This window comes from Nonomuraea sp. NPDC003709, from assembly GCF_040610775.1.
Classification (GTDB): domain Bacteria; phylum Actinomycetota; class Actinomycetes; order Streptosporangiales; family Streptosporangiaceae; genus Nonomuraea; species Nonomuraea angiospora_A.
On the sequence record NZ_JBEXMW010000009.1, the window covers coordinates 451074 to 494581 of the forward strand.

At 70.8% G+C, this 43508-nt stretch carries 35 protein-coding genes (1 of these 35 only partly in view); 22 read left to right on the forward strand and 13 right to left on the reverse strand.

Annotation, left to right across the window (positions count from 1 at the left end; genetic code table 11):
- The 4 genes in view from ABZX61_RS28740 to ABZX61_RS28755 are tightly spaced (at most 53 nt apart) and all read right to left on the reverse strand, a layout consistent with a single transcriptional unit that may run on beyond the window.
- Window positions 1-1029, reverse strand: the 5' portion of a protein-coding gene (locus ABZX61_RS28740) for an aspartate aminotransferase family protein (RefSeq protein WP_355199243.1). 234 nt of this gene lie to the left of the window's left edge; 1029 of the gene's 1263 nt are visible here — the first part of the coding sequence; it begins with the start codon at window positions 1027-1029; the stop codon falls past the left edge of the window.
- A gap of 53 nt (window positions 1030-1082) precedes the next feature.
- The gene (locus ABZX61_RS28745; RefSeq protein WP_350740211.1) at window positions 1083-1496 is read right to left on the reverse strand and encodes a hypothetical protein; all 414 of its coding nucleotides are present in this window, start codon (window positions 1494-1496) and stop codon (window positions 1083-1085) included.
- On the reverse strand, window positions 1480-2070 hold the full coding sequence (locus tag ABZX61_RS28750; RefSeq protein WP_355199245.1) for a GNAT family N-acetyltransferase: 591 nt from the start codon (window positions 2068-2070) through the stop codon (window positions 1480-1482). The genes ABZX61_RS28745 and ABZX61_RS28750 overlap by 17 nt, the downstream gene beginning before the upstream one ends.
- Entirely contained in the window at window positions 2067-3314 is a 1248-nt protein-coding gene (locus tag ABZX61_RS28755; protein WP_355199247.1) for a cation diffusion facilitator family transporter, read from the reverse strand. Before ABZX61_RS28755 ends, ABZX61_RS28750 begins: the two co-directional genes overlap by 4 nt.
- Before the next feature lie 456 nt (window positions 3315-3770).
- On the opposite strand from ABZX61_RS28755, the gene ABZX61_RS28760 reads away from it, so the two are divergent.
- The 11 genes from ABZX61_RS28760 to ABZX61_RS28810 all read left to right on the forward strand — a co-directional run bounded on the left by ABZX61_RS28760 (window position 3771) and on the right by ABZX61_RS28810 (window position 16076).
- Entirely contained in the window at window positions 3771-4445 is a 675-nt protein-coding gene (locus tag ABZX61_RS28760; RefSeq protein ID WP_355199249.1) for a haloacid dehalogenase type II, read from the forward strand.
- Between the two features lie 16 nt (window positions 4446-4461).
- Window positions 4462-5742: an FAD-binding oxidoreductase gene (locus ABZX61_RS28765; RefSeq protein WP_355199251.1), complete on the forward strand. Its 1281-nt coding sequence runs from the start codon at window positions 4462-4464 to the stop codon at window positions 5740-5742.
- A 37-nt stretch (window positions 5743-5779) separates the two neighbouring features.
- A complete protein-coding gene (locus ABZX61_RS28770; RefSeq protein ID WP_350740196.1) occupies window positions 5780-6724 on the forward strand; it encodes an ABC transporter permease in 945 nt (314 codons plus the stop codon).
- Window positions 6711-7631 (forward strand): ABC transporter permease, encoded by a 921-nt coding sequence (locus ABZX61_RS28775; RefSeq protein WP_350740193.1) that lies wholly within the window; start codon window positions 6711-6713, stop codon window positions 7629-7631. The genes ABZX61_RS28770 and ABZX61_RS28775 overlap by 14 nt, the downstream gene beginning before the upstream one ends.
- 113 nt (window positions 7632-7744) lie before the next feature.
- Window positions 7745-8548: a GntR family transcriptional regulator gene (locus ABZX61_RS28780; protein WP_355199254.1), complete on the forward strand. Its 804-nt coding sequence runs from the start codon at window positions 7745-7747 to the stop codon at window positions 8546-8548.
- A complete protein-coding gene (locus ABZX61_RS28785) occupies window positions 8545-9549 on the forward strand; it encodes an ABC transporter ATP-binding protein (RefSeq protein ID WP_355199255.1) in 1005 nt (334 codons plus the stop codon). Before ABZX61_RS28780 ends, ABZX61_RS28785 begins: the two co-directional genes overlap by 4 nt.
- Window positions 9546-10562, forward strand: a complete 1017-nt coding sequence (locus tag ABZX61_RS28790; protein ID WP_355199257.1) for an oligopeptide/dipeptide ABC transporter ATP-binding protein — start codon at window positions 9546-9548, stop codon at window positions 10560-10562. The genes ABZX61_RS28785 and ABZX61_RS28790 overlap by 4 nt, the downstream gene beginning before the upstream one ends.
- Entirely contained in the window at window positions 10559-12052 is a 1494-nt protein-coding gene (locus tag ABZX61_RS28795; protein ID WP_355199259.1) for an aldehyde dehydrogenase family protein, read from the forward strand. The genes ABZX61_RS28790 and ABZX61_RS28795 overlap by 4 nt, the downstream gene beginning before the upstream one ends.
- Window positions 12053-12175: 123 nt before the next feature.
- On the forward strand, window positions 12176-13708 hold the full coding sequence (locus ABZX61_RS28800; RefSeq protein ID WP_355199261.1) for an ABC transporter substrate-binding protein: 1533 nt from the start codon (window positions 12176-12178) through the stop codon (window positions 13706-13708).
- Complete coding sequence (locus ABZX61_RS28805; RefSeq protein WP_355199263.1) at window positions 13705-14802, forward strand: tartrate dehydrogenase; 1098 nt, start codon at window positions 13705-13707, stop codon at window positions 14800-14802. Before ABZX61_RS28800 ends, ABZX61_RS28805 begins: the two co-directional genes overlap by 4 nt.
- Window positions 14799-16076 (forward strand): amidohydrolase, encoded by a 1278-nt coding sequence (locus ABZX61_RS28810; protein WP_355199265.1) that lies wholly within the window; start codon window positions 14799-14801, stop codon window positions 16074-16076. Before ABZX61_RS28805 ends, ABZX61_RS28810 begins: the two co-directional genes overlap by 4 nt.
- A gap of 52 nt (window positions 16077-16128) precedes the next feature.
- Here ABZX61_RS28810 and ABZX61_RS28815 read toward each other — a convergent pair whose 3' ends face one another.
- Complete coding sequence (locus tag ABZX61_RS28815; RefSeq protein ID WP_355199267.1) at window positions 16129-19629, reverse strand: carboxypeptidase regulatory-like domain-containing protein; 3501 nt, start codon at window positions 19627-19629, stop codon at window positions 16129-16131.
- An 8-nt stretch (window positions 19630-19637) separates the two neighbouring features.
- Entirely contained in the window at window positions 19638-22241 is a 2604-nt protein-coding gene (locus ABZX61_RS28820; RefSeq protein WP_355199269.1) for a M4 family metallopeptidase, read from the reverse strand.
- 290 nt (window positions 22242-22531) lie between these two features.
- On the opposite strand from ABZX61_RS28820, the gene ABZX61_RS28825 reads away from it, so the two are divergent.
- Window positions 22532-25387: a choice-of-anchor L domain-containing protein gene (locus ABZX61_RS28825; RefSeq protein ID WP_355199271.1), complete on the forward strand. Its 2856-nt coding sequence runs from the start codon at window positions 22532-22534 to the stop codon at window positions 25385-25387.
- A 166-nt stretch (window positions 25388-25553) separates the two neighbouring features.
- Here ABZX61_RS28825 and ABZX61_RS28830 read toward each other — a convergent pair whose 3' ends face one another.
- Together ABZX61_RS28830 and ABZX61_RS28835 are read right to left on the reverse strand one after the other, a co-directional pair.
- Window positions 25554-26540 (reverse strand): polyprenyl synthetase family protein, encoded by a 987-nt coding sequence (locus tag ABZX61_RS28830; RefSeq protein ID WP_355199273.1) that lies wholly within the window; start codon window positions 26538-26540, stop codon window positions 25554-25556.
- Between the two features lie 21 nt (window positions 26541-26561).
- On the reverse strand, window positions 26562-26819 hold the full coding sequence (locus tag ABZX61_RS28835) for a hypothetical protein (RefSeq protein ID WP_355199275.1): 258 nt from the start codon (window positions 26817-26819) through the stop codon (window positions 26562-26564).
- A 213-nt stretch (window positions 26820-27032) separates the two neighbouring features.
- On the opposite strand from ABZX61_RS28835, the gene ABZX61_RS28840 reads away from it, so the two are divergent.
- The 3 genes from ABZX61_RS28840 to ABZX61_RS28850 all read left to right on the forward strand — a co-directional run bounded on the left by ABZX61_RS28840 (window position 27033) and on the right by ABZX61_RS28850 (window position 29889).
- Complete coding sequence (locus ABZX61_RS28840) at window positions 27033-27794, forward strand: phosphotransferase (protein ID WP_355199277.1); 762 nt, start codon at window positions 27033-27035, stop codon at window positions 27792-27794.
- Window positions 27795-27987: 193 nt separating this feature from the next.
- Entirely contained in the window at window positions 27988-29106 is a 1119-nt protein-coding gene (locus tag ABZX61_RS28845) for a ThiF family adenylyltransferase (protein WP_355199279.1), read from the forward strand.
- A 54-nt stretch (window positions 29107-29160) separates the two neighbouring features.
- Window positions 29161-29889: an NAD-dependent epimerase/dehydratase family protein gene (locus tag ABZX61_RS28850; RefSeq protein WP_355199281.1), complete on the forward strand. Its 729-nt coding sequence runs from the start codon at window positions 29161-29163 to the stop codon at window positions 29887-29889.
- Window positions 29890-29895: 6 nt separating this feature from the next.
- Here the strand turns inward: ABZX61_RS28850 and ABZX61_RS28855 are convergent, their stop codons facing one another.
- Entirely contained in the window at window positions 29896-31647 is a 1752-nt protein-coding gene (locus ABZX61_RS28855) for an ABC transporter ATP-binding protein (RefSeq protein WP_355199283.1), read from the reverse strand.
- Window positions 31644-33422 carry an ABC transporter ATP-binding protein gene (locus ABZX61_RS28860; protein ID WP_355199285.1) on the reverse strand — a complete coding sequence of 593 codons (1779 nt, stop codon included), beginning with the start codon at window positions 33420-33422 and terminating at the stop codon, window positions 31644-31646. The genes ABZX61_RS28855 and ABZX61_RS28860 overlap by 4 nt, the downstream gene beginning before the upstream one ends.
- Before the next feature lie 300 nt (window positions 33423-33722).
- Between ABZX61_RS28860 and ABZX61_RS28865 the strand changes: the two genes are divergently transcribed.
- Genes ABZX61_RS28865 through ABZX61_RS28895 form a run of 7 tightly spaced genes read left to right on the forward strand, consistent with a single transcriptional unit; the run spans window position 33723 to window position 41427 of the window.
- On the forward strand, window positions 33723-35456 hold the full coding sequence (locus tag ABZX61_RS28865; protein WP_355199287.1) for a condensation domain-containing protein: 1734 nt from the start codon (window positions 33723-33725) through the stop codon (window positions 35454-35456).
- A complete protein-coding gene (locus tag ABZX61_RS28870) occupies window positions 35453-36916 on the forward strand; it encodes an AMP-binding protein (protein ID WP_355199289.1) in 1464 nt (487 codons plus the stop codon). The genes ABZX61_RS28865 and ABZX61_RS28870 overlap by 4 nt, the downstream gene beginning before the upstream one ends.
- A complete protein-coding gene (locus tag ABZX61_RS28875) occupies window positions 36906-37925 on the forward strand; it encodes a MupA/Atu3671 family FMN-dependent luciferase-like monooxygenase (protein ID WP_355199291.1) in 1020 nt (339 codons plus the stop codon). The genes ABZX61_RS28870 and ABZX61_RS28875 overlap by 11 nt, the downstream gene beginning before the upstream one ends.
- Window positions 37925-38893 carry a phosphotransferase gene (locus ABZX61_RS28880; protein WP_355199293.1) on the forward strand — a complete coding sequence of 323 codons (969 nt, stop codon included), beginning with the start codon at window positions 37925-37927 and terminating at the stop codon, window positions 38891-38893. The genes ABZX61_RS28875 and ABZX61_RS28880 overlap by 1 nt, the downstream gene beginning before the upstream one ends.
- A gap of 22 nt (window positions 38894-38915) precedes the next feature.
- Window positions 38916-40106: a radical SAM protein gene (locus ABZX61_RS28885; protein ID WP_355199295.1), complete on the forward strand. Its 1191-nt coding sequence runs from the start codon at window positions 38916-38918 to the stop codon at window positions 40104-40106.
- 5 nt (window positions 40107-40111) lie between these two features.
- Window positions 40112-40369, forward strand: a complete 258-nt coding sequence (locus tag ABZX61_RS28890) for an acyl carrier protein (protein ID WP_355199297.1) — start codon at window positions 40112-40114, stop codon at window positions 40367-40369.
- The gene (locus tag ABZX61_RS28895; RefSeq protein ID WP_350740124.1) at window positions 40366-41427 is read left to right on the forward strand and encodes a hypothetical protein; all 1062 of its coding nucleotides are present in this window, start codon (window positions 40366-40368) and stop codon (window positions 41425-41427) included. The genes ABZX61_RS28890 and ABZX61_RS28895 overlap by 4 nt, the downstream gene beginning before the upstream one ends.
- A gap of 37 nt (window positions 41428-41464) precedes the next feature.
- Here ABZX61_RS28895 and ABZX61_RS28900 read toward each other — a convergent pair whose 3' ends face one another.
- From ABZX61_RS28900 to ABZX61_RS28910, 3 genes are all read right to left on the reverse strand, one after another.
- Entirely contained in the window at window positions 41465-41944 is a 480-nt protein-coding gene (locus ABZX61_RS28900; protein WP_355199299.1) for a hypothetical protein, read from the reverse strand.
- Window positions 41941-43416: a HAMP domain-containing sensor histidine kinase gene (locus ABZX61_RS28905; protein WP_355199301.1), complete on the reverse strand. Its 1476-nt coding sequence runs from the start codon at window positions 43414-43416 to the stop codon at window positions 41941-41943. The genes ABZX61_RS28900 and ABZX61_RS28905 overlap by 4 nt, the downstream gene beginning before the upstream one ends.
- A gap of 8 nt (window positions 43417-43424) precedes the next feature.
- Window positions 43425-43508 (reverse strand): helix-turn-helix domain-containing protein (locus ABZX61_RS28910; RefSeq protein ID WP_355199321.1); only part of this gene is annotated, 84 nt, incomplete at its 5' end.

A 43508-nucleotide genomic window follows, 5' to 3' on the forward strand; every position in this document is an offset into this window, starting at 1 on the left:
GGCTTCGTGGTCGCGCAGCGGGGTGAGGGCCCGGGCCAGGACGGGCTCGAGGTCCAGGACGCGCTCCAGCAGACCTTCCTCCTCGAGGATGCTCAGGTTCACCTCGGCGGCGACGCAGGCCGCGGCGTGGCCCGAGTACGTCAGACCGTGGCGGAACGTCGGGGCGTCGGGGGTTTCGGTGAAGAAGGGCTCCCAGACGCGCCGGGACACCAGCACGCCGCCCAGCGGCAGGTAGCCGGAGGTGATGCCCTTGGCCATGGTGAGGAGATCCGGCTCGATGCCGAAGCGCTGGCAGGCGAACCACTGCCCGACCCGCCCGAAACCGGTGATGACCTCGTCGGCGATGAGCAGGATGTCCAGGCGACGGCACAGTTCGGCCAGCCCGGTGAGGTAGCCGGGCGGGGGCAGCAGCACACCCCCGGTGCCGATGATCGGTTCGGCGATGACGGCGGCGACGTTGTCGGGTCCGAGCCGGAGCAACTCCGCCTCGGTTGCGGCCAGGTCGTTCCACGGGACGCGGGCGGTCTCGGGGATCAGCGAGTCGCTGCCGTACCCGTCGCGGTTGCTCTGGATGCCCGTGATGCTCGTACCGAACCCGTGCAGACCGTGGTAGGCGTGCTGCCGGGAGACGATGACGCGCTTGCCGAGCCGCCCGGCCAGCTGCCAGTGCCGGCGCGCGAGCTTGCAGGCGGTGTCGACGGAGTCGGAGCCGCCGCTGGTGAGGAAGACCTTCGCGTCGGGGATGGGGCTCAGCTCCGCGAGGCGCTCGGCGAGCCGGATGGCGGGGCGGTTGGCCATGCCCTGGAACAGGTGGTACGTCTCCAGAACGTTCATCTGCTGACGGACGGCGTCGGCGATGCGGGTCCGGCCGTGTCCGACATTGGCGTGCCACAGGCCGGCCGGCAGGTCGAGCAGGTCCTGGCCGTCCTCGGTACGCACCGAGGCGCCCCGCCCCGACGCGATGACCGTGAGGGTTTCCTCGATGGTGGACATCGCGGTCTGCGGATGCCACAGGCTGGTGCTCGTCAAGAAAGGCTCCTCATCACATCGGGGTGGGGACTACGGGTGGGGAACGGTGCAGGTCAGGCGGCGACCACGACGTCCTCGACGACCTCGGCGTGGATGTGCAGCATCCGGGCCACCAGGCCGTTGCCGCGGGTGAACCTCAGGTCCTCCGGCGCCACGGGAGCGTCCGCGCCGGTGAAGAACGCGGCACCCTGGTCGATCGACTTGTCGGACTTGTCATCGGGGTAGAGCGGGTTGATCGTGTTCTCGATCTTCGGCCACAGGGCCCGGGCGGCCTCGGTGCTCTCGAACTCCAGCGTCATCACCAGCGTGTTCGGGATGAGCTCCCCGGCGCACTCGCGCAGGACCGAGCCCCCGAGGTAGCCGGGGTGGCCCTCGAGGCTGCGCAGCCAGTCGACGAGGCTGGTGCGGGCATCCTCGATCTTGGTGGGCTCGGCAACGAAGATGAAGACGTCACGACGCTTGGACATGGTGTTCTCCTGTCTCGCCAGTGCGGTGGGGGTGGCTGTGAGGACTGCGCGGCAGGTCGTAGAAGACCGCGCCGCTGGCTCCCTGCGTGTCGTCATGGACGAGCTGGGCGCCGAAGGACTCCCAGAAGGCGATGGCGCCCGGGGAGTGGCGATAGGTGTGCAGAGCGATGGCCTCGTAGTGCCCCTCCTGGTCCGCGCGGTCGAGCACCGCGCGGACCAGGGCCCTGGCGATGCCGCCGCGGCGGGCCTCCTTGCGGACGTAGACGCGTACGAGCTGGCCGTGCCGGCCGTCCTCGTAGCGGTCGACGACGTGTTGCGGGGTGCGGCCGGGCTTCAACCGTCCGCTGCGGATGCCGCCCGTCGCCAGGACCTCACCCGTGCCGTCGTCGGTCACCACCAGGAGGAAGGGGCCGTTTCCCGGGGCGTAGTGGGTCATGGGGTCGTCGACGTCGGCGTGGATCCGCGGGTCGTAGGCGTCGCCGAAGTCCTCGGCGATGCTGCGCCGCATCACCGACTGGGCGCCGGGCAGGGTGCGCTCGCTCAGCGGGTGGATCGACCATTCCACGGGGGTCACCCCGCTCCCTGCGTGGCGAGCTTGGCCCGGTACGCCTCCCTGGCCTCCTTCGAGGCGTGGTGGCCGGACAACTCGTGGAGGTCGTCGGGGATCACGCCGTCGAAGGTGGGGTGGACGTGGACGGTGACCCGGTCGAGGTTGCCCACCGCGTGCATCAGGGAGTGCTGCACGTTCTCGGCCACGGCGTGGGCCTCGATCATGCTCAGCCCGGAGTCGAGGCCGATCTCGGCGTCCCCCTCCATGCGGTGCCCCGACCAGCGGACGCGGACCTCGCCCACGGACACGACGCCGTCGACGCCCGCGATGGTGGTGCGCATCCGGTCGATCGTTTCCGGCTCCACACCGTCCATGAGGCGGCGGACGATGATGATCAGGGAGTTGACCAGGATGCCGCTGATCGCCACGGCGATGAGGAGGCCGACGATGGCGTCGGCGCGGTCGAACCCGAGCCACACGCCGACCACGCCGGCGATGACGGCGATCGAGGTGTATCCGTCGGCGCGGGCATGCTGGCCCTCGGCGATCAGCGCGGCTGAGCCGATGCGACGGCCGGTCCGGATGCGGTACACGGCCACCATCTCGTTGCCGAGGAAACCGACGAGCCCCGCGGCGAAGACCCACCACAGGTTGGTCAGCGGGTGCGGGTTGATCAGCGCGTCGATCGACTCCCAGATGATCAACCCGATCGAGGCGACGATGACCAGGGAGATGAACAGCCCGACCAGGTCCTCGGCGCGCCGGTAACCGTAGGAGTACTTCTTGGTCGCCGCGCGCCGGCCCAGCCGGAAGGCGATGATCAGGGGGATCGTGGTCGCGGCGTGCCCGAGGTTGTGGATGGTGTCGGCCAGCAGGGCGATCGAGCCGGACACCGCGACGATGGCCATCTGGCCGATCGCGGTGGCCATCATGCCGGCCAGCCCGATCCAGGCCGTGCGGATCCCGTCCTGGGCCGACTCCTCGGCGCTCTGGATCGCGTCGTTGGCGTCATGGGCATGCGGGATCAGCGTGTGCTTGACCCGCGCCCACAGACCGGTGCCGTGGTCGTCGTCGTGGCCATGTCCGTGCCCGTGGCCGTGCCCGTGGCCGGTGGCGGCCGAAGCCTCGGGCTCGTGGTGATCGTGATCGGAGTGGCCGTGCCCGTGGCCGTTCACGGGGGCGGCGGGAGCGTCATCGTGCGGGTGATCGTGGCCATGTCCGTGGCCGTGGCCGTGGCCGTGATCGTCTGGGGTCGTGGAAGCTCGCATCGAGAGTCCATTCATGCCGGCGGAGGGTGAGTCGCGGGACTGGGTGAGTGAGTCGCGGGGGCCGGGGAGGGGGGTCGCGGGGCCGAGAGGGTGAGTCGCGGGACCGGGAGAGGGGCGGTCGGCTGCCGAGTGGCGTCTGCCGCGCCACCACATCTTGTCCACAACAGCCAGCGACGGTCAACTGTTGTCAACAATCTTCCGGAGACGAAGGCCGTACGGGCAGTGAAAATCAGCACCAACACCAGGCAATCAGCTCCTGAAGATCGACAGAAGCTGGGGAAACATACTCTTTACAAGCAGGCAGCCTGGAATTGTTGACAGCAGAGAATCGGATGCTTAGCGTTCCAGACACCACACGGCCCGTCGCCTCAGGCGGCTGACACCGAGCGTGACATCTCGCCGCTCGCACCGACGCTCCCACTCCCACCGGACCGACCCCCACCGGAGGAACTGCTCGTGGACCTGACCAGCGTGCGCCCCAAATACATCACCTTCGACTGCTATGGGACCCTGACCAGCTTCGATCTCAACCTCACCGTCAAGCCGCTGGTCGCCGACCGGATCTCCGAGGAGGACATGCCGCTCTTCCTCAAGGACTACCGCGCGTACCGGATGGACGAGGTGCTCGGCGAGTTCAAGCTCTACCCCGACGTGCTCAAGGACTCCTTCAGGCGCACCTGCGAACGCTGGGGCATCGGCTACCGTGCCTCCGACGGCGAGGCCATCGTGGCCTGCGTGCCGACCTGGGGTCCCCATGCGGACGTACCCCCGGCCCTGGCCAAGCTCGCCGACGCCTACCCTCTGGTGATCCTCTCCAACGCCGTCGACGAGACGCTGCGGCACAATGTCGACCAGCTCGGCGCCCCCTTCCACAAGGTGTTCACCGCCGAGCAGGCCAGGGCGTACAAGCCGCGCTACCAGGCCTTCGAGTACATGCTCGACCAGCTGGGCTGCGAACGCGACGAGATCGTGCACGTCTCCTCGCACATCTGGTACGACCTGATCCCCGCCCACGAGCTGCGGATCCCGCACAAGGTCTACGTCAACCGCGGCTACGACCCCTCCACCCCCTTCTACCGGTACGCCGAGACCACAGACCTGTCCGGCGTCCCCGCTGTGCTGGGTCTCTGATCGGAAGGAGGACGTCGTGAAGCTGACCAGCTACTGGCTCGACACCGCCGAACCGGCCGGCGACTTCCGCCGTGCCGAACTCCCCGAACAGGTCGACGTCGCGGTCATCGGCGCCGGGTTGACCGGCCTGTCCGCCGCGCTGCATCTCGCCCGCCGCGGCGCCAGCGTCGCCGTGCTGGAGTCGCACACCGTGGGCTGGGGAGCCTCCGGCCGCAACGGCGGCATGGCCACGACCGGCCTGGCCATCTCCTTCCCCGCCGCGGTCAAGCGGTACGGCGCGGAGCGTGCGACGGCGATGTTCACCGCCTACGACGACGCGATCGACACCGTCGAGAAGATCGTCACCGACGAGGAGATCGCCTGCGACTTCGTGCGGTCCGGCAAGCTCACCCTGGCCGCCAAACCGGCGCACTACGCCGCGCTGGAGCGGTCGGCGGAGCTGATCGAGAGGCTCATCGGCCGCTCGGTCCAGCTGGTCCCCCGCGGCCGCATGCGGGACGAGCTCGGCAGCGACCGCTATCACGGTGCGCAGGTCGACCCGAACGGGGCGGGCGCCCACGTCGGGAAGCTGGTCATGGGGCTGGCCCGCGCCGCGGTCGGCCACGGGGCCCTGGTGGCGGAGAACGCCGCGGTGACCGGCGTCCGCCGCGTCGGCCCGGGCAACGGGCATCGGGTGCAGACCACGCGCGGCGTCCTGACCGCCTCCGACGTGCTCATCGCCACCAGCGGGTACACGGGGTCGCTGACCCCGTGGCTGCGCCGCCGCATCGTGCCGGTGGGCAGTTTCATCGTCGTCACCGAACCCCTGCCGGACGACCTCGTCGCCCAGCTCATGCCGCACCGGCGGATGGCGTCGGACACCAAGAACCTGCTGTACTACTTCCGTCCCACGCCGGACAACAGGTTGCTGTTCGGCGGGCGGGCCCGGTTCGCCCTGTCGGACGCCCAGTCGGACCTCAAGAGCGGCGAGATCCTGCGCAAGGCCGTCACCGAGGTGTTCCCGCGGTTGCGTGACGTCCGGCTGGACTACTGCTGGGGCGGGCTGGTCGACATGACGATGGATCAGATGGTCCACGCCGGCGTACGGGACGGGATGCACTACTCCGTCGGCTACAGCGGCCACGGGGTCCAGATGGCCACCCACATGGGCAAGGTCATGGCCGACGTCATCGGCGGCGACCCCACGGTCAACCCCTGGAAGGGGCTGGCGTTCCCGCCGGTTCCCGGCCACTTCGGGCCGCCCTGGTTCCTGCCGGCCGCCGGGGCGTTCTTCCGCGCGCTCGACGCCGTGCGCTGATCGATCCGCGAACGTGTGACGACCCGGAGGTACCCGAGTGTTGTACGTGCTGAGACGGTTCGCCGTCCTCGTGACGACCCTGCTGGTCGCCTCTTTCCTGGTGTTCCTCATCCCCTACGTCACGCCCGGCGACCCGGCCGCGCGCATCCTGCGGGCCAGGGTGGGCGACCTGGTCCAGGACCCGCAGACGCTGGCCCGCCTCCGGGTCGAGTACGGGCTGGACCGGCCGCTGCTCCAGCAGTACCTGTCCTGGCTGGGCTCGGCGCTGCAGGGTGATCTCGGCCGGTCGTTCACCAACGGCACGGAGGTCCTCCCCCAGCTGATGCGGGCGTTGTCGGTCACCGCCTCGATCGCCGTCATCGCCCTCCTGCTCGCCCTGTTCGTGGCGGTCCCGCTGGGAGCCGTCTGCGCGGTACGGCGCGGGACCCCGCTCGACGGGGCGATCACCGGCGTCACGCAGGCGTTCGTGGCCGTCCCGGAGTACTGGCTCGGCCCGGTCCTGGTCCTGGTGTTCGCCCTGCAGCTCGGCGTCCTGCCCTCCTCCGGCTGGCACGGGGTGGAGTCGATGGTGCTTCCCTGCCTGACCGTGGCGCTGCGGCCGATGAGCTACTTCACCCAGGTCGCCCGCTCGTCGATGATCGAGGTGCTCGAGGCGCCCTACATCACCGCCGCCCGCGGGCGCGGGCTGAGCTTCGCCCAGACCATGCTGCGACACGGGCTGCGCAATTCCGTTCTGCCGGTCCTGACCCTGTTCGCAGTCTGGCTGGCCGGCCTGCTCGGCGGGTCGGTCGTCGTCGAGGTCATCTTCGCCGTACCCGGCGTCGGGCGGCAGATGTACGACGCGGTCATCAACAACGACGTCCCGCTCATCCAGGGTGGGGTCGTGGCGGTCGTCGGCCTGGCCGTGCTCATCACCACCCTCACCGATGTCCTGTACACCGCCATCAACCCGAACGCGAGGACGAGCCGTGTCCGTGCTTGACGTCTTCGGCGACGACGCCCGTCGCGACGAACCCGGCGCCGCGCCTCCGCCGTCACCGGCCGAGACCGCCGCCGCCCCGGCGCGCCGCAGGCGCGGAACGTGGCCGCCGGCCTTGCTGGCCGGGTCCATCCTGTTCGGGGTCATCGCCACGCTCCTGCTGCTGGCGCCGTGGCTGGCGCCCTATCCGCCGGCTCAGCAGGACCTCGTCGCGCGCCTGGAAGGCAGCTCCGCGGCCCACCTGCTGGGCACCGACCACCTGGGCCGCGACGTGCTCAGCAGGCTGCTGGACGGGGGCCGGTTCTCCCTGGCCGTCGCCTCGGTCACGCTGTTGATCTGCGCCGTCACCGGCACTCTCGTGGGGTTCGTCGTCGCGCGGCGAGGCGGCTGGCTCGACACCGTCGTCATGCGCGTCACCGACATCCTGCTGGCCTTCCCCGAGATGGTGGTCGCGCTCTTCCTCGTCGCGATCCTCGGCACCGGTGACCTGACGCTGGTGCTCGCCCTGACCATCGGCGGGTGGACGCCGTTCTGCCGGCTGGCCCGTGGCGTCGCGCTGGAGATCAACGGCCGTGACTTCATCGAAGCGGCTCAGGCTCTGGGGTGCTCGGGGTGGTTCATCATCCGCCGCCACCTGCTTCCCAACGCCCTGCCCCCGTTGCTGGCCCACGCGGCAGTGCGCTTCGGCCACAAGCTCATCACCGTCGGCGCCCTGTCCTTCCTGGGACTCGGCGTCCAGCCACCGTTCTCCGACTGGGGGTCGATGTTGTCCGAGGCCATCCCCTACCTGGACCGCTTGCCGATGCTGGTCCTGGCCCCAGGTGCCGCGATCTTCATCGCCGCTCTCAGCGTCACACTCGCCGGTCGCGGCCTGGAGACGCGCCGGGCCCGGGCGGGGCGGTCCACATGAGCTGCGGAGTCCCGCCGCACCCGCGCGGCGGTCACACTGGAAACGATCACGCGCTCCTGCGGCTGGAGAGCGCGAGCGGTGGGAACGGAACACGAACCCGGAGAAGCACACTCATGAGCCAACAGACCCCGGCCCCGGCGGGCAGGACCTCGAAGCGGACGCTGACGGAGGTGGTCACCGGGCTGTTGCGGGACCGCATCCTCGGTGGGGAGTTCCCGCCAGGGACCCAGATGAACGAAGTCGAGCTCGCGGCGTACTTCGAGGTCTCGCGCGGCCCCTTGCGCGAGGCGATGCAGCGTCTGGTGCAAGAAGGCCTGCTGGTCAGCTACCCCCGTCAAGGGGTCTTCGTCCCCACCCTGACCGCAGAGGACCTGGAGGACATCTTCGTCGCCCGCCAGGCGATCGAGCGGGAGGCACTGCGCCGGGTCACCGCCCGAGGGGTTTCCGCGGGCCTGGTCGCCGACCTCGAGGTGATCGTCGCGCGGATGAGGGACGCCGTCGGCCACGCGGACGAGAGCGCGCTGGCCGCCCTGGACCTCGCCTTCCATCGCCGGCTGGTCAGCGCCGCCGGCAGCACCCGGCTGGATCGGCTGTACGGCCTCATCGCCAACGAGATGCAGCTGTGTTTCCGGATGATCGTCGACAGCTACAGCGACCGTTCCAAGCTGTGGGCCGAGCACGAGCAGCTGCTGCACGTCATCGCCAGCGGTGACAGGTCCGCCGCCAAGGCGCTTCTGGACCGTCACTTCGCCGAGGCCGGCGAGCTCCAGCCGGGGGCCTCGGACCAGCCGCTCAAGCAGCGCCTTCGCCCTCACTCGCATCGCCACCAGGATGCGTCGGCCTCTCATGAACACGCCGACGGCTACCGCCACGGCGACGACCAAGAAGCCCCACCGCATCCCCGGGAGCAGACATGAGCGCGCGTCTGGAGGTCCGCGACCTGACCGTTCACGCCGGGCGGCCCGGACAAGCCCCACCCATCCTCGACCGCATCAGCCTGACCCTCGATCCCGGCGAGGTGCTGGCCGTGGTCGGCGAATCGGGGTCGGGCAAGAGCATGACCGCCCACTCGGTGCTGCGCATGCTGCCGGCCGGGTTGCACATGCACGCCGAGGGCCTGCGGCTGGGCGACCTGGACCTGCTCGCCGCCTCCTCACGGGCGTTGGACGGCGTACGCGGCCGGCGGATCGCCATGCTCTACCAGCAGCCCAAGCGCATGCTCGACCCGACCGCGACGGTCGGCAGCCAGGTCGCCGAGCCGCTGCGCAGGCATCTCGGCATGAGCAGGCAGGCCGCCCGCCGCCGGGTCGTGGAGCTGCTCGCCGCGGTCGGGATCCCCGATCCCGATCGCCGCGCCGGTGAGCATCCACACCAGATGTCCGGCGGCATGGCCCAGCGCGTCATGATCGCCATGGCGCTGGCCGCCCACCCGGACGTCCTCATCGCCGACGAGCCCACCACCGCCCTCGACGTCACCGTCGAAGCGCAGATTCTGCGGCTGATCGCCGCCATGCAGGTCGAGACCGGAATGTCGGTCCTGTTCATCTCCCACGACGTCACCACCGTCGCCTCCATCGCCGACCGCATCGCCGTCATGTACGCGGGCCGCATCGTCGAGGACGGACCGGCCGCCGAGGTCATCACCGCCGCCGAGCACCCCTACACCCAGGCGTTGTTGCGCTGCTCCACCCTGCAGACCGACGACACCGGCCATCTGCACACCATCCCCGGCAACGCCACCGCGGCACGCGCGGTCAGTCACGGCTGCCGCTTCCGCCCGCGCTGCGACGTCGCGGCCAGTGACGGGGAACTGGGCTCCCACTGCGACACCGAGGAACCCGATCTCGCCGGCTGCGGCACCCGTCGCAACTCACGCTGCTGGGTCACCATCGACCCCCGACGACAGGTCCCGGCATGAACGACCCCACGCAGAGCTCCGACATCGCCGTCATCGACCACGTCACCAAGCACTATCCGTTGGCGCGGAACGGCTTCGGGCGCCGGCCGCACGTGCACTCCGTCGACGACGTCTCCCTGACCATCCGCGAGGGGGAGGTACTGGGGCTGGTCGGTGAGTCGGGCTCGGGCAAGAGCACGCTGGCCCGGCTCCTGCTCGGCCTCGTACCGGTCGACTCCGGACGGATCGAGGTCGATCGGCTGAGGGTCGGCAAGCTGCGCGGCGCCCGGCTCCGTCAGCTGCGCCGGTCGGCGCAGCTGGTCTTCCAGGACCCGCACTCCGCCCTGGACCCGCGCATGACGCTGCGGGAATCGCTGCTCGCCCCCCTGCAGCAACACCGCATCGGCACGCCGCAGGAACGCCTGCGGCGGGTGACCACCGCGCTGGCGGAGGTCGGCCTGGACCACAGCTTCCTGGAGCGCCGGCCGGGCGACTGCTCCGGAGGGCAGCTGCAGCGGGTGGTCATCGCCAGAGCCCTCCTGCTGGAACCCAAGCTGCTCGTCTGCGACGAGCCCGTGTCGGCCCTGGACGCCTCGGTGCAGGCGACCATCCTGAACCTGCTGGTCGATCTGCGCCGGTCGCGCGGGCTGAGCATGCTGTTCATCTCCCACGACCTGAGGGTGGTGAAGTTCCTCGCCGACCGGGTGGCGGTTCTCTACCTCGGGCAGATCGTGGAGATGGCCACGCACGACGACATCTTCACGGGCGCCCTGCACCCCTACACCCTGGCGCTGTTGCACTCCGGTCAGGGACACCGCATCGACGCCGGTGAGCCTGACCAGCTGAAGGGCGAGCCGCCCAGCCCCGTCTCCCCGCCTCCCGGCTGCCGCTTCAACACCCGCTGTCCGCTGGCCACCGACCATTGCCGCACCGAGCAACCCGACCTCGTCGACAACGGAAACGGCCACCACGTCCGCTGTCACCGCTCCGCGGAGAGCCGGAGCCGGCTGGTCGTTGAGGAGATCCCCGCATGAGCCTGATGACCGGACAAACCGCCCCGTCCGTCGCCACCCGCTGGACTCCGCCCGGTAAGGCGTTCGCCGGCGGACGCTGGCGGGAGACCGAACGGCACACCGCCGTGATCGACCCCGAGACCGGCGCCTTCCTCGGCGAGGTCGCCGACAGCACCGCCGCGGAAGTACGCGCGGCCGTCGACGCGCTCGTGGACACCTTCCGGGCCGGCACCGCCGCCGACCGTGCCGACTGGCCGCTGTGGCAGCGCCGGGAGGCCCTGCACCGTGCCGCCGACCTGCTGAGGCAGCAGGCCGAACGGTTCACCGCCATCGTGGGCTCCGAGGGATGCAAGACGATCAGGGATGCCCGCCGGGAGGTGGCCCGGGCGGCGGAGACCCTGCAGCTGTCCGCCGGTGCGGGACACGCCCTGCAGGGCGCCAGCGTGCCGTTCGAGGACACCTCCCGTGGCGCGGACCGGCTCGGGTGGAGCAGCAGGGAACCGCTCGGGGTCGTCGCCGCCATCACCCCGTTCAACGACCCGCTGAACCTCGTGGCGCACAAGGTCGGCCCGGCGCTGCTGTCCGGCAACGTCATCGCGGTCAAACCGCACGAGGCGACGCCGCTGTCCGCGCTCGCCCTCGCCGAGCTGCTCCTCGAGGCGGGCGTTCCCGGCGACCGGATCGCCGTGCTGCCGGGCGGCCCGACCGCCGGGCGGGAGCTGGTGTCGCACCCCGGCGTCGACGTCGTCTCCTTCACCGGTGGGATCCGCACCGCCGACGAGGTGGCCCGCCTGGCCGGCGCCCGAACCCTGCTGATGGAGCTGGGCGGGTCCAACCCCGTCATCGTCGACCACGGCGTGGACCTGATGGCGGCCGCGCAGGCCATAGCCGAAGGGGCGTTCGGGTGCGCGGGACAGAACTGCCTGTCGGTGCAGCGCGTCTACGTGGTCGCCCAGCACTACGACGAACTGCTCGGCCACCTGACCCATATGACCGCTCACCTGAGCGTCGGCAGCAAGCATGACGAGACGACCGACGTCGGGCCGCTGATCGACGCGGCGGCCGCGCGCCGCGTGGAGCGCCGGGTCGAGGAGGCCGTCGCCCGCGGCGCCGTCGTACGCGCGGGAGCGGTCCGCCAGGACGCCACGTACCAGCCGACCATCCTCACCGACCTCGCCCCCGACGACCCCATCGTCACCGACGAGATCTTCGGCCCCGTGGTCAGCGTGCTGCCCGTGGCCGATCTCGACGACGCCGTGAACCAGGCCAACCGCGCGGCCACCGGCCTTCAGGCCGGGGTCTTCACCCGCGACACCACCGCCGCCCTGCGCACGGCCCGCCGGCTGCGGGCCGGCGCCGTAATGATCAACGACACCTCCGACTTCCGCATCGACGCCATGCCGTTCGGCGGTTTCCACCGCAGCGGCATCGGCCGGGAAGGCGTCACCAGCGCCGTCGTGGCGATGACCGCACCCAAGGTCATCGCGGCCCGGCTGACCTCCATCAGCTGAGCTCCCTCACCGGCAACTCCTCATCCGCCGCCCATCCGACCGGGACACACGAGCGTCAACCGGTCATGTCGTGGTGCCCACTCCCTTGCTCTCCCCCCAACGACGTTCAGAAGGAACACCAGCATGGCACGCACCTGGAAAACCCTCGCCGGCATGTCGACAGCCCTCGTCGTGCTCGCCGGCTGCTCGTTCGACTCCGGCAGTCCCGAGGCCACCGCGAGCGGCGGCGGCTCCAAGCTGATCATCGCCGACCTGTGGGCGCCCGACTCCGGGTACGCCCTGGAGACCGACGACGCCTTCACCCTCACCCGCGCCGGCTGCCTGGAGACCCTGGTGGCCGTGGACAAGGACAACCACGCCCAGCCCGCCCTGGCGACGGAATGGAAGCAGACGGAGCCCAAGTCCTGGACGTTCACCATCCGTGACACCAAGTTCCAGAACGGCACCGCGCTCACCGCGAAGGTCGTCGCCGACGATCTCAACCGGCTGCTGAAGGCCACGGCGCCGCCGCGCAGCTTCGCCCCCAGCGTCATCTCCGCGGTGACCGCCGTCGACGACCGGACCGTACGGATCGACACGCCGGAGGAGGACCTGTTCCTGCCGCTGCGGGTCAGCGTCCCGAACACCGGGATCCTCGCCCCCGAGGCGTTCTCCGGCACCACCACGAACCCGGTCGGCACCTGCACCGGACCGTTCAAGATCACCAGCATCGGCACCGGCCAGTCGCTGTCGCTGGCCGCCAACGACGGCTACTGGGGCGGGGACGTCGCCCTCGGCAGCGCGGAGATCCGCTACGCCGAGAGCGGCGCCACCCGCGCCACGCAGCTGCGTGCCGGTGAGGTGTCGGTGGCCGCCAACCTCCCCGTCACCACCCTCACCACCCTGAAGGGCGACAACAACATCACCCTGCAGCAGGTCGCGCTGCCCCGCACCACCGGCCTGTACCTCAACACCCGCAAGGCCCCCTTCGACAAGGTCGAGGCGCGCCGCGCGATCCAGAAGGCCATCGGGCTCGACGCCATCGTCAAGGCGGTCTACGAGGGCACCGCCACCGCGGCCGCCGGACCGTTCACCCCCGACGAGCCCTGGACACCGGCCGGGCTGCAGCCCGTGCAGGGAAACGCCGCCGACGCCAAGGCCGCCATGGCCGCCGCCGGCATCGACCCCGGCTCGCTCGGCTTCGAGCTCATCGCCTATTCCGACCGGCCCGAGTTCGCCGACCTCGCCCAGGTGATCCAGGCGCAGCTGGCCGAGGCCGGCATCACCGTGAAGATCCGCACCGGGGACTACGCCTCGGTCGAGGACGACCTCATGGGCGGCAACTTCCAGGCGACGTTGCTGTCCCGCAACCACCTCATCGACCTGCCCGAGCCCATCAGCGTTCTGCGCTCGGACGAAACCTGCAAGGGCAGCTTCAACCTCGCCGGTTACTGCAACCCGAAGGTCGACGAGCTCGTCAAGGAGGCCGGGAGCACGGCGGACCCGGCCAAGCGCCACGACCTCTACGGTCAGATCGCCACCCAGCTGGCCACCGACGTGGCCTTCGTCCCGCTCGTCCACGAGAGCCTCACCATGGGCGTCGCGGACACCGTCAAGGGCCTGCCGACCGACCCGCTGGAGCGGACCCTCCTCACGAAGGACACGAAGCTGTCGTGACCACGACCTCCCCGGAACACACCGGCCCCGGGACGGCACGGCGCTACGTCGTCGATGTCGTCCCGGGTGACGGGATCGGCACCGAGGTCGTCCCCGCCGCCGTGCGCTGCGTCGACCACCTGGCCGCGACCTTCGGATTCACCGTCGAGTGGCGCGAGCGCGCGTGGGGGTGCGACCACCACCGGGCGCACGGGCGCATGATGCCCGTCGACGGCCTCGAGCAGCTCGCCTCCGCCGACGCCATCCTGCTGGGCGCCGTCGGCGCGCCGGACATCCCCGACGACATCACCCTGTGGGGTCTGCTCATCCCCATCCGCCGGGAGTTCGTCCAGTACGTCAACCTCCGGCCGGTCCGTTCGCTGCCCGGGATCCGCTCGCCGTTGCGCTCGGACGCCCCGATCGACCTGGTCGTCGTACGCGAGAACGTCGAAGGCGAATACAGCGAGGTCGGCGGCCGGGTCAACCGCGGCCGGCCCGGCGAGTTCGCCGTCCAGGAGGCGGTCTTCACCCGGGCCGGCATCGAACGGGTCGCGCGCTTCGCCTCCGACCTGGCCCTGCGGCGTTCGGGCCGGCTGATCTCGGCGACGAAGTCGAACGGCATCATCCACACGATGCCGTTCTGGGACGAGGTGGTGGCCGAGGTGGCCGACGGCAGCGGGGTGCGGCTGGAGAAGGTCCTCATCGACGCGCTGGCCGCACGACTCGTGCTGCGGCCGGAGAGCGTCGACGTCATCGTCGCCTCCAACCTGTTCGGCGACATCCTCTCCGACCTCGCCGGCGCTCTGGCCGGGTCGATCGGGGTCGCGCCCAGCGCCAACCTCGACCCGACCAGGACGTACCCGTCGATGTTCGAGCCGGTGCACGGATCGGCGCCCGACATCGCCGGCAAGGGCATCGCCAATCCGGTCGGCACCCTCTGGGCGGCGGCCATGATGCTGGATCATCTCGGCGAATCCGACGCCGCGGCCGGTCTCGTGTCCGCCTTCGAGCACGTCCTCCGTGCGGGGACCGCCACCCCCGATCTCGGCGGCACGGCGAGCACCGAGCAGTTCACGACCGCCGTCGTCCACGCCCTCGCCGCTGGAACATCGTGAGCACGCGCCGGCGATCCGGGGCCCGGCCGGATCCGCTGGACGCGACCGCCGTCCGGCGTCATCTGCACCGGCGTCCCGAGGTCGGCTTCCTCGAGATCGAGACCGCGGATCTCGCCTGGAGCCTCCTGTCCGACCTGGGCTGGCGGCTGCGCGGCGGCGGCGATCTCGTCGACGTGCCCGGTCACCCCGGTGTGCCGGGCCGCGACGAGCTCGACGCCGCCGTCCGGCGGGCCGCCGCGCAGGGTGTGCCGGCGGAGTCGGTGCACCGTTTCCGTGACGGGAACACCGCCTTCGTCGCGGAGCTGCCAGGCACTCGCCCGGGTCCGCTGGTCGGCCTGCGGGTGGACATGGACGCCCTGCCGATCCAGGAGAGCCGCTCCGGTGGCCACCACCCCGCGGCCGGGGGTTTCGGCTCGGACATCGACGGCGCGATGCACGCCTGCGGGCACGACGGGCACGTGGCCATCGCGCTGCGGGCCGCGGCCCTGCTGTCCGACAGGCAGTTCGCCGGCACCGTACGGCTGCTGTTCCAGCCCGCCGAGGAGGGCGTCCGCGGCGCCGCTCCCATGCTGGCCGCCGGGCTGGTCGACGACGTCGACGTCCTGCTGGCCGTCCACCTCGGCTTCGGCACCCCGGACGGATGCGTCGCGGCCGCGACCGAGCTGTACGGGACCTCGAAACTGCGGGCGGAGTTCACCGGGATCGCCTCCCACGCCAGCGGGGCGCCCGAACAGGGCCGCAGTGCCCTGCTGGCGGCGGCGTCCGCCGTTCTGGGCCTGCACGCTCTGCCCCGTTACGCGACGGCGACGACCCGCGTCAACGTCGGGACGCTGCACGCGCCCGGTGCGGCGAACATCGTCAGCGCCCTTGCCGTCCTCGGCGCGGAGGTCCGGGCCGACGCCGCCGCCGAGCACGACGATCTGGAGCAGCGGGCCCGCGCCGTCCTCCACGGCGCGGCCGCCATGCACGGTGTCACCGTGGACATCGCCAGAACCGGCTGGGCGACCAGCGCGACCACCGACGGCGCGATCCTCGCCAGGATCGAGACCCTCGCCCCGAGCCACGGCCTGCGGCTTCTGCCGCCGCGTCCCCTGCGCGCGAGCGATGACGCGACGCTGTTCATGCGGCACGTCCAGGAACGCGGCGGGCTCGCCGGATACCTGCTCGTGGGCGCCGGAACGTACGGACCGCATCATTCGCCGACCTTTGACCTGGACGAGGCCGCGCTGGCCCCGGCCGCCGACCTGCTGGCCGCGCTCATCCGATCCTGGTGACGCCGCCCGGGCATGGCGACCGCCCGTCAGCGGGGCGGTCGCCGTCCGGCCTTCAGCTCTGAGGGGCCGGCCGGACCTCGAAGGCCGTCTCGGGGTCGAGCGTGCCGCGGATCAGCAGCACGTCGGGCCCGTAGGCGTTGGACACCGCCACGACGCCCTCCCCGTTGCGGATCCGCGGGTCGTCGGGCAGGTCGCCGTACTGGAACACCATGCGGCCGTCGGGGTGGAGCACCGCCTCGAAGGTGAGGCGCAGGCCGGTGCCCTTGAGCAGGACGCCGCGCCACTCGACGACGAACGCGCCGTTCACCGTCGCGGTGCGCACCGAGGACTGGTCGTCGTAGTCCAGGTTGTCGGTGTACGGCGCGGCCCAGGACCACTCGCCGGTCAGCGCGTCGTAGAAGAGCAGCATGCCGAGACCGGTGACGCCCACGCTGGTGAAGGTGTCGCCGGAGAGCGGGAAGGAGAAGGGCAGCGGCACCATCTCGCTGGTGGTCGCGTTGACGTCGCGCACCTCGGTGCCCTCGACCCACGCGCGTGGCTTGCGCGTGCAGGCGAAGCCGGAGTCGTCGACGGGCATGCCCTGGGTCAGGTCGACGACCAGGTCGCCGGTGACCGTCAGCCGTTTCTGGACGATCACCTCGCAGGCCCGGGCGAACACCTGGATCCACTGGGTGCCACCGTGGACGCCGGTCAGCCGGTAGGCGCCGGTCTCGTCCGTGGTCGCGGCCGCGATGTTGCGGTCCATGACGGCCACGCTCACCCCAGGGAGGGGTTTGCCCGAGCTGTCCCTGATGACGCCGGAGATGTCGCTGCTGCTGGGATACAGGGTGATGTCGAGGTCGATGACCTGCCCCTCTTCGCCAAGCGTGACCTTGGAGGAGTAGTACTCCCAGTCGGCGGCAGCGATCGACACCGTGTACTCGCCCGGCAGGGGGAACAGGCGGTACGCGCCGGTGGCGTCGGTGACGGCCTGCTCCATGAGCGTCGAGTCGTTCGGCATCGCGTAGCCGACCTCGATGCCCTTGAGAGGCGTGCCGGCGGGGTCGCGCACCACGCCCTGGACGACGCCCGCGCCGTAGAAGCGGATGCCCATGCCCGAGCGCAGCACGGGCACGTTGCTGGAGTACTCGAAGCCGAGCGTTCCCGTGCTGTTCTCGATGCCGATCGTGGCCGAGGAGCCGCGTGGCATCAGGCCGCTCGACAGCGACTTGTACTGGATGAGGATCTGCCCGTTCTCGTGCAGTTCCGCGGAGAAGGTGAGGCGCGCCGTGGGCTGGGAGACCAGGGTGACGTTGCGCCACTCGACGAGGTAGCGCCGGTTGGGCGCGGCGCCGAGGGTGGCGGTGAGCACCTGCGCCGAGGAGTCCACGACGAGGTCGTCCCAGAAGGCGTAGATCGCGGAGTTGGGCAGGCCGCCGCTCGGGATCGCGCTGTTGATGGACAGGGTGCTGAGCCGCTGGAAGTTGATGAAGCCGTTGGTGGAGATCCACGCCTTGGTGTACGGCTTGCCGTACAGCGGGAAGGAGAAGGGCAGGGTGACCGCGACGCCCGCGTCGTCACCCGTCAGCGCCAGCGGGGTGGTGCCCGACTCCCAGGTGAGCGCCGGGATGACGTCGCACTTGTTGTTGAAGGCGTCCTTGCGCAGCGGGGTGTCGATCTGGAGGACCTCGTCGGAATCGACCACGAGCGTCACCGTGGTGGAGGCGCCGCACCGGGCTCCCTGCACGTTCACCCGCCAGGTGCCGACGGGGACGCCGAGCATGGCGAAGGCGCCGTCCGACTCGGTGGTGACGGGGGCGTAGGGGGTGCCCTCGATGCTGACCACCGCGCCGGGCAGCGGCTCGCCGCCGGACTGCCGGACCTCTCCGTAGACGTCGTAACGCGGGACCGTGGCCAGCGACAGGTTACGGGTGGCGGTGGCGCCGGCGACCACGGTGGCGGTGCCGGTGGCGGGCGCGAAGCCGAAGGCCCAGGCGGTGACCTCGTAGGAGCCGGGAGGCAGCGGGATGCTGAAGGTCCCGTCGGCGCCGCCGGTCAGGGTCCGTTTGACGCCGGAGGCGGTCAGCGTCACGGTCGGCTTCGGCACGGCCGCGCCGGTGGCGTCGCGGACGGTTCCGGCGAGCGTGCCGGTCTGGCCGCGCGGCGCGAAGGTGACGGCGGCGAAGGCGTCCAGCCGCCCCTGCCCCCACACCCGGTTGTTCGCGCTGTCGCCGCCGCAGCTGTAGTCGGTCACGTCCACGGCGGTCTCGTCCAGCGCCCGCCTGGTGGCGGCGATGTCGCCGCGCAGGGTCGGCGCGGCGGACCACAGCAGCGCCACCGCTCCCGCCACGTGGGGCGTGGCCATGGACGTGCCGCTGTAGGCCGAGTAGCCGCTGCCCGGCACGGACGAGCGGATGGCCACGCCGGGCGCGGCGATGTTGGGCTTGATCGCCGTGCCTTCCGGGTCGCCGCGGCTGGAGAAGTCGGCGATCTTCCCGTCGGACTGGTAGGCGCCGACGGCGTAGGTGTCGGCGTAGTCGCCGGGCGAGTGCGCGGTGGCGCACTCGGGGCCGGCGTTGCCCGCGGCGAAGAGCGGGAAGATGCCCGACGCCACCCAGGAGTTCACGATCTCCTGGTAGAAGGGGTCGCCCGCGTCACCGCCCCACGAGTTGCTCACCAGGTGCGGCGCCAGGTCGGGGCGCGGATTGTTGCCTTCCAGGTCGGTGGGCGCCAGCATCCACTGGCCCGCCTCCAGCAGGAAGACGTCGCTGCACCTGCTCGTCTCGCAGCCCTTGGCGCTGATCCAGGTGGCGCCGGGCGCCACGCCGATCCCGCCCGCGCCGACGATGGTGCCCATGGTGTGGGTGCCGTGCCCGTTGTTGTCGCACGGCGTCGCCGAGGGGACGCCGCAGACCAGCGTGGGGTCGAACCAGTTGTAGTTGTGGTCGTAGCTCCCGTCGGCCTTGCGCCCGCGGTACTGCCCGGCCAGGGCGGGGTGGTCGTACTGTACGCCGGAGTCGATCGTGGCGACGACGATGCCCTCGCCCTTGGCACCGAAGCCGGACCAGACGCGCGGGGCGCCGACGGAGTCCACGCCCCACTCCACGCCCGCGACCTGGGCCGCGGCCTTGGCCGCGCGCTCGGGCTCCGGCAGCGAGACGCTGCCGGCCGGCCGTACCCGGGCCACGTCGGGCCGCTCGGCCAGCCGCTTGACCAGGCCGGCGTCGGCGCCGCGCACCAGCACGGCGTTGACCAGCCAGTACGGCGTGAAGATCGCCTTGGAGTCCTGGAGGAAGGAGCGCAGGCCGCGCTGGCTGCGCTCGGCGGTCGAGCGCAGCGTGCGGAACCCGTGCTCGGCCTTGGCGGCATGGCCGCGTAGCGACTTCCCGCCGGACAGGTCCGCCTTCTCCTTGAGCATCACGAACACGTCGGTGGTGTCGTGCTCGGCGAGCTTGGCGGCGACCGCTCGGTCGAGCCGGTCGGGCAGGGGGTCGTTCGCGGCGGCGGCCGGTACGGCAGAGCCCAGCAACAACGCGGGCACCAGCCAGAGGGCCGTCAGGAGGCGGCGGCGCATGTGTTTCCTTAGTCGAAGAGTGATTCGAGGTAGGCGTACGCCTCGTTGACCGACATGCCGACCATCGACTGGATGTTGGCGTACTCGAGTTCCGAGCGGGCCAGGGCCGTCCAGGTGCCGTCGCTGCCCGCGTCGATGTCAGCCTCGAGGTAGGCGTCGACCAGCGCGTTGATCTCGTCGATCTGCCCCTGCGTGACGGTCGTCAGGTCGCCCTGCGGCGTGTTGACCGTGCGGAAGGCCGGTTCCATGCTCTGCATGAGGTGGGCGGTCTGCCTGCGGAGCGTGTCGCTGGTGGTGAGGAGTTCCATGGCGCGGCTGTTGGCCCGCGCGTACAGCTGCGCGTAGTGCATGACGGCGCCGGACTCGGCGTTCTCGAAGATGTCGCGGACGCGCAGCAGGCCGGCCACGGTCGCGTCGGTGCCGGCGCCGGCGGGGTCCAACGCCTCCAGGCCGACGCCGGTCAGCGACTCGTCGGCGAAGCACATGCACTCCTGGCGCGGCGACTCGTAGTTGCCGTCGATCCCGACCGCGCCGAAGGCACGCCAGGCCTCCAGCATCTCGGGCGAGTTCTTGCCGTACAGGTCCGAGGCCGCCTGGATGGCGCCGGCGCGCGTGTCGGAGAAGCGCGAGCGCGGGCCGAGCTGGGTGGTGAGGTCGCGGTAGGCGATCTCCTGGGTCTTCTCGATGCCGATGCGGGTGGCCAGGATGTACCAGGCGTGGCTGGGGATCAGGCTGTTGAAGTGGACCCAGCCGCCGTCCGCGCAGCCCAGCCAGTACTTGCTGTAGTGGTCGGGGTGCGGCTTGCCGTCATAGCTGAGCGCGCTGGGGTTGGCCAGGTCGCGGATGACGCCGAGCGAGCTGCCCTCGCCCGCCTTCCAGTTGGTGCTGCCCTTGACCTTGTACTCGGTGAAGGCCGCGAAGACGTCGGAGAAGCTCTCGTGGAGCGAGCCGCCCTGGAAGAAGGAGAACAGGCCGGCGCTGGAGTGGGTGACGCCGTGCTGCCACTCGTGGGAGACGATGGTGAGCGTGGCGGTGCCCTCGCCGAACATGGTCTCGCCGGTCAGCGGGTCGAAGAAGGCGTTCTTGACCGGCTGGTGGTTGCGGTCGTTGGAGTAGCGGGCGTAGGAGTTCATCCTGGCGCCGTCGCCGTCCCAGCTGTCGCGGCCGAAGGTGCTCGACAGGTAGTCGTAGAAGCGGCCGCTGTGGTCGTAGACGGCGTTGACGTCGGGCTCGGACACCGGGCCCTCGCCCTCGGTCCTGGCCGGGCCGCCGCTGGGGCGCGGGTTGTTGTTCAGGTCCCAGACGCTGCGGTTCTTGTACTCCAGGTGGCCGGGCTCGAACTTGACGATCCGCCCGGTGCTGAGCGCGTCGACGTAGAAGACCGTCGAACGGCCGTCGTCGGCGACCATCGGCACCCGCCAGACCAGCGTGGCCGCCACCGGTTTGCCGGGGTCCGGCTCGTCGGGCAGCAGCAGGAGCTCGGGCGCCGCGCCCGCCTTCGCGCCCGGCATGGCCCGGCCGGCGGCGGTCACGGCGGATCCGGCGTCGAGGGTCGGCTTGGTGCCGGTGGGGGCCAGGTCGGGGATGAAGTTGTTGGTCAGGCTGAGCACGGTCTTGCCCTTGGCGTCGCGGTGGACGCCGACCCGCGCGCCGTACACCGGCACGCCGTCGACCTGCTGCTGGAACCAGTCGTGCTTGAGTCCCAGCGGGTCCTTGGGCCTGGCGGGCAGCTCCGTGAGCTGGGCGACGGGGTCCTTGGCCGCCAGGAGCCCGGCGTTGGCGCGCAGCCAGCTCTTGACGTCCTTGCCGGCGGGGCTCTGCAGGCTCAGCATCGTGGGCACGCCCAGCCAGGGGTCCTTGGCCATGGTGACGCCGGTGTCGGCGGCGATCTTCGCTCCGTCGGCGGCGTTGGAGACCCCCACCTTGGCGAGCGCCTCGGTCACGCCCGGACGGAAGTAGCCGACCGGGGCGGGCTCGGGCGGGCCCGCGGCCGCCATGGTCACCGGCAGCTCGGTCCTGGCCTTGGCCGGAGGGGCGGCGACCGCGGAACCGGAGACGGAGAGCTGCGCGAGCAGCAGGACGGCCGCGCCGGCGGCCACGACCTTCACGCGGCGCGCCGCCTGGCCGGCCAGCCCCACGGCGAAGCACCAGGCCAGGGCGAGCACGAACGCGATCGGCCAGGGCGTGCTGACGGCGGCGAGCTCGCCGGGCGCCACCAGGGCGGTGACCGTGGCCGTGGTGGTGATCACGGCGGCATACCCGGCTGAGGCGGCGAGCAGCCGGGCCCTGCCCCGGGTGAGCAGGCCGGCCGTCAGACCGGCCGCCACGGGCCCGAGCGCGAGCAGCACCATCGGCGAGCCCTGGAGCAGGAAGCGCAGCGGCCAGATCCGGCCGCCGGAGGAGAGCGTGGCCGACCACCAGTCCACCGGCCCGCCCGTGGCGGCGGCCGCCGCGGTGGTGACCCCGTTCACGCTCCTGGCCAGGAAACTCCCGACCAGTCCTTCCGCGCCGCTCACGAGCAGCGCCAGCATCCCCCAGGTCACCGCGACGCAGGCCGCGGCTGCGAGCCCACCCGCCCATAAGGCACGGAAAACGTTTTTGGCCAAGCGCATGGCATGCTCCACACAGGTGCGGGGGGTAACGGGAAGGGTGCAGACCGCCAGCACACAGGCATGCGTCGACCAGTGCTCACGGGGGCTGTAGGGAGGCCAGGGGATTGATCACCTGGAGTATTGAGCCTCCTTCATGTTCCGTCAATATCCATTTTTCGCACTTGACCGCGTACGTGTTGATGTATACGTTTTCTCCGCTTTGATCTTGGTGTCGCTGGTCCCGGCCCGCCGTGACACGAACGCCCGGAGCGAAGTCCGTTCTCACGGCCCGACCCAGCCTGGAGCAGCCGATGCGCCGCAGGTTCTTATTGGTCATGCTCGCCGTCGCGATGGCAGGGACCGGAATGACCGCCCCCGCCCCCGCCCTCGCCGATCCCGTCAGCCCCTCCCCCGCCCCGTCCACCGCCGCGCCCTCCTCGGAGCGCCACACGATCTCCGTCGGCAGGCCCACCGACCGCAAGACAGCCCGCGAGCGCGCCGCCAAGGCGCGCGAGGCCCGGAAGACCCGCTCCGCCGACGTCACCACGCTGGACGTCGACGCGGGCAGCGTGACCCCGGTGGACACCGGCGCCGACGGCGCCAGGGCGCTGGCCGGCGCCCTGGTCGGCGACAGCAGCCTGGTCACGGCCTCCTACGTCACCACCCCGCCCGCCACCGGGACCAACGGCCTGGGCACCGGCATCGGCGGCCTCTCCGGCACCGGCGCCCTGCTCACCACGGGCGACGCCACCCTCGCGCCGCAGGCCAACCAGTTCCACTCCGACGGGCGCGACTCGGGCGGCGGCAAGGTCCGCGGCGACAGCGCCTACGACGTCACCGTGCTCCGGGTCGACCTGGACGTCCCGTCCTGGGCCAAGTGCATGACCTTCGAGGTCAAGTACTTCAGCGAGGAGTTCCCCGAGTTCGTCAGGTCCGCCTACAACGACGGCTTCGTCGCCGAGCTGGACCGCACCACCTGGACCACCAACGAGTCGACCATCCTGGCGCCGGACAACTTCGCCTTCGACCCCTCCGGCAACGTCATCTCCACCAACACGACCGGCCTGCTGGCGATGACCGCCTCGGCCTCGGCCGGGACGACGTACGACGGGGCCACGCCGCTGATGAAGGCCTCCACCCCCATCACCGGCGGGTCGCACAAGCTGTACCTGTCGATCTTCGACCAGCACGACGCGGTCTACGACTCGGCCGCGCTGGTGCGCAAGCTCACCTATACCCAGGACGAGCCGGCCGAGTGCGGCACCGGCGCCAAGCCCGTCACCAAGCCGGTGATCTTCGTGCCGGGCATCATGGGGTCCAAGCTGAGGGACGCGAGCACCGAGTACTGGCCGGGCACCCTGACCAAGCTGCTCAGCCTGAGCGACTCGCACCTCGACAACATCATGCTGAACGACGACGGGGAGACCGACGCCAAGGGCAACGGCGTCTACGCCCCCGAGGTCATCATGAAGATCCTCAACATCAAGTCCATCTACGCGGGCACCGTCAGCCACCTGCAGAACGCCGGGTACGTGCTGGGCGACATCGAGAACCCGCAGCCGGGCGAGAACCTCTTCCTCAACCCCGTGGACTGGCGCAAGTCGTCGGACCACAACGCGGACCAGCTGCTGGACCGGATCGAGTCGGTCCTGCAGACCACCGGCGCCGACCGGGTCAACATCATCGCCCACTCCCAGGGCGGGCTGGTGACGCTGGCCGCCACGCGCATGCAGCGCTCGGTCGGCAAGATCAACCGGATCTCCACCATCGCCACGCCGTACCTGGGCGCCGCGAAGGCGCTGGGCGTCATGCACTACAAGACGCCCTGCGTGATCGACCTGACCGCCGGCCGCTGCCTGCTCAACAGGAACCAGGCCGCGAAGATCACCAAGAACTTCCCCGGCTTCCTGGAGCTCCTGCCTTCCGACAACTACCACACCGTGGTCGAGCCGCCGGTCAACCGCATACCGGGCGGCCCGCTCACCCCCGACCAGGTGCGCGACATGCTCAGCGACAAGAACCTGGCGCTGATCGACAAGGCCCGCGCCTGGCACCGGGCGTCCGACGCCTGGAACCCCGCCGAGTCCAGGGTCGGCCTGACCCGCCTGGTGGGCACCGGCGTGACCACCCCAGTGAGCTTCGACGAGTTCCCCGAGGCGCACTGCAACGAGAAGAAGGGCTGGTGGGACGGCTGCGTCAACGGCACCGGCGTCATGATCAACTGGAGTGACCTCGGTGACGGCACCGTGCCGCTCGGCTCGGCCCGGCTCACCGCGGGGCTGCGCGGCAACTCCGTGGTCCAGCCCGCCTACTCGGGCATCGGCCACGTCGAACTGCCCAACGAGTCGCAGGTCGTCTACGACGCCGTCAACGCCATCCAGGGCGAAGGACCCGCCACGGCCGCCCTCGCGGCACAGCAGGACGACAGCGTCCAGGCGGCCGCCGGCGGGCTCACGGGCACCGAAGTGGAGATCAGAGGCCCGGTCAACCTGCTGCTCACCGACGCGGGCGGGCTGCGCACCGGGTTCACCGACCCGGCGACCGAGGTCGAGCTGGAGGACATCCCCGGCAGCTCCTACGCCGCGGGCGTCGGCCCGTACAAGCGCATCTCCGCCTTCCTCCGCCAGGGCAGGGCCGCGGCCACGATCACCTCGACGGACTTCGGCTACGTCTACCTCCGGCTGCGCACGTACGAGAACGGCGTCATCACCTCGACCATCCCGTACGAGCCCATCCTCATCGGGCCGAACGACCACATCACCCTCAACGGCGGCGGCGTCACGGTCCCCGCGACCCGGGTCTCCGTCACGCCGTGCGACTCGGGCTGCCCGGCCCAGGACCCGCTGCCCACGGTGACCGGCTCGGCGGCGGACGACGAGACCCCGCCCGACACCGACGTCACGCTCGGGTACGACGAGTACGACGGCAGGAAGCGGGTGCACGTCGACGCCTCCGCGACGGACACCGGCGGGTCGGGCGTGGGGCGGATCGAGTGGGCCATCGTGTCCAGCGATCCGGACGACACCCCGCAGTACTCCACGTACGGCCTGCCGTTCTACTGGATGAAGCCCACCGGTTCCACCGGGACCTGGACGCTCCACCTGCGGAGCATCGACAAGGCGGGCAACATCGACGGCTCGTACGTGAAGATCCCGCTCAACCTCTGACCGGGACCCCACGGGACGCTGACCCGGCCCGCGGCGACGGTCCCGGGTCAGCGTCCCCCGCACCCACCCCGGCGAGCGTCCTCGCGCCCGGCTCGGCGCGCATCCCGTGTCAGCACTTGGGCCCCCGGCCTGGCACGCGTCCCGGGTCGGCGTTCGCGGGTTGCTGTCAGGCCGCGCGGGAGGACACCAGCTCGCACAGAGCCTCCAGGACCTGCTTGGCCGGGCAGTCACGGAGCCGCCCGGCGGCCGAGCGCGCCTCGGCCGCGTACCTGGCCGCCTCCGACCCGGCGGCGGCCAAGCCCGCCGACGAGCGCAACAGCTCCAGCGCCTCGGCGTGCAGCTCGGCGTCCTGGAGCGGGCCGGCGGCCAGGAGTTCGCCGAGCCGTCCGCCCTCGCGCAGCGCCAGCAGGGCGGGCAGGGTCAGCACGCCGGCGCGCAGGTCGGTCCCCGCCGCCTTGCCCGCCCTGTCCGCGCCGGAGACGATGTCGATCAGGTCGTCGGACAGCTGGAAGGCCACGCCGAGCGCTTCGCCGTACTCCCCCAGCGCCGCGACCGTGCCGGCGTCGGCGCCCGCGCAGATGCCGCCCAGCCGTACGGACAGCGCGATGAGGGAGGCGGACTTGTCGCGTACCACCTCCAGGTGGTGGGCGACGGGCTCCTGGCCGGGACGCGGGCCCGCCACCTCCCTGATCTGCCCCATCACCAGCCGCTCGAACGCCTCCGCCTGAGCGCGGCGCGCCTGCTCGTCCAGGCCCAGGCTGAGCGTGGCGGCGCGGGCGACCAGGTGGTCGCCGGCCAGAATCGCGATCTTGTTGTTCCAGCGGGTGTGCGCGCTGGGCACCCCGTGGCGCAGCGGCGCCTCGTCCATCACGTCGTCGTGGTACAGCGAGGCGGCATGGACGAGCTCGACGACGGCGGCCGCGTCCAGCACCGAGTCGCGCTCCGGGTCGCCGAACTGGGCGCCCAGCAGCACCAGGAGCGGGCGCCACCGCTTGCCGCCCGCGCCCAGGAGGTAGCCGGCGGTCTGGCTCACCAGGGGGTCGGGCGATTCCGCGGCTGCCACGTGCAGCCTGGCCTCCACTTCGGCCATGCTCTTGCGCAGGTGTTCCGCCAGGTCAGGGTCGGTTAACTTCAGCTGCTCGATAGCCGACATATCCGCCTTCTCCGTGATATTTCATGATCCGGCAGACTCTAACCCTGAGATCCGCGTGTCACGAGGCCGCCCTGCGGTGACGGCTCCCCCGACGGCGATGCCGGCGGCAGGAAGGGCCACGGCCGCGATGACGCTGCCCATGATCAGCTCCGTGGTCATCCACTCCAGCGCGTAGACGCTCCATGCCAACAGCCCGCAACCGGTGAGGGCCGCCACGCACAAGACGGAGAAGCCGACGGCGCCGGACCGGCGGCCGCGCTGATCAAGGGGGGACGTCATGGCGCCGATGATCGCATGTCATCGCGCCCTTCACAGGATCATGGACAGCCTCGGGCGAGAAAATTAGGGTGGAGATCGCTGGCCGACACATGGCTGACCCGGGGACCGGTGATATGGGGATTTTGCGGCAGATCTGGCCGGCCGTTCCCAGCCGTCACCCCCGCCCGGACACCGTACGCGCTTTCGCCGCCGAGCTCGCGACCCGGGACGGCCATGGCCGCTGACCGGCTCATGGGCGGCAACGACCAGGCCGTGGTGCGGATCGGCGCCACGGTGCGGCGGCCGGTGCGCGCGTGGTCGGCGTCGGTTCACGAGCTCCTGCGGCACCTGGAGCGCAAGGGGTTCGGCGGCGCTCCCCGCGTCCTGGGCGTGGACGCGGAGGGCCGGGAGATCCTCACCTACCTGGTGGGCGAGATCGCCGGCGCGCCGCCGTGGCCCGCGTGGGCGTGGAGCGAGGACGCGCTGGTCCAGGTGGCCCGCTGGCTGCGCGACTACCACGAGGCCGTGGCCGACTACGTGCCCGCTCCCACGGCGCGCTGGCGGCTCGGCGGGTCCTGGACCCCGGGAACGATCATCGCGCACAACGACGCCGGGCCGTTCAACGCCGCGTGGCACGAGGGCAGGCTGACCGGCTTCTTCGACTGGGACTTCGCCGGGCCGGTCACCCCGGACTCGGACGTGGCGTGGGTGGCCATCGCCTGGGTGCCGCTGTACGCCCGGCGCGCGGCGACGGCCGACGGATTCCGCGACGAGGCCGCCCGGCCGGAGCGGCTGCGCCTGTTCCTCGAGGAGTACGGCTGGCGCGGCGGCCCCGAGGAGATCGTCCGCGAGGCGCAGGCGCGCCTGCGCGTGCGGGCCGGCCAGATACGCAGATATGGCCGCGGCCCCGACGAGCTTTACGTCCAGCTGTACGAAGGCGGCGTCGCCGACGACCTCGACCAGGCGATTCAGGAGTTGTCCGAGTTTCCCTTGTAAAAAATTCTGTCCTGGAGAGAATGCAGTGAAGGAATCCGTCCGGACGTAAGGTGGGGCCATGCGAAGACGTCCTGTCATGGTGAAGCTCGAAGAGACGAGCATGCGCGTCGGCGCCGTCACCGCGTCGAATTCCGCCGGCAACTGACAGCGTGCGGGTGAGGTGTTTTCACCTCACCCGCACTCGGAGGACCACGTGACGGATTGGCGCCCCCGCCTGCGGGAAAGCGTGATCGTCCAGACCGAGGGCGACGAACTGCTCTTCCTCTGCACGGCGGACAGAACGGTGAAGAGATTCGCCGCCGACGCCTTTGTGAAACGGGTGATAACACTTCTGGACGGCACTCGCACATATGCCGAGATCGAGCGGTCCGTCGGTGACTCGCAGCCGCTCGGCGAGGTGCTGCAAATCCTCACGGAAGAGAAGCTGCTGAGCCGGGTCGGTCACCTCGAGGGGTCGTTCGCGCGGCTCGGCGACGATCGCGCCCAATTCTACGACCGCCAATTGCGGCTGCTCCAGGATTTCTGCGACCAGGGCCTCACCGACCTTTCCAGCGGCGTGCAGTTGCAGGAGCGTGTCGACCGCTCGACCGCGGTGGTGTGCGGGGTCGGCGGGCTCGGCGGCTGGGTCGCGCTCTCCCTGGCGAACGCGGGCGTCGGCACCATCCGCTTGTGCGACTTCGACCGGGTCGAGCCGTCGAACCTGACCCGGCAGACCCTGTTCTGCGTCGCCGACGTGGGAGCGTCCAAGGTCGAGGCGGCCGCGGCCAGGCTGCGGGCCGCCAATCCCTTCGTCACGGTCGAGACGTTCGACCGGCGCGTCACCTCCGCCGCCGACCTCGCCGACCTGGTGGACGGCGCGGACATCGTGATCAACGCGATCGACCTGCCCACGCCCAACGACACGTCCACCTGGGTCAGCGAGGCCTGCTGGCCGGACGTGCCGCACATCCTGGGCACCGGGTACGCGTACCACATCGGGGTGCTCGGCACGACGGTCCTGCCCGGGGAGACCGCGTGCTGGACCTGCGTCCGCGCCGAGACCTTCGCCGACCACGGGCGCGGCCGGATGGAGTCGCTGGTCGGCAAGAGGCAGAAGGCGGGCGCCATCGGGGCGCTGTGCGGGCTGGTCGGCACGATTCTGGCCTGGGAGGCGATCCGGGTCCTGACGGGGTTGCCCCCGGCGCTGAGCGGGCGGTGGAGCGAGGTGGACTTCTGGCCGCTGGAGATCCGCTCGCGGCCCATCCCGAAGCGGCCCGACTGCCCGAACTGCGGCGAACGGCTCTCTGCCGAGAAACGGGAAACAACGCCGTGAATCCGGGTCGAGAAACCTCGCCGAATGCCGGTCTTCATACGAGAATAGATTTCCATGGAGGTCGTCGGCGACGGAATGATTGCCCGGGCGTTCGTCAATTCACCGATGAAGATGGATGGCACGGTGGTGTTCGCCGCCGGGGTGTCGCGGTCGACCACCACCGAAGCGACGGAGTTTCACCGGGAAGCCGCTCTGCTCCATGAGGCGATGGGCGGCGCCCGCCGGCTCCTCTATTTCTCCACGGCGTCGGCACATCTCTACGGGAACGGCGACGGATCGCCGTGTTCGGAAGAGGACCCGGTTCATCCCACCACCGCGTACGGGCGCCACAAGGTGGAGATGGAGAAAGCGATACGGGCGTCCGGGGTGGACCATCTCATCCTCCGGGTGACGGAGGTCGTCGGACCGCACCAACGGCCGCACCAACTGCTGCCCGCACTGGTTTCCCAGGTCAACGACGGCGTGGTGACCGTCTACCGGGGCGCGCGCCGCGATCTCATCGACGTCGCGGACCTCGTGACCATCGCCGCCGAACTCCTCTCCGGCGGCCTTCGTCACGCGACGGTCAATATCGCCTCGGGCCATCCGGTGACCGCCGAGGAAATCGTCTCCTATCTGACGACATTGTCCGGCCGGGCCGTCACCAAGGTCTATGTGGACACCCCGGCCAACGACTACAACGTGTCGACGAAGAGAATGGCGCAGCACGCGCCGGCCACGGCCCGGATGGGTTTCTCGCCGACCTACTATCGAAGCGTCATCGACCGCTATTACCGTTTCTGAAGAAGCTCAGGCGTGCGCGGCGGCGTGAATGCCGTAGAGGTCCGCGTACATGCCGTTCCGGGTGAGCAGTTCGTCATGTCTGCCGCACTCCACCAGCTTTCCCGCCGCCATCACCAGAATGAGGTCGGCGTCGGCCACGGTGGAGAAACGGTGGGAGACGATGACGCTGATCGCCCCGTTCAGGGCCGCGAGTTCGCGGGAACGCCGCGCGTAGCGGCCGAAGATGGCGTGCTCGCTCGGTGCGTCCAGGGAGGCGGTGGGCTCGTCCAGGACGAACAGCAGGGGGCGGGCCCGTGCGCCGGAGCGGGCGAGCGCCACCTTCTGCCACTGGCCCTCCGACAGCTCGATCCCGCCGAAGCGGCGACCGAGCTCGGTGGCGGGGCCGTCGGGCAGGCGGGAGACCAGTTCTCCGGCGTCGGCGTCGCGCACCGTGGAGTTCAGATCGCCTCGGCCGCCCATCAGGACGGAGTCCTCGAAGGTGGTGCAGTAGCGGCCGAAGTCCTGGAAGGCGGCGCTCATCGAGGCCCGCCAGCCGGCGGTGTCCAGGGCCGACAGCTCCACGTCGTCGACGAGGATGCTGCCCGAGTCGGGGGCGTACATCTTCGCCAGGAGCTTGACCAGCGTGGTCTTGCCGGAACCGTACTCGCCGACCACCGCGACCACCGCTCCGGCGGGCAGGTGCACCGACAGGTCCTCGAGGACGGGCTCGGTGGTCCCGGGGTAGGTGAAGGACACGTTCCGCAGCTCGATCCCGCGCCGCAGCCGGACGGGCGGGGCCGCGTCGGCGGTGTCGCGGTGCGTCCGGGCGTACTCCATGAGCCACAGGTAGGGCCGCAGCAGCCGGCGGTACCCGCCGACCTGCATGGATCGGTGCAGCGCGTGCTCGACCACGTTGCGGAACTGGACGCCCATGGACACGGCCAGGATGATGTCCCCCGGGTGGCCCGCCGCGGTGACCAGGAAGATCGCCAGGGTGAAACCGGCGCCGAAGACCAGCCAGCCCGCCGACGACCAGCCGGCGGCGACCAGGGCGGCGCGGGCGCGTGAGCGCGTCACCCGGTCCCAGGCTTCGGCCTGCAGCTTGAGCGCCTCCGCCGCGGCGCCGTAGACGCGCAGCTCCTTCAGCGCGGCCGGGTTCACGCAGATGTCGTCGTACAGGTCCCGGTGGAGCCGCAGGTCTTCGGCCGACTCCAGGTCCTCTTCGGCGATCTTCTTGCGGCCGTGCCGCTCCATGGCCAGCTGTACGGCGGCGCACGGCAGCAGCGCGAGCAGCCAGGGGTTCACGCCGCCCAGCACCGCGAGCGCCACCAGCAGTCCGATCGTGGCGGCGACGGCCTGAAGGACCGCCCACGCCCAGTCCACCACCGCGCCGGACTGGCCGCGCAACGTGGTGACCCGGTCCAGGAACTCGGGCTCCTCCAGATGTCCCACCTGCGGCAGTTCGGCGCAGGCGCGCAGGATCCGGGGCTCCACCTCGGTCAGGCTGATCCGCTCCACCAGGTGGATGGTCCGCAGGTAGGCGATGTGCTCGACGCCGAGGTTGAGGGTGAGCACCAGCGCGGCGCCCAGCGCCGCCACGCCTATCGCGGTGGCGGTGCCCGCCTGGGTGGCCTCCACCAGCGCGCGCAGCGTGAGCCCCACCGCCGCGAACATGACCGTCGAGGCCACGTGCCAGCCGATCAGGAAGGCCGTCGCCCCGGGATGGCGTTGCCGGCACAGCACGATCAGCTCACGCCACAGGCGCGCGTACTCCCTCACGCGAGATCTCCTTCGTCCAGCCGGTCGTCGTATCCCTGGCTGAAGCGCTGGGCTTGAAGCGCGTACATGGTGGCGTACTGCCCGCCCTCGGCCATGAGCTCCTCGTGCGTCCCGGACTCGGTGATCCGGCCGCCGTCGAGCAGCACGATCCGGTCCGCCTGCCGTACCGTCGAGAGGCGGTGCGAGATCAGCACCACGCTGATCCCCTCGGTGATGTCCGGCAGCCGCTGGAAGAGATCGTGCTCGGTGCGGACGTCCAGGTGGGCCGTGGGCTCGTCCAGCACCAGGATCCTGGCCCCCCGGCGGGTGGCGTAGAGCGCGCGGGCGAGCGCGACCTGCTGCCACTGGCCGCCCGACAGGTCCACCCCCGCGGTACGGCTGCGCGACAGCGGCGTGTCGTACCCGCCGGACAATCGGCTCACCACCGGGACCAGCCCGGCGTCCCGGACGACGCCGGAGAGCAGATCGGGGTCGGCGGCCCCGAGGGCGATGTTGTCGCGCAGGGAGAGGGGGTACTTCAGGAAGTCCTGGAACACCACGCTCAGCCGGGACTGCCAGTCGGGGATGTCCGCGATGTCCGTCCCGTCGGCGAGGATCCTGCCCGAGTCGGGCCGGTACAGCCCGGCCAGCAGCTTGGTCAGCGTCGACTTGCCCGCGCCGTTGAGCCCGACCAGCGCCAGCGACTCCCCCGGCCTGATCTCCAGATCGACGCCGTTGAGCACCTGCCGGCCCGGGTAGCCGAAGCGTACGTTCTCGAAGCGCAGCAGCGGCGGCGGGCCCGCGGGGGTTTCGGCGTGCGCGCGCAGCGGGATCGGCGCGGGGTTGATCCGCTCCAGCTCACCGGCGGCCCGCCTGACCGGCCGGGCCCCTTCCAGGGAGATCACGTCGTCGGTCCTGATGGCCACGCTGAACACCGACCAGGCCGCGGTGACCACGGCCACCTCCAGCGCGATGCTGCCCTGGCCGGCCGCCGTGCCGAGGGCCACCCAGGTGAAGGCCACGGTGCATCCGGCCAGCGGGAGGAGCAGCGCCAGCCACAACTGGCGCAGCACCCGCCGATCGTCCTCCCACACGGGGTCCACGTGGGTGCGCATGTCACGCGTGTAGTGCCCGAGCAGCCATTCGCCCGCTCCGAAGACGCGCAGCTCGCGGCCCGCCGCCGGCGTGGTGGCGACCTCACCCCAGTACTTCCACCGCCGGTGGTACAGGACGCCCTCCACCCAGATCCGGAAATGCCGGACCCACTGGCGGCCGTGCATCATGCGGAAGCACACCGCCGGGATGACCGTCGCCGGCACCAGCCACCACGACCACCAGGCCAGCACCACCGCGGACGACGCCATCCCGACGGCATGGCCCACCAGCTCCAGCTGGCTCACGGCGCCGTCGCCCGACGTCCTGTCGACCCAGTCCCGCGGCTCCGCCGTGGTCGTCTTCACCCGGTCCTGGACGTCCTGCCTCTCGGCCACGTCCACGGTCGGCACGCCCATCACCAGGGCGGCGATCCGCGTGCGGTGCGCGCCGTCGATGCGGTCGGCCGCCAGCCGTCCCACGGGGAGCCGGAACGCCAGCGCCAGCTGCCCGGCCAGGACCACGCCGCTCATGAGCAGCACCGGCGCCAGCGCGGATCGGCCGTCCGCCGCCACCAGTTCCTGGACGGCGATCGCGATGCCCGCGGGCACCACCGCATCGATGAGAACCATCACGGTCAACGCGATGGACACCGCCGGGCCCGCGTAGCGGAAGAGCCTCAGCAGGTCCAGCCTTTCTCGCATGGGCATCCCTCAGGCAAGGCCGATGAAAACTTTCCATTCCCTCGCGAAATCTTGCGCAGCGTATGTCCGATTCCGCGGGTCGGTCAATGGAGCCTTCCCGTGCGGCCGGCACTCGCTCCATGTCCTTGACAAGGCTTCCGATGGCTCTTGACGATCAAAAAATGCTCACATACGCTCCGGCTAGCTTATCGGGGGCAGTCCGAAAGTTTCGGCAACTTGGGCTCTGCGATGGGCTGAATGCAGAGGAACAAGGTCCTTCGGTCCACGCGAAGCACGTGTCTGCGAGGGTGATCTGCGTCGATGCCGAATGTCTTCACCGCGCTCACTCACGAGCTCACGCTGACGGAGTGCGAACCGATCGCCGTCTCCTTCCAGGGCGATCGCGCCGGTGACGGGCCCCTGACCCTCGGCCAGCTGAACATCCTGCGGTGGCTGGACGGTTTTCCCGACGCGCACGGCTGGATGCGGTGGGCGCTGGAGCTGCCCGAGGGCACCGAGCTGGACGACGTCACCGAGACCTTCGCCGTTCTGCTGGCCCGTCATGAGGGGCTGCGCTCCACCTACGCGGCCGGCCCTCCCCCGGCCCAGCGGGTCGCCGCGGCGGGTGAGCTGATCATCCACCGCTTCGACGCCGGCGCCGGGCCGGTGGAGTCCGCCGCATTGGCGGCGGAGCTCGGAACCCTCCTGGACACACGCCCGCCGTACAGTCCCAAGACGCATCCGCTGCGCGTCGCCCTGGCCACGCGCGGCGGCAAGGTCCTCGCCGGCGTCATGGACCTCTCTCATCTGACCGCGGATTTCCTCGGCCTCGCCGTCTTCGGCCGCGAGTTCGCGCACCTGGTGCGCCACCCCGCGGAGCGTGAGATCGGGCAGGCCCGTCATCAGCCGCTGGACCAGGCCTGGGCCGAGCGGCGTCCGCCGTTGGCGCGCCGTACGGCGAGCGCTCTGGCGCTGTGGGAGAGCGTGCTGAACCGGGCGCCGCACCACCTCTACACGGCCGCCTCCACGGGCTCGCCGCGCGACTCGGTCGCCGCCGAACTGTGCTCGCAGGCGGCGGCGACGGCCTTGGCCGAGATAGAGGCGCGCGTCGGATTCGGCCGCCCGGCGATCGTCCTGGCCGCCATCTGCGCCGTGCTCTCCCAGCGCACCGGGCACTCCGCCGGTGACTTCCTGACGCTCTCCAGCAACCGGTACGACAGCCGTTCGGCGAACTACCTCGGGACTCTCGTGCAGTCGGCCCCCATGCGCGTCGACCTGGAATCCATGAGTTTCGACAGATGTGTCCACCAGGCCTGGCTGGCGACCGTGAAGGCGGGCAAGCACGGGATCTACGACGTCGAGAAACGCTCGCAGATCTCCGCACGAGCCGAGCACCGGCGAGGTGTCCGCTTCTGCTTCGAGCCCCTGTTCAACAATCTCGTGGTGGGCCGGCTCGACTCCCAGTCTCCGGAAGCGCCGGCCGAGACCGCTCTCACCTGGACACCGATGGTGGAGAGCGACGTCATGCTCAGGTTCGACCTGTTCGCCGCGGAGCAGACGCTCCGCCTGCGGCTGTGGACCGGCCACCTGGACCGGGTCCCCAGGGATGAGCTCGAACGGATCCTGCTGGCGATCGAGCACCTCCTCCTGTCGGCGGCCTCGGAGGATCTGAGCCGCCCGCGGATGGACGAGGTCACCGGGCTGGGCCCGCTTCCACGGGACGGCGACTGGCTGCCGGTCGACTCGTGCTGGATCCAGGTCGGCGAGGTGCAGCGACTCCTGGACGAGGTCCTCACGCCGCTCCCCGCCCAGGTCTTCCCCGAGGTCCGGGGTGAGCCGCTGGTGGCCTTCCTCGCCCGCGGCCCGCAGGTCCGATCCGCCGAGGAGGCGCACGCGCTCTGCATGGAGGGCCTGCGCCGCCGTCCCACCGCGATGACGCCCCGCCGCTACGTGCTCTGCGATCATGCCCCGGACGACGTGAGCGACCTGGACGCCTGGCTGGGCCGGCCCGTGGTCGCGGAAGGCGCGGGCCGTACGACAGGGCAGCCGGGATGACCGGCGTCGTCGGCCGGTGGATGCGCCACGTTCGGGCCCATCCCCAGGACATCGCGATCCACGGCAGGAAGCGGGTCGCCACCTACCACGACCTCGCGGTCCGGGCCTCGGGACACCTGGCGGAACTCGATACCGTCCCGGGCGGCGACCCGGTGCTCATCGCGTGTGCCGATCCGGTGGAGACCGTCGCCGCGACGCTCGCGGCCATGGCCTGCGGCCGCGTGTTCGCTCCGGTGGACGTACGAACGCCGCCCGCGCGGCTGGCCATGGCCATCGACGACCTGCGGCCGGGAGCCGTCGTCGTGGACCGGGCCGGGTCTCCGGTCCTGGCCGGAACCGGCAGGAAAGGGTTCCGGACCCTGGACGCCCGGGACGTACGAGACCACGCGGTGGATCCGGCACGATGGGACCCCGGCGAGCCAAACGGCCCCGGCTACGTCTACTTCACCTCGGGAACCACGGGCCGGCCGAAGGGGGTCGTGGGAAGCCTCCCGGCGATCACGCATTTCGTCACCTGGGAGATCGACCTCGTGGGCGCGGGCAGGGGGACGCGCGTCTCCTCGCTCACCTCCGCCGGATTCGACGCCTTCCTGCGCGACGCCTTCGTCCCGCTGTGCTCGGGCGGGACGATGGTCGTGGCCCCGCAGAGCGCCCGCAGCGGCCAGGGGCTCGCCCACTGGCTGGAGACCAACCGCGTGCAGATCCTCCACTGCGTCCCCACGGTTTTCCGCACCCTCCGAGCGGCGGACCTGACACCCGGGTCGCTGCGCGAGCTGCGCGCCGTCCTGCTGGCGGGAGAGCCGGTACGTCCCTCCGACGTCCGCTCCTGGCAGGAGCTCTTCGGGACGGAGAAGGAGCTGATCAACCTCTACGGCCCCACAGAGACCACGATGACCAAGCTCTTCCACCGGATCACCGCCGCGGACGCGACGGCGGACTCGGTCCCCGTCGGCGAACCCCTCCCAGGTGTGACGGTGCGGCTCCTGGAGTCGGGCGAGGTCGAGCTGCGCACGCCGTTCCCGCTCCACGGCTACCTCGGAGGACGGCAGGGCGGCTTCGACCCGTCCGATCCGCACCGGTTCCGGACGGGCGACCTCGGGCGGTTCCGGCCCGACGGCTCCCTGGAGCTCCTGGGCAGACGCGACGGGCAGGTCAAGGTGAACGGCGTGCGCGTCGAGCTCGACGACGTGGCGAACGTGCTCATGCGCTCCCCCGGGGTCCACGACGCCCACGTCGTCCTCGTGGATGAGAAGCTCTGCGCGTACGTGGTCGCCGATGACGGCCGCCACGAGCAGGAGGTGCTGCGCCATCTGCGCGAACATCTCCCGCCGGGCGTCGTTCCCACCGTGTTCGTGTGGCTCGACGAGCTGCCACGGACCTTGAGCGGGAAGGTCGACCGCCCGCGGCTGCCCCAGCCTCCGGAGAAGACCCGCGGAAGAGAAGGAGCCGATGCGTTTTAGCCTGTTCTACTTCGCCGACGACAGCACGCAACCTTCCGCCGACCGCTACGAGCTGCTCCTGGAGGGGGCACGCTACGCGGACGCGCACGGCTTCACGGCCGTGTGGACGCCGGAGCGGCACTTCCACGCGTTCGGCGGGCTCTATCCGAACTCCGCGGTGACCGGCGCGGCCGTCGCCGCGGTCACCGAACGCGTGGCCGTCCGCGCCGGCAGCGTGGTCGCCCCGCTGCATCACCCGATCCGCATCGCGGAGGACTGGGCCGTGGTCGACAACCTGTCCGGCGGGCGGGTGGGGGTGTCCTTCGCCTCCGGGTGGCACGCGGTGGACTTCGCCTTCAACCCCGACAGGTACGCCGACAGGACCCGCATCACCGTCGAGACGCTGGAACAGGTCCGCCGCTTGTGGCGGGGGGAGGAGGTGAGCGTCGTCACCGGGGTGGGCGAGGAACAGCGGGTCCGCATCTTCCCGCCTCCCGTCCAGCCGGAGCTCCCGGTCTGGCTGACGAGCTCCGGCAGCGTCGGGACGTTCCGCACGGCCGGCACCCTCGGCGTCGGCGTCCTGACCAACCTGCTCAGCCAGAGCGTCGACGAGCTGGCACTCAAGATCAAGGAATACCGCGCGGGACTCGACGGCAGGCCCGGCGACGTGGTGGTGATGCTGCACACCCACCTCGGGCCGCCGACCGACGCGGTGCGGGAGGCGCTGACGGCGTACGTCCGGAGTTCGGTCGGCCTGCACCTCGGTTCGAGCGCGGGCTCGGCGCGCGACGTCGACCCCGCCGCGCTCGGTCCCAAGGGCGTCGAGTTCATGACGCGCAGGGCCGTCAAACGGTTCTTCGACGAGGCGGGCCTGCTGGGCGAGCCGGCCGTCGCGGCGGAACGGGTCCGCCGGCTGGCGGCGATCGGTGTGGACGAGATCGCCTGCCTCATCGACTTCGGCCTGGAGACGTCCGCGGTCCTCGGGAGCCTGGACCTGCTGGGCAAGCTGCTGGACAGCGGTGATCACTGATGGACGCGCACACCAAGAGGCGCCTGCCCGAGGCCGAGGTCAGAGGGCTCGTCCAGCGCGCCCTCGGACGCCGCGCCGTCGCCGCGCGAGAGCTGGGAGCGGGTACGTTCGCCGCGCTGTGGCGCGTCCGGCTGGACGACGGTTCCGAGGTGGTCCTCAAGCTCAGCCCTCCCGGCGATGCCGGACTCCTCGCCTACGAGCGGGACATCATCCGGACGGAGGCGCTGTTCTACCCCCTCTCCGAGGGGGCCGGCGTCCCGCAGCCCCGGTTGCTCCACGCCTGCCTCGATGGCCCCGTACCGCATCTGATCATGACCGCGGTCGAGGGAGTCCCCTGGTGGGACGCGGCCGAGCGGCTGGCCGAGGAGGAGTCCCGGCAGTTGCGCTCCACGCTCGGGCAGTACGTCGCCGCGCTGCATCGCATCAAGGGGACGGAGTTCGGCTACCCGCATCTGCCCGGGATGAGGGCCGCCACCTGGCGGGAGGCCTTCCTGGCCATGGTCGACGGCCTCCTCGCCGACGCCGTCCGGTTCGACGCCGACCTTCCCTGGCCGGCCGACGAGATCGCGCGTGCCGTACGGGCCGACGCCGGCGCGCTCGACGAGGTCACCGAGCCCGCCCTGGTCCATTTCGACCTGTGGCCCGGCAACATCCTGCTGGACCTCGACCGCCGGCCGCCGCGCATCGCGGCGCTGATCGATCACGAACGGGCGTTCTGGGGGGATCCGCTGGCCGACTTCGTCTCCCTCGACGTGTACGGCCGCGCCGAGCACGACCCGGACCTGCTGCGGGGCTACCGGCAGGCCGGCGGACACCTCGAGCTCACCGGGAGCGCGCCAACCAGGCTCGCCCTCTACCGGACCTACCTCTACCTGATCATGATCATCGAGGAGAAGCCCCGGGGATTCGATGACGCCGACCGCCATGACCGCGTCGTGAAAAAGCTCCTCGAACAGCTCATCCGCTGAACCGCGCAGGGAGATGACCAAGGTGGAAAGAAAGCTGACGGAGAATCGATCCAGCAGGACGCTGACCCCGGCCGAGTTCGCCGACGTCCGGCGCAAGCTCACGGTGCGGTCGCGGACCAGGAGGGGGGTCGGAGCCGATCCCGGCTATGCGACCGACCTGCCCGGTGAGCTCAGCCTGCAGCTCACCTACTCCTGCAACCTGCGCTGCGACCACTGTTTCCAGTGGAACGACCAGGGCTTCCTGCGCGACTACAGCAGAGACCGGGTCACCGCCGAGCTGGACATCGAGGTGCTCGAACGGCTGCTCCGCGAGACGGACGCGACCAGGCCCAAGACCTGGCTGTGGGGCGGCGAGCCGCTGATGTACCGCCGCCTGCCCGAACTGGTCGAGCTCCTTCTCCGCTACCCCCGCAAGGTCAACATCTGCACGAACGGCCTGCTCATCGAGCGCAACCTGGAGCACCTGCTCAAGCTCGGCAGCAACCTCAACCTGACGGTCAGCCTCGACGGGCTCGAAGCCGACCACGAGGCGCTGCGCGGGCCCAGGTCGTTCTCCAGGACGGAACGCAACCTCAAGACCCTGCTCGACCTGCGCAGGAGCGGGGAGTACCAGGGCGAGGTCACCGTCAACTCCATGGTCAGCAACGCGACGGCAGGCCGCCTGTACGAGTTCATGGAGTGGGCCGAGGAGCTTGAACTCCACTCGGTCTTCTTCCAGCTGCCCTGGTGGATCACTCCCGAGGCCGCCGCGCGGATGGACGAGGTGTACGCGCGCGACTTCGCCTGGCTCAACCCGCCGCCCCCGCCCGGGCAGGCCACCTGGCACTCCTACACCTACCACCTCGAACCGGACAACATCCCCGTCCTGCTGGAGTCGATGAGAAGGCTCGCCGGACGCGTGTGGAAGCCCTGGATCCGCTACACGCCCGAGGTGACGCTCGATGACGTCACCGACTTCGCCCTCGGCCGCAGCCGTCTGGTCGCGGGCAAGTCCACCTGCCTGGCGGTCTCCAGCCGGTTGGAGGTGCACGCCGACGGCAAGGTCAGCTCGTGCAAGTTCTTCCCCGAGTTCATCGTCGGGGACATCAGGGACGGGACGCTGGAGGAGGTCTGGCACAGCCCCGCCTTCCGCCGGGTGCGCACCACGCTGCGCGCTACGGGCCTGATGCCCGTCTGCTCGAAGTGCTCATCGCTCTACGAAAACGGAGTGTGAACGAGATGGACGACCTCCTGCCGCAGATCAAGTCGATGCTGGCCGAGGCCCTGGGCGACGACTGGGCCGCGGAGGAGCTCGGCGACGACGCGGACATCATCCGCGAGCTGGGCATGGACTCCATCCAGTTGATCAACTTCCTGTTCATGGTCGAGGAGAGGTTCAACGTGGAGCTCGACTTCGACCGGCTGGACATCGAAGGGCTGTACTCCATCCGCGCCTTCTGCGGTTTCGTCCTGTCGCATGTCAACGCCCTGGCATGATCGCGATCCTGACGGGCGGCCCGGGGCTCGGCGCCCACGTCACCGGCCTGCTGCTCAGGCGGCGGCTCAAGGAGCTCGGGGCGTCCGGCGAGGTCTTCCTGGCCGAGGCGTTCTGGCAGCCCGAACGGCGCGACAGGATCTCCGCGAGCAAGGAGGCGTACCAGCGGGACTTCCGTCTAGCCCGGGTCGGCCAGCGCCTTTTCCGCAACCTGTCGGACGCCTTCGACCCGATGCTGATCGAATCGGCGAAGAAGCGCTGGCATGATGGCGCGGTCCACCGTTTCGTCGTCTTCAGCGGTCTCTGGCTGCCCGTCGTGGAGAGTTACGCGGAGGAGTTCGGGGCCGTACCCGTTGACGTGTGCCACGCCGACTCGGCCAACTCGCCGTCCTTCGCCCGCCGGGCCGAGTCGCTGGACAGGCATCGGGAGGTGTGGCTGTTCGACTCCGCCGGCAACGACATCCCCTGGACGATCAGGGCCACCACCGAGCCGCCGCTGCGCTGGGAGGATCGGGACAGGCGTGTCCTGGCGCACGGCGGCGGCTGGTCGATGGGCACGTACCTGGAGCGGGCCGCCGAGCTGAACGCCGCAGGCCTTCCCCTCGACCTCGTGGTGCGCGACGTCGGCGAGGCCCCCGACCTGGCTCCCGGCTCGCGTCGCTTCATGATGGATCCGTCCTGGAATCCCTGGCACGACGACGGCTTCCCGCCCTTCGGCGAGATCGTCGCCGACGCGCCCCCCGTGTACGAGCAGGCCGAGGACCATCACCAGGCACTCGACCTGACCAGGCACGCCGTGGCGATCATGGCCAAGCTGGGCGGAGGCACGATCCTCGACGCGTTCACCGCGGCGACGCCGATCATCTGCCTGGAGGGGTACGGCGAGCACGAGGATCGTAACGTGCAGTTCTGCGTTGACCTGGGCATCGGCATCACGTTCGAGGCGTGGCGGGACACCGGCTTCTCGCTGGAACCGCTCGCGCGGATGCACCGCCGCCTGCTCGACCTGCACGACCGGCCCCGTGATTACGCGCGGGAGCTGGCGGCGGTTGCCAGCTGATCGCCGTGCTCGCTCCCCCGTCACGAGCCGCCCAGCATTACCTCGGGCAGCTCCGGGGGCCGCTGTCCTGCCCGGCTCCGACGACGGTGACCTGGCCGGCAGGGATTTCCGGTGCCATGGCGGCGGCTGTGCACACGATCTGGTCGATGGCCAGCGCGGGCAGTTGGCCGGGCGGGGTGGACAGGGTCACCACCAGGTGGCCGCCGGGTTCGGCGGTCATCGAGAACGGGCCGGCTTCGGGTGGGACGTCGGTGGTGAGCCCCCGGGTTCGTTCTCGCGGGGTGGGTCCGGCTGCCAGCAGCGCGAGCGCGTCGGCTGGGGACAGTCGGTAGCCGGGTCGCGTCACCGTGCTGAGCCGGCCGTTCTTGACCAGGTAGAGGGTGACCTTCAGGGGTGGTGCGACGGGTCCGCTGGGCGGGTCGCCGGCGGGGATGGCGTCGCTGGGTTGCACGCCGCAGCCGGCCGCGAGTGTCAGCAGGGCCGCGGCGAGCAGGTGGCGGGTGGGTCTGGCCGTCATTCGGGGCCCCCGTCGGGAGCGTCCGCCCGGCGTGGCAGGCGCAGGGTGAAGAGGGCGCCGCCGTCCGGGGCGTTGGTGACGGTGAGGTCGCCTTGGTGCAGGCGGGCGTTCTCCCGTGCGATGGCCAGGCCGAGGCCGCTGCCTTCGGATCTGGTCCGGGCGGCGCTGGCCTTGTAGAAGCGGTCGAACACGTGTGGCAGCACCGCCTCGTCCAGGCCGGGTCCGTGGTCGCGGACCTGGAAGGTGATCCAGTGCGGGTCGGCGGTCAGGTGTAGCGTCACGGGTGGTTGGCCGTGGCGTAGGGCGTTGCCGACCAGGTTGGCGAGGATGACGTCGACGCGGCGTGGGTCCAGTCGGGTGGTCACGGCGGGTGGGAGGTCGGTGTGGACCTGTTCGGTCCAGCCTCGGACGCGCAGGGTGGCGGAGACGAGTTCGGCCACGTCGACCTCGTTCAGTGCGAGGGCGGCGACGCCGGAGTCGAATCGGCTGATCTCGATGAGGTCGTTGACCAGGGCGGTGAGGTTGAGGGTTTCCTGGCTGACCAGCCGGGCGGCTCTGCCGGCGGGCTCGGGCAGCCGGGCGGCTTCTTCGTCCAGGATGTCGGCGACGGCGGTGAGTGCGGCCAGGGGGGTGCGTAGTTCGTGGGAGACGTCGGCGACGAATCGGCGGGCGTCGGCCTCCATTTCGCGTAGTTGTTTGACGTGTCGTTCGAGTTCGGCGGCGGTGTTGTTGAAGGTGTGTGCGACTTCGGCCAGTTCGTCGGAGCCGTGGACCGTGATTCTGGTCCGTAGTTCGCCTTGGCCCAGCAGGCGTGCCGCCCGGCCGAGTTCGCGTACCGGGCGTAGCACGCCGCGGGTGGCCAGCGATGCCAGGACGACCGCGAACGCCAGGGCGGCCACGCCGATGAGCCAGGCACGTACGGCGAGCTCGTCGATGCTGCGCTGTTCGGCGATCAGGCTACGCGCAGCGTAGACCTCGATGCCGGAGACCCGCGTCGTGCGGTCCCCCTCGACGACCAGCAACGGCGTGCCGATGATCAGCCAGGGCACGCCCTCCCGCACCACGCGTTGCCAAGCGATGTTGCCGTCGGCCACCATCTGCCGCAACTTTGGTGAGATCACCCCGAGTTCCGAGGCCAGCACCCTCCCGCCCGGCCTCAAGCGCCCCGGCGGGGCGACCGGCGAGTACATCTCGCGGTAGACGGCGACCGCGAACTCCACGCCGTTCTGGTCGGGCACGGCGGTGGCGATGTCGTCGAGCTCGTCGGGGCCCGGCGCCGGAGTCCGCAACGGGTAGAGCGCCTGCAGGCGGCTCCTCATCGCCTGCACCGTGGCATCCTGGGTCCGCTGCAGGATGTCGTTGCGGGCCTGGACGTAGAGCCCGCCGGCCACCGCCGCCGCGGTGACCACGCACAGCAGTGCGAATGCCAGCAGCAGCCGGGTTTGCAGCCCCAGGCTCGGCCGAGTCGTCACCGGCCGCTTCACACCGGCCCGAACCGGTACCCGAACCCACGCACCGTCTGCACATAGACAGGCGCCGCCGAGTCGTCCTCGATCTTCGCGCG

Coding starts and splice junctions, on each gene's coding strand:
- ABZX61_RS28745 (WP_350740211.1), bottom strand. CDS start 1,496: ATGTCCAAGCGTCGTGACGTCTTCATCTTCGTTGCCGAGCCCACCAAG.
- ABZX61_RS28755 (WP_355199247.1), bottom strand. CDS start 3,314: ATGCGAGCTTCCACGACCCCAGACGATCACGGCCACGGCCACGGCCAC.
- ABZX61_RS28780 (WP_355199254.1), top strand. CDS start 7,745: ATGAGCCAACAGACCCCGGCCCCGGCGGGCAGGACCTCGAAGCGGACG.
- ABZX61_RS28785 (WP_355199255.1), top strand. CDS start 8,545: ATGAGCGCGCGTCTGGAGGTCCGCGACCTGACCGTTCACGCCGGGCGG.
- ABZX61_RS28790 (WP_355199257.1), top strand. CDS start 9,546: ATGAACGACCCCACGCAGAGCTCCGACATCGCCGTCATCGACCACGTC.
- ABZX61_RS28795 (WP_355199259.1), top strand. CDS start 10,559: ATGAGCCTGATGACCGGACAAACCGCCCCGTCCGTCGCCACCCGCTGG.
- ABZX61_RS28800 (WP_355199261.1), top strand. CDS start 12,176: ATGGCACGCACCTGGAAAACCCTCGCCGGCATGTCGACAGCCCTCGTC.
- ABZX61_RS28815 (WP_355199267.1), bottom strand. CDS start 19,629: ATGCGCCGCCGCCTCCTGACGGCCCTCTGGCTGGTGCCCGCGTTGTTG.
- ABZX61_RS28820 (WP_355199269.1), bottom strand. CDS start 22,241: ATGCGCTTGGCCAAAAACGTTTTCCGTGCCTTATGGGCGGGTGGGCTC.
- ABZX61_RS28825 (WP_355199271.1), top strand. CDS start 22,532: ATGCGCCGCAGGTTCTTATTGGTCATGCTCGCCGTCGCGATGGCAGGG.
- ABZX61_RS28830 (WP_355199273.1), bottom strand. CDS start 26,540: ATGTCGGCTATCGAGCAGCTGAAGTTAACCGACCCTGACCTGGCGGAA.
- ABZX61_RS28835 (WP_355199275.1), bottom strand. CDS start 26,819: ATGACGTCCCCCCTTGATCAGCGCGGCCGCCGGTCCGGCGCCGTCGGC.
- ABZX61_RS28840 (WP_355199277.1), top strand. CDS start 27,033: ATGGCCGCTGACCGGCTCATGGGCGGCAACGACCAGGCCGTGGTGCGG.
- ABZX61_RS28850 (WP_355199281.1), top strand. CDS start 29,161: ATGGAGGTCGTCGGCGACGGAATGATTGCCCGGGCGTTCGTCAATTCA.
- ABZX61_RS28860 (WP_355199285.1), bottom strand. CDS start 33,422: ATGCGAGAAAGGCTGGACCTGCTGAGGCTCTTCCGCTACGCGGGCCCG.
- ABZX61_RS28865 (WP_355199287.1), top strand. CDS start 33,723: ATGCCGAATGTCTTCACCGCGCTCACTCACGAGCTCACGCTGACGGAG.
- ABZX61_RS28870 (WP_355199289.1), top strand. CDS start 35,453: ATGACCGGCGTCGTCGGCCGGTGGATGCGCCACGTTCGGGCCCATCCC.
- ABZX61_RS28875 (WP_355199291.1), top strand. CDS start 36,906: ATGCGTTTTAGCCTGTTCTACTTCGCCGACGACAGCACGCAACCTTCC.
- ABZX61_RS28880 (WP_355199293.1), top strand. CDS start 37,925: ATGGACGCGCACACCAAGAGGCGCCTGCCCGAGGCCGAGGTCAGAGGG.
- ABZX61_RS28890 (WP_355199297.1), top strand. CDS start 40,112: ATGGACGACCTCCTGCCGCAGATCAAGTCGATGCTGGCCGAGGCCCTG.
- ABZX61_RS28895 (WP_350740124.1), top strand. CDS start 40,366: ATGATCGCGATCCTGACGGGCGGCCCGGGGCTCGGCGCCCACGTCACC.
- ABZX61_RS28900 (WP_355199299.1), bottom strand. CDS start 41,944: ATGACGGCCAGACCCACCCGCCACCTGCTCGCCGCGGCCCTGCTGACA.